Here is a 56,174-nt window from a genome sequence, read left to right as displayed (position 1 = left end):
AATTACCTGAAAAGCAAGCCGCTATATTTCGTAAAAAAACAATTGAAGGACAGGATACAGAAACTATTTGTAAAGAATTTGATATTACACCGTCTAATTTATGGGTAATCATTCACAGGGCTCGTACAGCGCTTGCGAGTTGCTTAGAAGAAAATTGGTTATAAGAGATGAAACTATTTGTAGATTGTAAAAAAGCAGGTCACCTTTGTGATAAAGAGCAATATAAGGATGCTTCCTTATTTGAAAAGATGAGTGTGATTTTTCATAACATGATTTGTAAGCACTGTGCAGATTATTCTGAACGGAATATAAAACTAACCAAGCTCATTAATGACCCCAAATGCCATAAGATGCCAGAGGAATGCAAAAAGCGCATAAAAGAGCAATTAGAACTAGAATTAGCTAAAAAGCAACAGGAGTAAATACCAGAGAATAGGAATTCCTTCTACAAAAAAGGATGAATAATATTCATTTTGATTTTTTAAAGCTCTTAAAATCGCCATAGCCGTTATCCCTATTATTAGATAGTGAATTATACTACTTGTAGGATTTATAGAATCTTTAAAAAATTCGAGAATAACACTAATTGTAATCATAATCAAACCAAAAAGTTTGGTTTTTTTTATGCCTACTAATTGCGGGAGTGTCCCCAAATTAGGTGAATCATATTTAGCATCACGTATTTCAAAAGGCACAATCAGTGCTAAGACTAGTAGAAAGCGCTGTATCGAAATGATACTCGCATCCCATGTCCAGAAAGTAGAATTATATATTACCGGAAGATAAGCTGTAACACCTGCCCATACAGCAGCAATTATAAAAATTTTTAATGTAGGCACCATCCTCAAATTTCTTTTGTGAGGTAAAAACGGTAGCGCATAGAGTAAAGTTAAAAGCGCTAATGGAATACAGGAAATCCAGAACTGCGGTTCAAAACGATAGGCTATTACAAGAAGCGCCACAAAGCAGAAAAATGAAAATAGCTGAATGATTTTTAACTTGTCTGTAAGGTTGCGATGGTGCAGTCCTGCGAGGCTTGCATATTTAACAAAATTGTATCCAGTAATTGTTCCAAAAAAAATAAAATAATTAAAAGCTATTTCGTTTTCGAGATGTAATTCATATTGTGTAATTAAAGCCATGCAAAGCACCGCTAAAGCCACATGAATACTGCTGTTTATGTAAAAATCAAAAATGCCTTTTAGCGACTTCATTTCGCAAATATAGTATAACTGTTAACAAGTGCTTTAGGTCGTTGAAAAAGTCGCCATTTGATAGACTTTTATTCATAACTGAAATCGTAATTTTGCGGCATTCTAAACACACATAAATTGCATATGAGAACAGATGTTTTTGCTTTAAGGCATATAGGATCAAGACCGGAAGAGAAAGAGGAGATGTTAAAGGCGATAGGGGTTGATTCTATAGATCAACTTATTTATGAGACTTTGCCTGATGGTATTAAATTAAAGAAGCCATTAGACTTAGAACCTGCTTTGAGTGAATATGAGTACGCAACTCATATAAATACGCTTGCAAGCAAAAATAAATTGTTTAAAACCTATATAGGCTTAGGGTATCACGAAGCTAAAATACCTGCGGTAATTCAGCGAAATATTTTAGAAAATCCGGGTTGGTATACAGCTTATACTCCCTATCAGGCAGAAATTGCTCAGGGACGTTTAGAAGCATTGCTAAACTTTCAAACGATGATTGCAGATCTTACCGGTATGGAGCTGGCAAATGCATCCTTACTTGATGAGTCTACAGCAGCAGCAGAAGCGATGACTTTATTAGCTGCGGTGCGTACCCGTGATCAGAAGAAAAATGATGTAGTTAAATTTTTTGTAGATAAAGAGGTTTTACCACAAACACTTTCAGTACTTCAAACACGGGCTATTCCTGTAGGAGTAGAATTAGTAGTAGGAAACCCTCAGGAATTTGAGTTTGGCACAGACTTTTTCGGGGCTTTATTACAATATCCTTCTGCTAGTGGTGAGGTTCACGATTATGCCGGGTTTATAGCCAAAGCAAAAGATGCAGATATTAAAATTGCAGTTGCTGCAGACATTATGAGTCTGGTGTTATTAGAATCACCGGGTCATTTAGGAGCAGATGTAGTTGTAGGTACAACGCAACGTTTTGGTATTCCGTTAGGTTACGGTGGTCCACACGCAGCGTATTTTGCTACACGTGAAGAATATAAGAGAAATATTCCCGGGCGTATTATAGGGGTTACTAAAGACCGTAATGGTAACCGTGCATTACGTATGGCCTTACAAACTCGTGAACAACATATTAAACGAGATAAGGCAACTTCAAATATATGTACAGCTCAGGTTTTACTTGCTGTAATGGCGGGTATGTACACTGTATATCACGGTCCAAAAGGATTAAAATATATAGCTACAAAAATTCATCGTACGACAGCTACCTTAGCTGATGCCTTAGAAAATTTAGGTTTGTATCAACTAAATTCAGCTTACTTTGATACCATCCGTGTTAAAACAGATGCTAAAGCGGTGCGAAGTTTTGCAGAAGCTAGTGAAATTAATTTTTACTATCCAGATGCTGATACGGTTTCAGTATCTATTAATGAAACAACAAGCCTCGCAGATTTAAATAAAATCATAGCTGTTTTTGCGGAAGCTTTAGGTAAAGAATTCACGCATTTAGATCAACTCATAGATGCAGAGGAATTCCCGGAAACTTTACGTCGTAAAACAGAATTTATGACCAATCCTGTTTTTAACAGCTACCATTCAGAAACTGAATTGATGCGTTATATTAAAAAACTGGAGCGTAAAGATTTATCCTTGAATCACAGTATGATTTCTTTAGGATCCTGTACGATGAAGCTTAATGCAGCATCAGAAATGTTACCCTTAAGTGACCCTCGTTGGGGAGGAATACACCCATTTGTACCTATAGAACAGGCACAGGGATACCAAGAAGTTCTTACTAAATTAGAAAGTCAGTTAAACGAAATAACCGGTTTTGCAGGTACTTCATTACAGCCTAACTCTGGTGCGCAGGGTGAGTATGCAGGTCTAATGGTTATTAGAGCGTATCACGAGAGTAGAGGAGATAGCCATCGTAATATATGTTTAATACCATCATCTGCCCATGGTACAAATCCTGCAAGTGCTGTAATGGCAGGGATGCAGGTTGTAGTAACTAAGGCAAATGAATCTGGTAATATTGACGTAGATGATTTACGTGAAAAAGCAGAAAAATATAAAGACAATCTGGCTGCAATAATGGTTACCTACCCGTCTACACACGGTGTATACGAGAGCGCTATTCAGGAAATTACCGGTATTATTCATGAAAATGGAGGTCAGGTTTATATGGATGGTGCAAATATGAATGCTCAGGTAGGATTGACAAATCCCGGAGCCATTGGTGCAGATGTTTGTCACCTTAACTTACATAAAACCTTCGCTATACCTCACGGTGGTGGTGGTCCTGGTGTAGGTCCTATTTGTGTTGCAAAACAGCTGGTTCCTTTTTTACCTACTAACCCCGTTATTAAAACTGGAGGTGAGCAGGCAATAACAGCTATTTCAGCAGCTCCCTGGGGTTCTTCTTTAGTGTGTCTGATTAGTTATGCATATATAAAAATGCTGGGAGCAGACGGTCTAAGAGAATCTACAGAAGCAGCTATTCTAAATGCAAACTATATAAAAGAGCGTTTAAAAGGTTCTTTCGAAGTCTTGTATTCTGGAGAAATGGGGCGAGCAGCACACGAGATGATTATAGATTGTCGCCCGTTTAAAGATAATGGTATAGAAGTAGTAGATATTGCAAAACGTCTTATTGATTACGGATTTCATGCACCTACAGTATCATTCCCGGTTGCAGGAACAATGATGATTGAGCCTACTGAAAGTGAAAGTAAATCTGAACTAGATCGTTTTTGCGATGCAATGAATAGTATTAGAAAAGAGATTGACGCAGCAACTGCAGAAAACGAAAACAATGTACTTAAGAACGCACCACACACGCTAATGATGCTTACAGCAGATTCCTGGGATTTACCATATACAAGAGAGCAGGCCGCTTACCCGCTTGAATATGTGGCAGACAATAAATTCTGGCCTACTGTACGTCGTGTTGATGATGCTTATGGTGATCGTAATTTAATTTGTACATGTGCTCCTATAGAAGAATATATGGAAGAAGCATAAGTTAATTGAGATTAATAAAACTTAAACCCATCTGTATACTACAGATGGGTTTTTTTATTGAAAATAAATAATTAGAAACACCGTGCTGAGGTAAATCCACAATAGAGTAAATACAATATGAACATTTGTTTCAAACCTCTTGCCTTTCCAAAGTTTTGGAGAATAAACAAAGAATTGAAAAAATAACCGTACAGACCAAAATATTCCCAAGCCAAAACAAATTGTCTTACCCAAAGATGTAGTCATTAATTGCTCTGCAGACGTTATGCAGAGTAGTCCCATTAAAAACACGGTAAATGCAATAAAGAATGTATGTACTTGAAAGATTTGCTTATTAATAAGCGAAAGTGATTTTAAGCCATTATGCCAATCAAAATATTTCGGGAATGCAATATGTACTAATGCTAATACAATTAAAATAAAACCTATAATTTGTAGTTGAGTTTGCATATAAATCATCATATGTTGCTTACAAAAATTGACATAAATGGTGTGAATTTAAATTCTCTTGTTTCAACAAAACGAGCTTTTTTTAAAACATCTAGCCAGGTTTTTTTAGAAAAGAAATGTGTAAAACCGAATGAGAAGGCTAGCAAATTAGGCAGATCTCTTAAGTGTTCTACGATAATTAAATGTCCTTCTGGTTTCAGAACCCTTCTACACTCTTTTAAAAAATCTATTTTTTCTGAGTTTGATCTTATTTCATGCAAGGCAGAAAGTAAAAATATTATATCTGCAGATTTATTACTCATAGGGATTTGTCGTGAATTTATTTGTTGTGTATTAGGAAATACCGAGCTCACCTTACGAGCCCTCACGATTGCCGGTTCTGTATGTCTTTTACTATCATAAAAGTCAAAAACACGTATTTGAGCTGTCTCAAATTTTTTGTTCATAATAAAGCTAGTTTCATCAAAGCCAGCGTTAATATTAACGACCTGCTTAATTTTTGATGAGTTCAGTTTTAATTTATTTAACCATAGCATCTTGTAATATCCCGAGAAGTCATATACATAAGCTGAAACAATTAGTGGGGCTATTAAACCATATATAAATGCAATTAGTACAATCAAAAATAGGCTGGTGTTCGAATTAATGAAATAATGACTTAGGCCGAATACCAGAAGTGTAGATAAACCAATGATATAAAAATGCCTGTTGAAACTTAGTATATTGAGTACTCCCTGAAATTTGCCGCGTCTTAACTCCATAATTCAATTTTTCCTTTTTTCCAGTAATAAGGAACATTAGTGATAGAAAAAGCATTTGCAAGATGTATTTCTTTAAACTTTAAAGAGTCTATAAATGAAAACTTATAATCTAAAACTTCAACAGCTTTGGGTTTCCAGTTTTGCCGTACCCCTTCAATTATTAAAACCTCTTTCTTTTCTGTATTGTAAGTAAATGTATATGGCAAGGGACCTGCAAATCGTCGTGCTTTTTTCCAATTAGTAAATGGAGAGCTATTAGGAAGCGTAATTTCGGTATTCTTAGTTGTGACAATTTTAAGTTTAAAATCAGATTTTACAGATTTTATCTCGATGCCTTTGTCAGTTTTGCGATGTTTGATATCTGTTGAGGAATAGTTATAATGGGTAAATAAGTTACCCATTAATTGCATAAGCTTTTTATTAGTTTCAGATTTTATAATATACAAACCTCGAAGCCTTTTGTCTCTTTGATCTATATAACGCACAAATATGCGGTAGCCAATTAAAAAAAAATCATTCCCCATAAATTTTGGAAAACCTTTAGGACGTAAGTCTTTAGTATCAACCATTGCCACAGCTATAAACCCCCACTTGTCATCTAAGGTGTCTAATTCTAAACAAGAAGGTATTAGTGGTGTTAACTCCTCTTTAGCTACAGCAAAAGTTAAAACAGTTGAATTTTGAAAAAATGCTTCAACTGCAAAAGGATGATTTTTTAGAGTGATAGCCATAGCCTCTTATTGTTTTGTTAGGATAAAGTTTGTGTAGTATATAAACCCACAGAATAATACAGCAAATACAAGATTAAATTTTCCCCACATTAATAAATTAGGAACACAGATAAACTCAAGGCAATTCATTAATAAAATTATTCCTATTTGTAACCACGCATTTAATTGCTGTTTGTAACGAGATAAAATCCAAATAGACATTATAATTTCAGAAAAACCTATTAAAATAGTCAATTGAGGAGCATATTTGTTTCCCAGAATTTCACCTACTATTTCTTGATGTCTGGGAACTAAGTTTAGCATTTTACAGACTAAACCATTTATTAGCCAAACACTAACAATGAAATAATTGAAAACAAGATATTGTAATTTATTTATCACCATCAATTCAAATTTATTTTTTAAACTTTCAGAAAATATTGAAAACTAAATATAAATAAAAAAGCTTAGGTCATAAGCTTCATTATCGTTTTTGTAATCCAATTTTCTTTTTGGTTAATTATCTTTTCAAGCATGGTATCAGCCTTTTCAACAAAGTCGTGTAATTCTTGCGTTTTCATCTTAAATTTTAGTGCTTCATTGCTATTGTCATCATCAAAATTTTTAACACCTGCAAGTACTCGTAGTGCTGGTTTTACTTCACGTTTACTTCTTTCAATTGCAATCTTGCGGGCTAAAGAATCAACATCTTGATCAGCAACAAAATATTCACGACGTTCACCGGGCTTATATTCTTTATATACAATCCCCCAATCTATAAGGCCACGTAAATTCATACTGGCATTTCCGCGGGAAATCTGTAATTCTTCCATTATATCCTCCATTGATAGTGAATCTGGCGATATCATTAAAAGAGCATGTATTTGCGCCATTGTTTTATTAATACCCCATTGAGAGCCCAATGCTCCCCAGGTTTGTAAAAATTGATCTTTTGCTTCTTTAAATTCCATAATCAAATATAATTAAATATTTTAAAGTTTCAATAATAAATGAAACTTATTTATTTCCTAGCTAAAAGTATATTTGCAGGATGAAAGCATTAATAATTGGTAACGTTTGGCCAGAACCAGTTTCTTCTGCTGCAGGGGCGCGCATTCTTCAATTACTCGAAGCGTTGAAAAAGCAGAATTTTGAAATACATTTTGCTTGTGCCGCAGGCAAAACGGCGTATGCAGAAAATCTTAATGAACAGCAGGTGTTTACTCAAGAGATACAATTAAATAATTCGTCTTTTGATACTTATATAAAAGAACTTGATCCAGCTCTTGTTCTTTTTGACAAGTTTGTAGTAGAGGAGCAATTTGGTTGGCGTGTAAAAGAACAGTGTCCCCATGCGATTCGAGTTTTAGAAACCATAGACCTTCACGGATTACGTAAGGGTAGGGAAGCGGCGCTAAAGGCAGGGGAAATTTTTTCTGAGCAATTTTTAGATAACGATTTTGCTAAACGCGAAGTTGCAAGTATTTACCGCTGTGATTTGTCTTTAGTTATTTCTGAGATAGAAATGCAGCTTTTACAATCTTATTTTAAGGTTCCAGGTCAGCAAATTTTCTATCTACCATTTATGGTTGATCAAGTAAGCGATGCTACTATTAATAGTTGGAAAACGTATGAAAATCGTGCTCATTTTGTTACAATAGGTAATTTTCGACACGAGCCTAATTGGCTTTCGGTACGCCAATTAAAAACAGAAATCTGGCCGCTAATCAAAAAACAACTTCCCGACGCTCAAATGCGTGTTTATGGTTCGTATCCTGCCGAAAAGCATACGCAATTGCATAATCCTAAAGAGAACTTTTATGTTTTAGGCAGAGCCGAAAGTGCCTTTGAAGTTATTGAAAATGCGCGCGTATTAGTGGCGCCATTATTGACCGGAGCAGGTTTAAAAGGAAAATTACTAGAAGCTATGCAATGTGGTACTCCTGCCGTAACCAGCACGGTGGGTGCTGAAGGAATGCACGGAGATTTACCCTTTAATGGAAGCATAACTGACGATTCTAATCTTTTTGCGCAAGCCGCCATAGAATTATATGTAAATAAAGATAAATGGCAACAAGCTCAATCTAATGGAATTGAAATAATAAATACGCGTTTTTTAGCGAGTAGCTGGCAACCACAATTCGCAGAACGACTAAATGAATTAAAGCTGAATTTAGAACATCACCGTCAGGCAAATTTTACAGGGTCTATGCTTTGGCATCAGTCGTTACAGGCTTCTAAATTTATGAGTAAATGGATCGAGGAGAAGAATAGGTAGGTAGGCCTAAACTGAAAAAAAAGCTTATTGATCTATTTTTTTAAACCAATAAGCTTTCTCATTTTAATCAGTGTTTTTCAATTTTAAAGAACTGCACTGCTACAACAGATAGTAATAATGCTATACAAAGCATGAGTAGAATTGTAACAAATGTTTTATTAATAGCAAAATCACGATTACTTGTGTAAGTCATTGAGAGGAATATTGCAATCCCAACTACTAGACCTCCTGACATACGGTTAGAAGTAGTGTGATTTAGTTCTGTTTCGCAGGTTGAGCAACTAAATGGTGGATATCTTTTTAAACTCCAAAAGCTTTTTAAAACTTTCAAAGTTGATAATTTAGACTTGCAGTTTGGGCAATTTGCCATTTGTGATTTAGTTTATTAATCCTGCTCTTTTTAGTAAAGCTTCAGGATTAGGTTCTTTTCCGCGGAAACGCTTATACAAAACCATAGGATCTTCGGTACCTCCTTGAGAAAGTACGTGATCTTTAAATTTTTGAGCTATTTCTTTGTTAAAAATACCATTTTCCTGAAAATAAGCAAATGCATCTGCGTCGAGAACTTCTGCCCATTTGTAGGAGTAGTAACCACTAGAGTACCCGCCTTGAAAGATGTGAGAGAATGCGACACTCATACAATTTTTAGCAACATCTGGATATAGTTTGGTGTTTTCAAAAGCAGCATCTTCGTGTGCTTTAACGCTGGTTATTCCGCTAGGGTCTGCACCGTGCCATGACATATCAAGAATACCAAAACTCAATTGGCGTAGGGTTTGCATCCCTTCCTGAAAATTAGCAGCATTCTTAATTTTATCAATTAAAACCATGGGTATGGTTTCGCCGGTTTCATAATGTTTAGCAAAAAGTGCTAATGCTTCCGGTTCATAACACCAGTTCTCTAAAATCTGACTGGGTAATTCTACAAAATCCCAAAATACAGAAGGGCCAGACAGGCTAGGATAAGTTGTATTGGCAAGCATACCGTGTAAGCCGTGACCAAACTCATGAAACAATGTTGTTACCTCATTAAAAGTAAGTAAAGAGGGTTTTGAAGCGGTAGGTTTTGTGAAGTTGCACACATTAGATACATGTGGGCGTTCATTAATACCGTCTTTAATAAATTGACATTTAAATTGAGTCATCCATGCACCACCACGTTTTCCTGCTCTGGGATGAAAATCTGCATAGAATAATGCAATAAAGTTATCTTTCTCGTCAAATACCTGATAGGTTTTTACGTCTTTATGGTAGGTAGGAATGTCAAAAACTTCGACAAATCTCAAGTTGTATAATTTATTGGCTACGGTAAATACGCCTTCAATTACGTTTTCTAATTTGAAATAAGGTTTTAGAAGTTCGTCATCAAGCTCAAACAGTTGTTGCTTTAATTTTTCAGAATAGAAAGCGCTATCCCACTTTTGTAATTGGTCAATCCCATCACGTTCTTTAGCAAAACTCTCAAGTTGTTTAAACTCGAGTTCGGCAGCTGGTTTTGCCTTTTCTAACAAATCTTCAAGAAAACGAGTTACATTCTCAGGATTTTTTGCCATACGTTCTTCAAGAACAAAGTGCGCGTGGGTTTTGTAACCTAAGAGGTTAGCTCGCTCGTGACGCAGATTTACAATGTTAAGTACGTTTTGCTGATTATCTAAATCATCATTATGAAAACCTTTTGCTCCAAAAGCAATTGCCATTTCTTTACGCAATTCTCTATTTTCGGCATACTTCATAAAAGGTATATAACTGGGATATTCAAGTGTAAAAACCCATCCCTCTTTACCTTTTTCTTCAGCCGTTTGTGCGGCAGCCTCCTTAGTACTTTCGGGTAATCCTGCAAGATCAGCCTCATTTGTGATATGAAGTTCGTATTTGTTAGTCTCGGCTAAAATATTCTCACCAAAAGTTAAAGCAAGTTTAGAAAGTTTAGTGTCAATTTCTCGAAGGCGCGCTTTTTTATCTTCGGGAAGATTCGCTCCATTTCGAGCAAAACCTTTGTATTTTTTTTCTAATAAAACCTGTTCTTCTCGGGTAAGTTCTAATGTCTCACGTACATCATACACCTGCTTTACGCGCTTAAATAGCGTCTCATTAAGTGTTATGTCATTTGAGAATTCAGATAGGAGCGGGGAAACTTCCTGCGCTGTTTTCTGAATTGCATCATTTGTTTCTGCGCTATTTATATTAAAAAAAACACTGCTTACCCGGTCTAATTTATAACCGGCATAATCTAATGCAGCAATTGTGTTTGTAAATGTGGGTGGCTCCGTAGAATTTGTGATTTGATCAATCTCTAAACGTGCTTCTGCTATGGCGTGCTCTATAGCTTTCTGATAATCAGAATCTTGAATAAGATCAAAAGGAGTTATATCAAAAGTTTTAAGTAGTATATTTTCTGAATTTTTCAATTTTCGATAAGTTTTTTGAGAAATAAGTATTTTGTCTAGCATTGTATTTATTTTAACGAATTTATTATGTATTTTTTTTAAATTTGTTAATTCAAAATGAAGACATTAGAATAGATCTGTAGCTGGTTTTGATTAATAATATTTAGAATGGTTAATAAATAACTTTTAATTTGCCGAAGCATTTCTATAGGAGCCGTTTTTTAACGGCTCTTTTTTATTTCTTAACTTCTGCAGCACCTTCTATAACCTTCTGTTTCAGTCCATCCTTGTACTGAAGAATCTTATCGCGCATTGATTTATTAGTAGCGCCCAATATTTGAGCAGCTAAAATTCCTGCGTTTTGTGCGCCATCAAGTGCTACAGTAGCAACCGGTACACCACCAGGCATCTGTAAAATTGATAGTACAGAATCCCAACCATCTATAGAGTTACGTGATTTCACAGGGACACCTATAACTGGCAGTGGTGAAAGGGATGCAATCATACCCGGTAAATGAGCAGCGCCACCAGCTCCTGCAATGATTACCTGTATACCTCGCTCGTGAGCATTTTTGCCATAATCAAATAATTTGTCTGGGGTACGGTGAGCAGAAACAATATCGACTTCTGTATCTATATTAAACTGTTTTAGTATATCTATAGCTGCCTGCATTACCGGCATATCGCTGGTACTTCCCATTATAATTCCTACCATAAGATGTGTTTTAGCTTATATTTTTGTGATGACTTTGATCGTTTTCTTTACTTCTTCAGCAATTTTACGGGCTTCACTTAGATCGCTATTTACGATAGTGACGTGCCCCATTTTTCTAAAAGGTCTGGTTTTTCGTTTTCCATAAATGTGTGGCGTAACACCTTTTAAAGCCAGAATTTCTCCCATCTTATCATAAAATACATTACCAGTATAGCCTTCTTCTCCTACAAGGTTAACCATAACGGCGCCTATTTTGCTTTCGGTCTCTCCTAACGGTAGATTTAAAATGGCACGCAGGTGTTGTTCAAATTGATTTGTATAACTACCTTCTATACTATAATGACCACTGTTGTGGGGTCTGGGTGCTACTTCATTTACAATGATCTGGTCATCCTGAGTTTGAAATAACTCTACAGCCAGTAAGCCTACGTGTTCAAATGCCTCAGAAACTTTAGTTGCAACATCACGTGCTTTCTGAGCTACAGCCTCATCAATACGAGCAGGACAAATCACATATTCTACCTGGTTAGCTTCCGGGTGAAACTCCATTTCTACAACAGGGTAAGATCTTACTTCCCCACTGGGATTACGCACGACAATTACCGCAAGCTCATTTTTAAATGCAATCATTTCTTCAGCAATACAGGGCACATCGATAAGCTTAGTAAGATCATCAATAGAGCGCACTACCTGTACACCTTTACCATCATAACCACCTTGAGTACTTTTCCATACAAAAGGTAAACTGGTTTGCCGTGCGGTAATGGCTAGTTTTAAAGCTTCCAGATTGGGATATAGTTTGTAGGGAGCTGTGGGTATATTTTTTTCTGAATAAAAGTCTTTTTGAACCCCTTTATCCTGAATTTTTCGCAAGGTCTGCGGGCTGGGATAAACGGTGATTCCTTCAGACTGCAGTTTTTCTAGAGCTTCTACATTTACGGCTTCAATCTCAAAAGTTACCACATCGGCTTTTTTTCCGAAGTTATAAACCGTATTAAAGTCCATCAAATCCCCCTGTTCAAAATAGTTTGCTGCAATACGGGAAGGAGCTTCATTGCTAGGGTCTAAAACCGCAGTTTGTATATCAAATTTACGGGTTTCGTACAGCAACATTTTGCCTAATTGACCGCCACCTAAAATAGCAAGTTTAAAGTCTGAAGAGAAATAAGAGTTCATTAAATAGATGTCTTTTAGCGTCTAAAATTAGTGAATGCAAAAGTAAGTTTTTAGAGGAAGAATGCAGAAGTTAAGTTCTTAAAACCTTCAGTATGAAATGCGCTTATTCTTAATTTAAAGACCTCTTTTGTTAATGAGCTATCTACAGGTTTATATTAACTAACAATATGTATCTTTGTCGTTTAGTTTAAACCACTGCCAGACTAACCATGATCAAACTACGCGGTCTCCATTTTAATGAGTTTATTTCAGAAGATGAACTTTTAAAAGCAATTGAAAAAGTAGCAGCTAGAATTAACCATGATTACGAGGGTAAAGAGCCCTTGTTTCTCGTAGTTCTTAATGGGGCTTTTAAATTTGCTACAGAATTATTGAGCAGATTTAACGGTAACTGTGAGATTGAGTTTTTAAAACTGAGTTCTTATGATGGTACCTCGAGTACCGGGCAGGTTATGACTCATATTCCTATTGATGCAGATCTTGAAGATCGTGAAGTGATTATCATAGAAGACATCGTAGATAGCGGTAATACCATAGCAAAGCTCACCGAAATGATGGTGAGTGGTGGAGTTAAAAATTACCGTTTTGCCAGTTTATTTTTTAAGCCTGAAGCTTACACAAAAGAATACAAAATACATTACGTAGGGCTTGAGATTCCTAATGATTTTATAGTGGGCTATGGCCTTGATTATAACGGTTTGGGGCGTAACCTCAATGCTATTTATAAACTTAAAACCACAAAAATGACAAATTTGGTATTGTTTGGCCCTCCTGGAGCCGGGAAGGGAACACAAGCCTCTTTTCTAAAAGAAAAATATAACCTGATTCATATTTCGACAGGAGATGTTTTTAGATATAATATTAAAAATGCTACAGAACTGGGTATGCTTGCAAAGTCCTTTATAGATAAAGGACAGCTCGTGCCAAATACAGTTACTATAGATATGCTGAGCGCTGAAGTTGATAAAAATGCTGATGCAAATGGTTTTATATTTGACGGTTTTCCCAGAACAACTGCTCAGGCTGAAGCATTAGACTCGCTTTTAAAACAGAAAGATACCGAAGTTTCTGCTATGATTGCCTTAGAAGTAGATGACGAGATTTTAATACAGCGTCTTCTAGAGCGCGGTAAAACCAGTGGGAGAAAAGACGATGCAGATGAGGCTGTTATACGCAATCGTATAAAAGTATACTATGGGGAGACTGCTATCTTAAAAGAATACTACCAGAAGCAGGATAAATATTTTGGAGTAGATGGGGTAGGTAACGTACCTGAAATTACAGAGCGTCTAAGTAAAACCATAGACGCATTATAAATTACAAATGTCAAAATTGAGAGTTACTTACTGCTCTCATTTTATATTTAAACTTTTAACTATTTATGACCGAAGGAAATTTTGTTGACTATGTAAAGATGCACGTAACATCTGGTAAAGGTGGTGGTGGCTCGGCTCATTTACGCCGTGAAAAATTTGTTACAAAAGGAGGTCCTGATGGTGGTGATGGTGGCCGTGGAGGTCATGTAATCTTACGTACAAATCCTAATTTGTGGACACTTTTACATTTAAAGTTTAAAAGACATACCAGAGCCGGTCACGGTTCTAACGGAAGTAAGCAAACCAGTACCGGTGCAGATGGTGAAGACATGTACATCGAGGTGCCTCTGGGTACTGTAGTGCGAGATACTGAAACCCAAGAGATACTTAAAGAACTTACCGAGGCAGATGAAGAATTCATAATCGCTAAAGGAGGTATGGGTGGTCTAGGAAACGCGCATTTTAAAACTGCAACAAACCAGACACCACGCTATGCACAACCCGGAATGGATGGGGAAGAGGTAAATGTTACTTTAGAACTTAAAGTGCTGGCAGATGTAGGCCTTGTAGGATTTCCTAATGCAGGTAAATCTACTTTACTTTCAGTAATTACTGCGGCGAAGCCAAAAATCGCCAACTATGAGTTTACTACGCTAAAACCGAATCTAGGAATTGTACAGTACCGTGACTTTCAAACTTTTGTAATTGCAGATATACCTGGTATTATTGAAGGAGCTGCAGAAGGAAAGGGACTTGGTTACCGTTTTTTAAGGCATATAGAACGCAATTCTACATTGCTTTTTATGATACCTGCAGATGCTCCTAATGTAGGTGAGCAGTATCAGATTTTATTAAACGAATTAGAGAAATACAATCCAGAACTTTTAGATAAAGATAAGTTGATAGCGATTACAAAATGTGATATGCTAGATGCAGAGCTTAAGTCTGAATTAAAAAAAGAGCTTGATAAAAGTCTTCCTGTAGAATATCTATTTATATCTTCTGTAGCACAGCAGGGACTTGTTGAGTTAAAAGATAAGCTTTGGGCTATGCTTAACAAACCTGAGGTTAAGTAACATAAACAAGTTTCTTCTTTTAAGCTTTTATTGACTATCATACTTCATCGTTTTGCTTATTTTTAAAGAAAAGCAGTATGATGAAGTATTTTTTAGTTTTAGTGGTTTCGTTTTTTATAATTTCTTGTGGTTCTACTCAGGTTAACTATGATTATGATGAGCAAATAAATTTTGCAGAATACAAAACCTATAATTTTCTCCCAGATATGCAAACAGGTTTGAGTCAGTTAGATGCAAATCGCCTAGTTGATGCTATAGATATAGTGATGCAACAAAAAGGGTTTGTAAAATCTGAAACTCCAGATTTATTAATAAATATTATCTCTGATCAATACCGTGAAAACTCGCAAAATTCAGTAGGCGTGGGTGTAGGTGGTGGTAGCTATGGTGGGGGTTTGAGTATTGGTGCAGGTATTCCTTTAGGCGGTAGCAAAGATCATCAGACTATAACAATAGATTTAGTAGATAGCAAAAAAGACATGCTGGTTTGGCAAGCAGTGAGCGACAGCAATATAGCGCTTAATACAAACCCTCAGGATCGGGTTTCTTACTACACAAAAGTGAGTCAGAAAATATTTAAAAATTTTCCGCCAGAAAAGTAAAAAGTAAAAGGTAATTATTAGGTAATGTTTATTTCTGGTCTGCTTTTTGTTTAGCTTTGGTCAAAACAACCAGGTATGCGCATACGTTTAATGCTTTTCATTTTTTTACTAAAATTTTCAATTTCCGGTAATGCTCAAAGCACCGAATTTGTAATGGCTGAAAACTATTACAAAGCTGAAAAGTTTGAAAAAGCAAAGCCTATTTTACTCTCTTATTTAAAAAAATATCCTAAAGATAAACTCACTCGCGAATATTTAGGAGATATCGCTTCTTACGATAAAAAATGGGATACTGCTCTAGGTTATTATGAAGAATTGGTTAAGGAGCAATCCTCTAATGCAAATTATCATTTTAAATATGGTGGGGCATTAGGTATGAAAGCTTTGAGTATAAGTCGTATTAGAGCATTAACCTATATAGACGATATAAAAGAACACTTTCATAAAGCAGCAGAACTAGATCCTAATCATATAGAAACCCGCTGGGCTCTTGTAGAGTTATATCTGCAATTACCGGGTATTATAGGAGGTAGCACAAGTAAAGCACGTGATTATGCTTTAGAGCTTCAGAAGATATCTCCTGTAGATGGCTATTTAGCAAGAGGCTATGTAGAGGAGCATCAAAATAATTTAAAGGAAGCCGAACAATTCTACAAAAGTGCCATTAAGGTAGGTGGCTCTCCTACTACCTATGCTAAGCTTATAGCGCTTTATGAAAAGGACAACGAGCCGCAGAAAGCTTTAGATGCAGCCACAACAAGTTTTAAAATACATAAGCGCAATCAAATAAATTACCAGATAGGTAAAATTGCGGCAGAATTTAATATAGAGCCTGTTTTAGGTCTGGCAAGTCTTAAGCAATATATTGCAAACTACTCGTATAAAGATGGTGTTCCTGTGGGCTGGGCGCAATATAGGATGGCTCAGATTTATAAAAATCAGGGTGATAAAACCCGTGCTTTACATTATATAAATTTGTGTCTTCAAGATCTTCCTGATTTTGATAAGGCTATAGATGAGAAAAAGAATATTCTTGCTATGTGATACTAGAATCTTAAACTTATTTTAAGCGAGCTACTTCTGATTTCTTAACTTGCAGACTCAATTCAAAGGCGATTATGAAAGTACATTTTATAGCAATAGGTGGTAGTGCAATGCATAATCTAGCCTTAGCGCTTCATCACAAAGGATATACAATTAGCGGGAGTGATGATGCTATTTTTGAACCTTCTAAGACTCGTTTAGCTGATTACGGTTTATTACCAATTGAACTAGGCTGGTTTCCAGATAAAATTACATCAGATTTAGATGCGGTTATTCTGGGTATGCACGCAAAAGAAGATAATCCTGAATTACTCAAAGCACAAGCAGAAGGGATAAAAATATACTCCTATCCAGAATTTTTATACGAACAGTCAAAGGAAAAAACTCGTGTAGTTATTGGTGGTTCTCACGGAAAAACTACCATAACCGCTATGATTTTGCATGTACTGCATTATCAGAATAAAGAGGTAGATTTTATGGTGGGAGCGCAGCTACCGGGATTTGATACGATGGTGCATTTGACCGAAGAGAATGACTTTATTCTTCTTGAAGGAGATGAGTATTTATCATCGCCTATAGACCGAAGACCAAAATTTCATTTATACAAGCCTAATATTGCATTGATTAGTGGTATTGCCTGGGACCACGTTAACGTGTTTCCGACGTATGAAAATTATATTGAGCAATTTGAGATTTTTGCTGAGTCAATCTCACGAGGAGGTATTCTTGTTTATAATGAAGAAGATGCTGAGGTAAGACGAATTGCTGAAGCAGCTGAAGCGCCAACGCGCAAACATCCCTACTCGACACCAGAATACACCATCGAAGATGGGGAGACGCTTTTAGAAACTCCAGAAGGGCCAATGCCTATATCTGTTTTTGGGAAACATAACTTAAATAATCTTGCAGGTGCAAAATGGATTTGTCAACATATGGGTGTTGACGAAGACGATTTTTATGAGGCTATAGCCAGTTTTGAGGGGGCAGCAAAACGTCTCGAAAAGATAGGTGAAACAGCCACTAATATTGCGTTTAAAGATTTTGCTCACTCGCCTTCAAAAGTTAAAGCAACTACTGAGGCTGTAAAGAATCAATTTCCTGATAAGCGCTTAGTTGCTTGTTTAGAACTACATACATATAGTAGCTTAAATGCCGATTTTATAAAAGGCTACAAAGGAGCATTAGATGCTGCTGAAGAAGCAGTTGTTTTCTATTCACCAGAAGCAGTTGCTATCAAAAAGCTTGAAACTATAAGTAAAGAACAAATTGCTCAAGCGTTCGAGCGGGATGATTTGACCATTTTTACAGATGCTACAACCTTCAAGGATTTCCTTGTAAATTCAAAATTTAACGATAGTGTATTGTTGTTAATGAGTAGTGGTAATTATGGTGGTTTAGACTTTGATAAAATTCAAGAGTTACTTTAGTTATCTACAAATTTAGGTTTTGAAGCCTTCAGTTAATCTCTGGCTTTTGGAAGTCTAAAGGTAAGTGTGCTACCAGCGCCAACTTCGCTTTTGATGCTTAATGATCCTTTATTTTTTTCTAAATAAAACATACAGGTTTTTAAGCCAAAACCAGATCCTAATTCATTAAAAGTGCCCGGGGTTGTAAACCAATTTTCACCATTCATAATCTTCTCTATCACTTTGGGAGAAATTCCCAGGCCGGTATCTGTGACTGTTGTATAAACAAAATTATCTTCTACATAGGTGTTAATGGTGATAACCCCATTTGAAGGTGTAAATTTTATTGCATTGTGAATTAGATTTCTAAGTACAAATGAGTAACTGTCTATATCAGCATATATTTTAGCATTTATATTTTGAGTTACTATTTCAATATTTTTATCCTGAGCCTGAGGTTGCATAAGTCTTAGAATAGATTTTATTAAATCTGCACTTTGAAAAGGTGTTTTTTCAATTTGTTTATCCTGGGTCTGTTTTTTTGACCAATCTAATAAACCATCTAGAAACAGCGTTACGTTATCTAATCTTCCTGAAAGATCATTTAAAAGTGATTTACTTTCTTCTATATCTATACTATTATTGTTAAATAATTCTATAACCGTTTTAAGATTATTTAAAGGAGTGCGCACATCATGAGAGATAAGTGCAAATAATTTTTTATTAGTAGAATCTAATTTTTCTAATTTTTGTTTTTGAAGGTCTAGTCGTTTAAAATAACGATTCATAATTATTGCTATTGGGCAGGATACTACAAACGGAATTATAGCGCTCATCCAAAAGCCTATCCAAAAGTCTTCCCAGGCTGTATATGAGAAGACTAGCGTAAATGTTAGTGTAGATAAGAAAACAGAGGTAAAGACTACAAAAAAAGGATTGTATAAACTTTCTTTAGATATTCGCATAATTCCCGGTTTTCGTATTAACAATACTAATATTCTGAGGGGTAAAAGATCTCATTTCTAATGTAAAACTATTAATAACTTGTAGGAAATCATATACAGTTAGCCTAAGTGGATATTGCTAAAGGTGAGTTACATTTAAGTGTCGACGAATGGTTCTGCAAATATTAATCAACAGATATTTATGTAAATAATTATTTATACTAAACTAGTAAAAGTACCTTAAAAGGTTAAAAATTTCGATGAAGTGTGTTTTTAGAAACTGTTTAACTGTTCTTTTTTCTTGAAATAAGGCCTAGATTTTGGAGATATGTTGTTCATATACAAAATCTATATAATCACTCATAATAGCGGAGTAACTGTCTTTTAATGCCAATTTTGCTTTCTCCTGGTCTTTTTTTAATTTGTCTTGTGAAAGTTTAAATTTTCCTTCCCAATTCGTTATTTCTATTTCAAAACCCGTTACATAGTTAACAAAGGCATCCATTCTAGAATCATCTTTATCTAAAACAAAACGTTGTTGATCACCTTCAAGAGTATGCGTAAGTTCTACCATTGTATTTTTTAATTCGTCGATATTTTGATGACGTATAATTTTTCCTTCTAAATGAACCTTAATATAATTCCAAGTAGGTAGCTGACGAGTGGTATAGATAGCTGGAGATATATAGCTGTCTGGTCCATTAAAAACAAGGGTTACATCTGCACCTGGCTTTAAGTGTTGAAGTTGCGGATTATTGTTATCTATATGGCCTACTAGTTTACCCAGATTATTGTCTGCCTTGTAAATTAGTGGTAAATGAGTGAGGAGGGGGACATCATTTTGTGTTGTGATTAATAATGCCAGTGGGAAAGTCTGTAGTGTTTTAACTGCGTTTGCAAAACCAGATTCCTGGTGGTGCGGGGGTGGATATAAACTCATACTCCAAATTGTGTAAAATGGTGATCTAGATGTTTGTATTGCATCTGACCCCATTGTGAAGTAGTAAAGTTACCAAAAACAGGATGCGGCTGAAAAGATTCTTTTGAACGAAGCTCATAAAAATCTTCAATCAATTTTTTAAGTTGAGTTTTTTCGGTTATAAAATCTTTAGGTTCAATTATTTTAAAAGCTTTAGAAGTGGGGAGATTTTTTCTAATTTTTGAATCATCATACATCGATTTTTTGAAGAGGAGCTTAATTAAAAAGTTAGATTTTAAATTAAAATCTCTATTGTAAAGAGGGATTTCTAGTGGTTTTTGACAGTGATTAAGCATTTGGCTCACATTCATTTTACCCCACGAAGCAGTAGAACTAGGACTTAAAGATTCTAAACGTTTAAGTATAGTAATGTGTGTATTTGCCTGAAATAGACTTTCCATATTTTATTTTTTTACGAGTTATCGTAGAATTACATTTTATAAATTTATATATTATAATTTAACTGATGCTTAGGCATTTAAAAGTAATTACTCTTCTAATTTTATATTGAAAATAACGATTGTATGTCAGAAGATTTAGATTCATTTTCAATAAAAAAGTGGTCCTTAGATGATCGTCCTCGAGAAAAACTACTCAGCAAGGGCAAAGATGCTTTAACAGATGCAGAATTGGTAGCTATACTCATAGGATCTGGTAGTCGCAATGAAAGTGCGGTAGCTTTAAGTAAACGAATTTTAGCTTCTGTAGATAATAATTTAAATGCTTTAGGCAAGTTAAGTATAGATCAACTCCTAAAATTTAAAGGTATTGGCGAAGCTAAAGGTGTGACAATTGCAGCGGCTTTAGAGTTGGGTCGTCGCAGACGCTTAGAAGATGTAGCTGAGGTAAAGAAAATTTCAGGAAGCCACTCTGTTTTTGAATTGCTTCAACCTGTATTAGGGGAGCTTGAGCATGAAGAATTTTGGATTCTATACTTAAATAACGCTAATAAAGTACTTAGTATGCATCAGTTAAGTAAAGGCGGTATGACCGGCACTTTAGTAGATGTACGTCTGGTATTTAAGAAAGCACTAGAAACAGGGGCGGTCTCGATTATTCTAGCGCACAACCATCCATCAGGCGCCTTGAAACCCAGCCAGGCAGATAAAAATATCACAGAAAAATTAAAAAATGCTTCCCAAAGCTTAGATATAAAGGTTCTTGATCATTTAATCATTACCGAAAAAGCCTATTTTAGCTTCGCTGATGAAGGTTTATTATAATTCTTTCGGCTTTCTAAGAAAAATACAGAACTTGCCTTCTAGAACTCGTTTATGCTTTTAGTTTATACTCATAAAATTACCCCTCGTTTACGTTATACTTTTAAGCATATATGTACGGCAATACTGGGGATTCCGGTTAAATTTACCACAGCTGTAGATGAGTTTATTGTACATGATAGCTTAAAATTATCATACACAAATAAACCCTTAGGAAAAGAAATACATATTAAAAGTCAAGAAGTACTTTTTGAACAAGGTATTTCTGATATGGAGATAAATGTACAGCCCTGGTTAAATACAAAATGCTTCTTTGTAACGGGTACAAAAAGTGCATTGCCTTATGATATATTTGCTGCTGCATTTGTACTGTTAAGCAGGTATGAAGAATTTTTACCACACGTTAAGGATACAGAAGGAAGGTTTCCGGCATCAGAAAGTTTGGGGTATCAGGAAGATTTTCTTACCGAACCCGTTATAGATATCTGGGCCTATCATTTTAAAGAAGTTCTGCAATTAAAATTTCCAGATTACGATTTTGTGACTAAGAAATTTGCATTTCAGGCACTGGTAGATGTTGAGCAGGCTTATGAGATGTATGATATAGGATTTATACGAGAGATTACCAGTTTTGCAAGCGATGTTTTGCGATTGCAGTTTTCACGATTGTGGCTAAGGCTGCAGATTAATTTAGGTCTTCGTAAAGATCCTTACGACACCTTTAGTTGGCTTATAAATGTTCAGAAAAAATCAAAGTTTAAATTTCTTTTCTTTTTTCAGGTAGGTGATCTCTCAACATATACCAGAAATATACGGTATAACAAGCAGTCGTTTAGAGAGCTTATTAAAATGGTAGGCGATTATAGCGAAATAGGGTTGTTGCTTTCAAAGGAAGCATTAGAGCAACAAAAAAATATGAAAACTGAAAAAATACGCCTCGAGGGTATAACAAATAAACCACTTAACGCAATACGCTGTGGCAGTCAGATGGCAAGTTTGCCATCGCATTATCGTGAGATGATAAATCAGGAAGTAAAGAATGATTATTCTATGGGGTATCCTGATACATTAGGTTTTAGAGCGGGTACCTGTACACCATTTTTCTTTTATGACCTGGATTACGAAAGTATTACTCCGTTAGTTTTAAATCCTATTTGTTCACAGGCTCAGTCTTTTGAAGCAGAGGCATTAGATGCAAAAGATTTAAATGAAGTTTTGGACGTTTTTTTTAAAATGAAAGCCGAAGTTGAGAAGGTAAACGGAACATTTATATTCAGTTTTAAAAATAAATCTGTAACCGGAAAAGGACAGGACGAGGGACAGTGGAAACAATTTTTTAGACAATTAGTACATGAATAAATTGCCGGGAGTAAAGCACGTTTTTTTTGATCTTGATCATACTTTATGGGATTTTGACCGAAACTCTAAACTTGCTTTTGAAACCATATTTGAGAAAAATAAAATAGTAGTTCCTGTTGATGAATTTTTAGACGTATACAGTCCGATAAATTTTCAATATTGGAAATATTTTAGAGAATCTAAGATAACAAAAGAGCAATTGCGCTATGGTAGGCTCAAAAAAAGTTTTGAGGGCTTAAATATCAATATCGATGACTATTTAATAAATAAATTGTCTGATGATTATATAACGCATTTGCCAGATCACAATCACTTGTTTGATGGTGCGCTAGACTTGCTAGAAGATCTAAATACAAAATATGCACTTCACATTATTACTAATGGTTTTGAACAGGTGCAGGCGTTGAAATTGAAAAAATCTAAAATAGATCACTTTTTTAAAACCGTAACCAGCAGTGAGTCTGTAGGGGTTAAAAAGCCTGATGTTAAAATATTTCATCACGCATTAACACAGGCCGGGGCTCAGGTTCAGGAAAGTATTATGATAGGTGATACCTATGAAGCAGATATTTTAGGAGCTAAAAATATAGGTATGCGTACAATTTTTTTTAATTATCATAAGGCTAATCACGATCACGAAGAGGTTGAGATAGATCGCATAGATGCGGTAAAAATATTCTTATAATGGTTTTAGTTACTGCATCTTTTATATCTTGTCTTACTATATTATGTAATAATTTAATTTAAAATAAACTGACTTTTACAATAGTACTGGTCTTAAATATATTTATTAAGTATGAAAAAGAATATTGTTTGTTTAGTATTGATAATTTGTGGGCTTAGCATGTCTGCACAAGAATTACAGGATTATAAATACATTGTAATACCGCAAAAGTTTGAATTTCAAAATGAAGCGGGTGAATATGATTTAAATGCGTTAACCCGTTTCTTATTTATAAAATATGGCTTTAATGCTTACTTAGAAAATGAAGAATTGCCTTCAGATTTAAATACGTCAGGTTGCAATACGCTTTATGCGCGAGCAGATGTAAGTGGATTTTTAAGTACCAATGCAGCAATTTCGTTAGTGAACTGTAGAGGGAAAGAAGTCTTTGCGCTTCCTGAAGGAAAAAGTAAAATTAAAACGTTTAAAGAGGGGCATCAGGATGCATTTAGAAAAGCATTTGCAGGTCTTGAGGATATGGGATATAGTTATTCTGAAGAGATTGTAAGTAAAGCAGATTTACTGGAAGAACCTCAAACAGAAGATTTAGTTCCTGAAATACGCAAAAGACAGTCTGAGATAAAGAAAGAGGACAAAGAAGTAGCTGTTACCGGTGTTATTCAAACAGCACAAACTAAAATAGATTTAGCAGAAGAGAAAGCGGAAGAAGTAATTGAAGTGGTTGATGATTCTAAAGTTGCAATTGCTCAAAATGAGTCTCAACTAGTAGAAGATGTAACTACAGTTCTGGTAAGTGCAGATGGTTCATTTACAATGAAACCTACATCAAACGGTTTTGATGTTTATGAGGGATCATCAAAAATAGGAACTGCGACAAAAACATCTGCCGGTTCTTATCTCGTAAGTACTTCAGAATTCACAGGCGTAGGTTTTTATAATAATTCTGAATTTACTGTAGAACGCGAAATTAAAGGCGTTTCTGGCTTAGTGAAAATGGTATTTACAAAAAAGTAAATACTTTAAAATAACCAGTAAATAAAAGACCTCGAAACGTTTGCTTCGAGGTCTTTTATTTACTTATAAGTTGTAATTAGTAATCGTATTTAGTGCCCCAACGATTCTTTAGAAATTTTCTGATTCCGTCTTCACGAGCATTATCGCCGGGATCGTAAAGTTTTTGATTTTTTACCTGTTCTGGTAAAAACTCCTGAGCAATAAAATTTCCTGCGCCGTCGTGAGAGTATTTGTACTCTTCACCATAGCCTAATTCTTTCATCAACTTTGTAGGAGCGTTGCGTAATGCCATGGGTACAGGTAAGTCTCCGGTTTGTTTTACGAGTTGTTGGGCTTTGTTTATAGCCATGTACGAGGCGTTACTTTTAGGTGAGGTTGCAAGATAAGTTACACACTGACTTAAAATGATACGAGCTTCTGGGTAGCCAATAGTATTCACGGCTGTAAACGAGTTTGTAGCCATTATTAGTGCTGTAGGATTGGCATTCCCAATGTCTTCAGAAGCTAAAATAATAAGTCTTCTTGCTATAAACTTGAGATCCTCGCCACCTTCAATCATTCGGGCTAAGTAATAAACTGCCGCATTAGGATCGCTACCGCGTATAGACTTTATAAAGGCAGAGATGATGTCATAATGCTGCTCACCGGTTTTGTCATAAAGTACGGTGTTTTGCTGTACTTTACTTTTAACCATTTCATTAGTGATTACAACCTTTTCCGAAGTGGTTGTAGTTACGAGTAATTCAAAAATATTTAAAAGCTTACGCGCATCACCACCGCTTATACGCAGTAGCGCTTCAGTTTCCTCTAGTATAATTGTCTTTTTAGATAGAATTGCATCTTGAGTCATTGCCCGCTTTAAAAGCGCTCTAAGGTCATCTGCTGAAAACGGATTTAATACGTAAACCTGACAACGCGACAATAATGCCGGTATTACTTCAAAACTTGGGTTTTCTGTAGTTGCGCCTATAAGCGTCACCCAGCCTTTTTCTACGGCAGCAAGTAAAGAATCTTGTTGTGACTTGCTAAAGCGGTGAATCTCATCAATAAATAAAATAGGATTCTTTTGAGTAAATAATCCGCCGGCAGTTTTAGCTTTATCAATAACTTCACGCACATCTTTTACCCCGCTATTGATTGCGCTTAAAGTATAGAAAGGTCGCTTAGATTCTTCGGCAATTATAGTAGCAAGCGTTGTTTTACCCACACCCGGAGGACCCCATAAAATTAAGGAAGGTATAATTCCAGATTTTATAGAAGAAGTGAGTGATCCTTTGTCACCTACAAGATGCTCCTGACTTAAATAATCATCAAGATTTTTAGGGCGTAAACGTTCTGCTAATGGTGCATTCATACTTCAAAATTATTTAATTAGTCGAGATTTACTGCCACTATTTCCTAATTTATGATTTTGGATAAGCAATTGCTAGTAAAGATTAGATATGAATAGTCATAAACAAAATTCCACCTTTAAATTTAGTAGCAGCGTGATTATATATCCGCTGGTATTCGTGCTTGTGATGTGGTTGGTGTTTTGGTTTGAGTTGAGATTTGGATATAATTTCACTAAATACGGAGTGCTTCCCAGAGATCTGGCTGGGCTGCGAGGAGTTGCCTTATCGCCATTTATACATTCTAGCCTCAGTCACCTCTGGCATAATAGTGTTCCTACCTTAGTTTTAATGGCGGGTTTAATTTATTTCTACAGACCTGTTGCACTCAAAGTTTTACTAGTTATAGTAGTGTGCTCTGGTTTTGGCACCTGGGTAATAGGTCGCGAAGCTTATCATATAGGTGCTAGTGGAGTCGTATATGGACTTGCTTCTTTCTTATTTTTTAAAGGAATTTGGTCTAAAAACTATAGACTTACTGCTTTTTCCCTAATTGTTGTTTTTCTCTACGGAAGCTTAATCTGGGGAACATTACCCATTCAGGTAGGAATGAGCTGGGAAGGCCATTTATCTGGATTCCTAACTGGCGCAATTTTAGCTTTTATCGTAAAAAATAAAATACCAAAACCTGCAAAATATGTTTGGGAAACCAAAGCATATAACCCCGATGATGATCCATTTTTGAAGCAATTTGATGAAAATGGAAATTTTATCGACCCACCAATAGAGCTTGAAGACGATTCTGAAAAAGACTTTAAAGGTTAACTTCTTTGTCTTACAATTTCATACAGAAATGCACCACAGGCTACCGAAACATTTAAAGAGCTTATGCTACCAGCCATAGGTAATTTTGCTTTATGATCTACAAGTTTTAAGACTCCGGCAGTAACCCCTTTACCTTCGCTACCCATAACTAAAGCAGTAGGTGGTTTATAGTCTAGATCATAGATAGAATCTTCTGTTTTCTCAGTTGCTGCAACCACTTGCACACCAGAGCCCTGTAAATAAAATAAAGCATCTTTAATATGATCTACTTTACAAATAGGAATATTAAATATAGCCCCTGCTGAAGTTTTAACTGTATCATCTGTCACGGGTGCACCACCAGATTTAGGTACAATAATGGCGTCTACACCGGTGCATACCGCAGTACGTATAATTGCGCCAAAATTACGTACGTCTGTGAGCTGATCAAGTAAAAGAAATAATGACGGTTTTTCTGAAGCCAGAATAGCTTCGGCAGTTGCTTCAAAATCTGCAAAGCGAATAGGGGAGATGGTAGCAATAGCTCCCTGATGGTTTTGATCTGAAAGTTTATATAGCTTCTCTTGAGGAACATAAGATACAGAGATACCGTGTTCTCTTATTTTACCTTCCAGTTCTTTTGACAAGGGGTTTGCAAGCCCTTTTTGTAGATATATTTTGCCTATTTCTTTACCTGCGTTTATCGCTTCAATAATTGCTCTGGTACCGTAGATGTGGGTGTTTTTTGACATAGTGCAAAGATAGGTTTGTTTTGAGTTTTGTGAAATAAAAAAACCACCCGTGTAAACGGGTGGTTTTAGATATTCTAAATAGAACTTTAACTTAGTTAACGTCCCAGAATAATTTACTTAATAATGTGTCACCGTTAGCTAAGTCAGCAGCAGCTGCAGCACGATTTTCACGGTTAAGTGTTTGTAGGATTTGAGGATATCTCAATCTAAATGGTAAATCAGTTACGCCATTTACACCTGAAACGAAAGTATATGATTCTATACGGTTTGCAGGAGCTTGTGCTTCAATTTGATTTGCTGGTAATGTTACCGTGTCACCAGGAAGTAATAATATGTTTGGGAAACCTGATTTTCTGTATTCAGCATATGCAGTGTTAGGTTGCATATATAATGCTATATACTTTTGGTTAAGAACATTCTCTTGACTTGCAGGAGGAAGAGTCGCTACAAAAGCATCAATATCTGCATCAGCAACACCCCATTTCTCCATAGATGCACGTACTCCGTTAACATAGTTTGTTTGATTCCAGTTGTTTTGTTCAGAAAGAATAAACTGTACTTCAGCATATTCCATAAGAACTTCACTATAATCCTGCTTCAATACATTACTACTAGTAAATGAATACGAAGTAAAATTAAGACCGTTCATATTTCTAAATGCATAAGGAGCGCCTTCATAATCTGCAGGATCTTCACTTCTTTCGTAAGTGTTACTAGTAATAGAACCGATACTTGCAGATATAGGAGCTGCCATTTCAAATAAACGAGGATCTAAACCAAAATTCCCTGTTTCTCCTTTTAACAAATTGATAAATGGAGCTGCTACTGCAAAATCTGTACGACCGCTTACAACAAATGCTCTCCACCAAGGTGATGCATTTAAGTCTTCTGCAGCATATGCCTGTGCTGCATTGTCAGCGTTTGAAGTCATTACTCCAGATTGTACTGCTGTATTAATTGCGCTTGTCGCTGTTGCAGGATCTGTACCTCTAAGGTTATTTGCTACTCTTAAAATTAAAGAGTTTGCAAATTTTTTCCATTTTGCAGCATCACCATTAAAAATGTTATCACCGCTAACAAAAACAGGAGCACTAGTATTGATCATATCTGCAGATGCTCTAAGTTCTTTAAGAATATCTGCATATATTTTCTCTTGTGGAGCAAATATAGGAGTCAGATTATTATCTACATTAAGAGCTTGAAAATCTGGATCATCAGAACCATAAGAATAGTAAGGAACATCACCGAAGAAATTTGTTAACTCATAAAACATATAAGATAACATAATACGAGATGCAGCGATTTGATTATCGTTATCACCTGAAGCAGCAGCATCGTCGCGCGTTTCTTCATTAGTATTTAAATCAAGAATTGCTTTGAAATCTGTTGCAACTAAATAGGTGTTCTGGTATATGCTTTGTGCTGATGTTTCACGATATAAATAACGATCTTCATCTGCATATGCAGTTTGTCCCCAATACTGAAGCCAAACTTGAGTTAGACGACCTGAGTTAAAAGCATCACGACTAAAATCTGTGTAGCTTTTTGTTGCAGAAGCAAAGATGTTAGCAGTAGGAACAAGTTCTGGGTCGTTCGGGTTGCTGTTCACTTCTTCTAAGCCTTCATCGCAAGAACTAAATCCTGCAGAGATGACAAGCATTAATAGGATTATAAATTTATTTTTCATTATTTCTTAAAATTTTAATTGAACATTAAGTCCGTAAGAACGAGTTGATGGTAAAGAACCACCTTCAGATCCCTGTATGTTACCACTACCAGATGTTGCAACTTCAGGATCAAAATTGTCGTTATCAAGACCCCATACAAACAAGTTTCTACCAAATGCAGTTAAACGAACATCGCTAAAAGCATCACCTATCCAAGTTTTTGGCAAACTGTATCCTAAAGTTACTTCACGTAATTTCCAGTAAGATGCGTCAAAAACGTTTTGGTTATCATTCCCAAAGTAGAAATCTGAACCGTATTGTTGTGCAGAAATTACTTGAGTATTTTCAGCAGTATTTGTTACGGTATAAGAGCCATCATCATTGTAGTTAATATCTCCTGTAACTCCTGGAAGTACTAAGCCTTCTTCACGAATATTATTTGCAGCTGTTTGCTCTAATATACCTGAGTAATTACCCCATATATTAGTTAAAGAACGGTATTTACCACCTTTCTGTCTGTCAATTAAGAAACCTAAACTAATACCTTTGTATGTAAAAGTGTTTCTAATACCCATATTGTAATCTGGAAGTATTGAACCTAAATTCTCTACATCTTGAGTTTCTGCATAGCTTCCATTTGCATTTACCACACGGTTTCCTGCGTCATCATAAACGTAGTTTGTACCTCTAATCTGACCGTAACGCTCACCTACAACAGCATTTAGAGACACTCCGTTGAATGGAAATGAAGTTATTTGTAAGGTTTCAAGACCTTGAGCTAAACTTAATAAAGTGTTGTCGTTTTTCGAGAAATTCCAGGTTACATCCCAGCTAAAATCATCGGTCATTATAGGAGTAGCATTTACTAATATCTCAATACCTTTATTTTCTAATTCACCTGCATTTAACACAGTTGAAGTAAAACCTGATGATGGGTCAACTTGTACCGGAGTAATAAGATCTCTAGTAAGTTCGTTATAATACGTTACGTCAAAACCTAACCTTCTATTGAAGAATGATGCTTCAACACCAAATTCATAAGTACGTTTTTCTTCAGGAAGTAAATTAGGATTCTTATTACTACTAACTAAAGTAAATGGTACAGTACCTAAGAATGGGTTACTACCTACAAACACATTGCTTAATTGGTATGGGTCTGTATCACTACCTACCTCTGCATAACCTGCACGTAGTTTTAAGAATGATAACCAGTCAGCATCTATAAACTGAGAAGCGATAAAACTACCACTTACAGAAGGATAGAAGTAAGAATTATTTGCAGAAGGCAAAGTCGAAGACCAGTCATTTCTACCAGTTACCGTTACATAAGCAAAATTATCGTAGCCAAAAGATACAGAACCAAATAAACTGTTGATTTGTCTTCTTGAATCAAATTCATTTACCGTAGGGTTATCTGCTGAGTTACTTAAGTTATAAAAACCAGGAACTACTAGACCTCCGTTAGTATTACTTCCTAAAGAATGGTATTCATTTACCCTTCTGTTACCACCTACAAATGCATTTACACTTAACTTATCGTTAAATATTTTTTTGTCATAATGTAAACGTCCTTCATAGTTTATTTCTTGAAAATCTCTATCTGTTTCAGAATATGAAGCTTGCGCTTGTGAGCCTACAGCAGTTCTTTGATTAACTCTAAAGTCGTAAGTATCACCGTAAACTTTTGCTACTGCATAAAAATCATCTGTAAAGTTGTAAGTAGCACCTACAGTACCATACCAGCGTGTTCTTTTGTCATTAGCTGTGTTTTCATATAATACCCAATATGGGTTATCTGTATAACGTGGAGTTGCATCGTCAAATGCTGTTCTGTTCCAAGTTCTCTGGCGACCATCTGCTGTCTTGTATGCTTTTAAACGGTCGTAGTCAAGAGAAGTCTGACCAAATTGATATAATTGTAGAATTACACTTTCTCCTGTATATCCTGAAGCAGGTCTGTTAAAACCATCTGTTACAGTGAAGTTTACAGAAGCATCAACCTTTAATTTATCTCCAATATTTGTAGATCCATTAAAATTGATACTGGTTTTTTTAAGATTAGTGTTTGGTAAAATACCTTCTGTTTGCGTGTTATTTATAGACATACGCATTGTTGAATTTTCACCACCTTGAGAAAAAGCAACACCATTATTGTAAGAATAACCAGTTTTAAATAACGTGCTTCCGTCGTTTGTTGGAGCTAACCAAGGTCTAGTTTGTAAATATCCAGGTGTGCCAGGATCTAAAGCATCCCAGTGTAAAACTTGTTGACCTTCATAACGTGGTCCCCAAGATTCATCTGTACCATAATCAACTAGGTTGTATGTTGTACCGTTAATGTTAGCCTGGTTAAAACCACCCTGATCTCCAATGGCAAAGTTTCCACCACCACCACCGTAGAGCTTTTGAGTTTGAGGTAAAACATTTACTTCGTCAAAAGTGATACCGGTATTAACGGTTACTTCACCTTTACCTTTTTTACCTGATTTTGTTGTGATTTGAATTACACCGTTTGACGCACGTGAACCATAAAGTGCTGCCGCAGCACCACCTTTAAGTACGTTCATACTTGCAATATCATCTGGGTTGATGTCAAAACCAGTATCACCAAAATCACGACCACCGCCTCCATTTTGAGTCGATGTGCTGTTATAGTTACTGTTATCTAATGGAATACCATCTACTACAATAAGTGGTCTGTTTTCTTGAGTTATAGATCCAATACCACGTATTACAATACGAGAAGATCCTCCAAGACTACCACTTGCGTTTGAAATTTGTACCCCGGCAACTTTACCAGATAGAGCATTTAGAGCGTTACTGTTTCTAGTTTCAGTTAACTCTTCACTACTAACTTCTTGAGTAGAATATCCTAAAGATTTTTTTTCTCTTGAGATACCTAATGCAGTTACAACAACTTCATCTAAAGCTTCTCCCGCCTGTAGTGTTACATTTATTGTAGTTGATGATCCCACAACTTTTTGAACATCTCCAAAACCTACATAAGAAAAAACTAATGTTGATCCTGATTCTGTTTCAATAGCATAGTTACCATCAAAATCTGTTTGAGTACCTGTCGTTGATCCTTGAATCACGATGTTAACTCCCGGGAGTGGAACTCCACTTCCGTCAGTAACCGTACCGGTTACTTGCTTTGTTTGTGCAAACGAGATTTGCACTACCAACGCCAGTAAAAGCGTTAGCAATCCACTAAATTTAGTTTTCATGTTTGTTATTTATTTGAATTAGCCAGCTGCGAATTTGTATAAATAATATTCAAAAACCAATTTTTATGTCTTAAAGTTTTAATTAGTGTTGATGAAAATGCACTAAAATCTATTAATGTTTGGGAATGTTCTAATTGAAATCTATTTTTTGATAGGTTATTTTTCGATATCGTAAAAAAATGTTAATAAAGTATTTGATTTATCTGAAATTAAAGTAGTTAGATGTTTTTATTATTGTTCTTTTGATCACCTACTTAAACGATGTAGTTTTAATTTTTATTAATATTATTTATTATGACTAAAGAAAAAACGCTCAGAGATAATTCTCTGAGCGTTTATATTTAAAATTCTTTGATTAAATCTAAATGTTATTACTGATTTACTGGAGTAGGATCTAAAACACCTGGAAGTGGCATTGGAATATTGGAGTTTCCATTTACCTCTACTTGCGGGTACACAAATCGTTCTGCATTACCATTGAAACCTGATTTTAGGGTTATTTCAGCAATATTATTTGTTCTGTTAAAATCAACAAACGACTCAAAATGACCAATAAAATAAATGTATCGTTCTTCTAGAATCTCTCTTAAAAGAGCATTGCTTGGTGTAATACCGTCTGTATTCTCCAACCCTCCCGTTGCAAAATCTGCAGCAACGTATGAATCATAATTGAATGGATCACCCCAATCTGCATATCCATCATTATCAAGTCCTATAGAATATCCTGTATCAAGTAAAGCGCGATAATTGTTATATGCTGTAAGACCGGCGCTAAAACTTTCGCGTGCTCTGCATTCCGCAATAATTAAAAGATTTTCTCCATAGGTAACTAATGGCATATCTGATTCTGTTCCGAATTTACCATCAGGTGCTCCCCAATCAAAAACAGAAAAGAAGTTTAATTCATAGCCGCTATTATAGATTTCTTCAAAATTTAAGTAATTAAAAGCAAATCTGGCAGATTCGTCAGTTTTACTATTACCTCTATATAATGTTGTTGAAGGATCTAATATTTTTGGGGCATACGCATCTGCAGCAGACAAATATCCTGGTCTATCATATACTAAAAAACTATAAAAGGGATTGAAGTCTGCGCCATAGGTTGTTCCGAAATAGGCCTTGTAATCTCCTTCTGCATCCATTATCCCATTTTGAGCGGCAGTTAAGGCCGCTGGATAATTACCTACGTGTAAGTAATACCTTGCTTTTAAAGTGTATGCACAAGCTATCCATTTGGATGTATCACCGTTGTAAACTAGGTCATTTTCTATGCTTCCCGCTGCAGTTTGTAAATTATCTATGGCCTGATCTAGAAGCGATTGTACTTGCGTATAAATCGCAGCTTGATCTTCATACTTGGGGTTGGGGAATTCTTCATACTTATTTACCTCTGAAAAAGGGATATCTCCAAAAAGCGAAGTAAGAGTTCCAAAAGCATTAGCCTCTATAACTTGGGCCATTCCTAAAGTTGAAGTATTACCTAAAGCAGTTGCTTTAGTTTTAAGGACTTGTGCTTGACTAATAGTTCCTACCATAGCTTCATTCCATATCCCATCAAAAATTGTCGATTGAGCTGTATTCCAATCGTTAAGTGCTATATATTGTCTATCGGCACCAGTTCCCTGATTTATCCAGAGCATCGCAGTTCGATTAGACTCTCCGGCTTGCCAGAATTGATTTGAAAGTTGCACTCCCTGTATTATGTTAGCTATTCCGGCATCGGTGGGTTGATTGGGATCATCATTAAGCTCATCTACATAGCTGGTACAAGAACTAACAAATGCGAGTAAAGATATTAGTTGAATATAAAATGTATTTTTCATTTTTTTTATATTAGAAATTAATAGTAAGAGTACCTAGATATGATTTTGTATTTGGGTGATTGAAATACTGTAGTCCTCTTCCGTTTGAAGCTCCTGTCAAGTTAGATTCTGGATCTTGACCAAAGTCATCTTTAGACCAATACCATAAATTTCTTCCGGTAAGAGAAAGCTCAATATTAGAAAGACCTAGGCTTTCTTTTAATGCACTATTGGTAAATTTGTAGGATAATGTAATTTGTCTCCATTTAACCCATGACCCATCTTTTATAAATTGTTCTCCAACAGGTCCAAAACCGCCACCAATTCCTGTATAGTAGGCTTGATCTAACAGACGGGGTCCAGCTCCAAAATCAGCTATATTTCCTCGTATAGTTATTGATCCATCTGGATTTGTAACAGCTTGTGGTCTTTGAGCAATTGTTTGACCGTTTGCAGCTATTATAGTGTTGGCTTGTGCAGCAGTAACTGTAACTTCATTCGCTGTTTCTGGAGTTCTTCCGAAGTTATTAAGTGCGCCATTTGTGCCATCCCAAACATCTCCGCCAATTGAAGCATCAAAAAGAGTGCTTATTGTAATACCTTTAAAGCTAATTGATGTTCCTAGCCCCCCTCTCCAATCTGGGTTTGGGTCTCCGATCACTCCTTCAGTTAGGGCTACTGTAGGAAATCCACGTGTGTCTAAAGCTAAAGAGTTGTCATCATTTCTAGCATAACGCCCACCCCATAAAACTCCGACTGGTTGCCCTTCTACGGCTCTAGAAGATACTCCTGTAAAGCCAGCTAGAAAGAGAGATTCAGTTCCTTCAAGAGAAGTTACTTTATTTCTGTTTCTTGAGTAATTACCATAGATGTTCCAACTAAAATTTTCTGTCTTGATCAAATCAAAGCTAAAGTCTATTTCTAAACCTTTATTTTCGAGTGAAGCAGCATTGTCATAACGTCCTGAAAAACCTGTTGATCCAGGTATAGCTACGGTAAATAAAGCATCTTCTGTTTCATTATAATAGTATGTTGCTCCTAATGTAAGTCTATTATTGAAGAATCCTAAGTCTATACCTGCTTCATATTCTGTCTTTTTTTCTGGCTCTAGGTTTGCGTTCCCCTGAACACCACTTCTGACGAAAGAGCCATCATAGGCTCCAGCATCATATGCTGGTCCGTAACCTTCAGCTCCAGAAGCATTTACAAAGTAAGTGTTTGTGGCGTAGGCTGCCGGTTCTATACCTACTTTACCAAAAGTAAATCTTAGTTTACCGTTAGAAAGAAGTTCTCTGTCTTCAATAAGATTGCTAAATTGGAAACCTAATTCTGCTGAAGGATAGAAAAATGTTTTAGAATCACCATAAGTACTGGCCGTTTCAGCGCGACCAGTAAGGTTTAAATATAGTAGGTTGTCGTAGCTGAAATTTGCTTGAGCATAACCGGCCATAATGCGGACTTCACTTTCACCTATAACTGTTGACCTGTTTGCAATAACCGCATTATCGTAGAAAAACTTTTGAGTGTCTAATATAAAATTGGTATATCCACCACCACGGGTTTCGCTTAATCTTCTATTGAAGTTAGCTCCCATTAGATATCCGAAATCAAATTTATCAGAAATGGAAAAATCTCCCTGGGCAATAAAATCTATGTTAGTTTGTGTGCTCGTATATAGACGCTCAGTAGCGCTTCCGCTACCATTTGCTTCTGCAGAGTTTATAGGAAATATACTTTTTCTTTCATCTGTGTAGTGATCAATACCGGCTCTTGCGATTAAGGTTAGCCAATCTTGCGCATTGTAATTGAATTGACCTCCCATAATATAGCGTTCGACGGTATTAGGGTTTTGTTGAACATCTGTTGTCCATAATGGGTTATTGTATATAGGAGATTGTCTATCTGTAGTACCAAGTCCTCTTCTATATGCGCGCTGACTATTTGTAGTACTCACAACGCCATTTGTATATCGTGTGCCAATGTAGTCTCTGATATCAAAATCGGCAGGATTACGATATAGTCCTAATAGAAGGCCGGAAGTGTTTGAACCTTGTTGAATTCTATTAGAATTAATTTGTGAAAAGGTAGAAGTACCTGTGAATCTTATTTTATCACTTAGTTTAAATTCGCTATTAAGCCTTAATGATACTCTATTGTAATCATTGTTTTTTATTATACCATCCTGCTTAAGATCGCTTACGCTAACAAAATAATTTCCTGATTGAGTTGCACCACTTAGGCTAATATTGTTCTCAAGATATAAACCTTGATTAATTACCGCGTCGTAATTAGAATCGTTAAAATTTTCTCTGCTGTTTTTTGCTAAAATTGGATAGTAAGTTGTACCATCTCTGGCAACAAAATAATTTGGAGAAGAAGAATTTACATCGTCTGGGCCACCAGCTCGTGAGCTTATTTTATCACCCCAGGAATTTGCTTGAGTTCCTCCTGCGTAAGAGCCATTAGATCCTTGCCCAAAAATACTTTGAGTGTCTAATACATCATTAGTTTCGTCAAAACTCACGGTTGAAGATATTGACACCTTTAATGAGCCTTTATCCATTCCCTTTCCTTTCTTAGTTGTAATTACAACAACTCCATTTCCTGCTCTAGCCCCCCATAATGCAGCAGCAGAAGCTCCTTTAAGAATCTTAACGCTTGCAATGTCATTTGGATTTAGGTCTCCTAAGCGAGACTGTTGTGTAACTCCTCCAACACCATTACCTACCTCGTCGTTACTGATAGGGATACCATCAACAACAATTAATGGTTGTAGGCTTCTTGTAATAGTACTTTGACCTCGTATTTGTATGAATGCACTAGAACCAGCATCTCCGGATGAACTTATGATTTGTACACCAGATGCTTTACCTGCAAGTCCTTTTGTTATGCTAGTTTCTCCAGAAGATTGAACAGAGCTAGCACTAACCTCAGAAATAGAGGATGCTTGAGTAGCTTTATCAACTTCTATGCCCAGAGCATTGATAACTACTTCATCAAGTATTTCGCCAGCTTCAAGCGAAATATTCATTGTATTTGAGGATCCAACGGTCTGTGATTTATTAGCAAAACCAACATAAGAAAATACAATAACTCCCCCTTCTGAAGCAGAAATCGAGAATTTACCGTCAAAATCTGTTTGAGTTCCTTGAGTTGTGCCTTTAACTACAACATTAACTCCTGGGAGTGGTACTCCCGTGTCGTCCGTAACAGTACCTGATACGGTCTTTGTTTGTGCAAATGAAATTTGCATGATTAACACTACTAATAGTGTTAGGAAACCATGTAATCTTGTTTTCATATTTGAAATTTATTTGAATTAGCCGTGCTAAAAATCAATAAAAAATATTTGGAAAACAATTAATTAGATTAATATTTTAAATATTTGTTAATAATTATATTATTAATGTTAAATCAAGAAACCATTGAATATTTGTATTAATATTAATTATTTTAAAGTGTAATTATTAAAAAGATAGATTATTTCTGTTAAAATACGTTAATTAGTTTTGTGTTTTGTGTGGCTGTAAGGCTTGTCTTATAAAAGTGCTATTCTTTACTCAAAATTGAGTTTTTAAGCCTATGTGTAATATTGTATTTGAAAGAGCGAAATTTTGTTTAGTTTGATTACCATTGGCGAAGTTTATTTGAATTGCGCCTGCTCTAGTTGAGATAGTAGTTCCTAGACCTATACTGTAAATAAAATTAAGTTCATCATGATTTTTATATTCAATTAAACCAAAATCTGTAATTGTGTTGAAGTAAATCTTTTTAGAAATTATATAGCGATATTCGCTTCGTATGAGATGGTATCTATTTACTAATAATTGATTTTCTCTAAAACCTCTTATGCTTTTTATTCCGCCAAGGCGAAATAGTTCATTTGTATAAAATGTTTTCGATTCTAAAATTTTATTTGTGCTTTCTAATAGAAGGTGATGCTTATTTGTGAATTGTAAGAGATAAAGAGCATTAAATTCTAATTTAAATTGGTTGTCTTTCGTTTTTGTTTCTGGAGTTTTACGGTTGATTAAGCCGAGCGTTAAATTTAATTCGATTGGACTTTTTAACTTATTAATTACAGGAAATGAGCTGTGTTTTACATTGACACCCATTTCATTTTTAGTGTAATCATTTAATAAAAGCGCTGTGTCTTTTAGTAAAAGTGTTGATTTTTCTAAACTAGTGAAGACATCAATTTGAGTATTGCTCGTAATAAAATAATCTAGATTAATTTTCTGATAAGATGTTGAGAATGTTGAATCTTTTCTAAAAAGGTTCAATTGGGCTCCTAAGCTAATAGGTGATTTAAATAAGAAAGGTAGTCGAGTAGTGAGATTTAAACTTTGTTGGTTATTACCATTATTGAAAATAAAGTCTAGAGATTCTCCAAAGTTAAAATTATTCAGAAGGTTGATTTCTATATTCCCGTTTAGCTTAACATTTGTGTTATTTTCGTTATTTCTGAATCCAAGAAACCCTTCAAAGCGATTTGCTTTTGTTTTGCTGGTATACAAATATAATTTTGAGTTCTGATTGCTAATTAGAACCTCAGGTTCTTTCAGCTGCTCTATAAAAGGTAATTTGTAAAAGGTCTCTGCCTTTTCTAATAGGTAATTTTTGTCAACTCTGCCATTTAATTTCAAATAGTGTTTAGTAAAAGCATGTGGAAATTTGGGATAGCCCTTAATTGCAACAGTTACATTAGATTTAGATTCTTGTCTATAAATATATAAAGTTGCAAATGCCATTGCATTCCGAATTACTAGATTCTTTAATTGAAAGGACGTGGTTGCAAATTTATTTTGAGCCTCAAATGCAGTAAATTGATTAAGAGTAGTGCTTAGGTTATCTAGAGGTAATATAAAATAGGTGTCCTTATAATTTAAGTTGAGTTTTTTTAAATAGTTTTTTACAAGTTCATCATTTGTTGAAATTTGTATTTTATCAATTTTCTTTCCGCTGTCAAATTCAATTGTGCAAACTGTTTCAGATTTAAAATTTAAGCTGTCTATTATATAATTGAAATATCCTGAAGATTCTAATTGTTCTTTAGCTTTCGAAATACTTTCATTTAATAAGTTGAAGTTGTCAAATTTCCGTTGTTGAAAATAAATGCCTGCAATACTATCCTGCTCATGATTTATAGTCTTAACTTCTAGAGTGAGATTTTGAGCCAGTACTATATTAAATAACGGCGTGTAAAAAATTAATAAAGTGAGGATGGTGAAGTATATTTTCAATGGGCTGTAATTCTTGTTGAGTAATATGATAGAACCTATTTTTGAACGTGTTTAGAAATACCTTTGAAAATTAATGAATTATAGCTTGAATTACTCATTTTATTTTATACCTTTGCAAGCCCTTAGAAGAGGGGCTATTAGATTAACTATAATTAGGTAAAGGAAATTATGCCAACAATTTCACAATTAGTACGAAAAGGAAGAGCCAAAATAACCAAGAAGAGTAAATCGGCTGCTTTAGATTCGTGCCCACAACGCCGCGGGGTTTGTACCCGTGTGTATACCACTACACCTAAGAAACCTAACTCTGCAATGCGTAAAGTTGCGCGTGTTAGATTGACTAACGGTAAAGAGGTGAATGCATACATTGGTGGTGAGGGTCACAATTTACAAGAGCACTCGATAGTATTGGTTAGAGGCGGAAGGGTAAAGGATTTGCCAGGAGTTAGATATCACATTGTACGTGGAGCTTTGGATACCGCAGGTGTTCAGGGAAGACTACAACGTCGTTCTAAGTATGGTGCAAAACGCCCTAAGAAGTAATTATCAACACTTTTAAAGAAAAGAAATGAGAAAAAGACAGGCCAAAAAGAGACCTCTTTTACCAGATCCAAGATTTAACGATCAACTTGTTACGCGTTTTGTAAACATGATGATGTGGGATGGTAAGAAGTCGGTAGCTTTTAAAATCTTTTACGATGCAATGGATATCGTAGAAGAAAAGAAGAACAACGAAGAAAAAACTGCTTTGGAAGTTTGGAAAGATGCATTATCTAACGTTATGCCTCACGTAGAAGTACGTAGCCGTAGAGTAGGTGGAGCTACATTTCAAATACCTATGCAAATTAGACCAGATCGCAAGATTTCAACTGCGATGAAGTGGTTGATTAGTTACTCACGTAAGCGTAACGAAAAATCGATGGCTTCTAAATTAGCTGCAGAAGTTTTAGCTGCTGCTAAAGAAGAAGGTGCTGCTGTTAAAAAGCGTACAGATACTCATAAGATGGCGGAAGCGAATAAAGCATTCTCTCACTTTAGATTCTAAAAAAAAATGGCACAAAGAGATTTAAAATATACAAGAAATATAGGTATTGCGGCTCATATTGACGCGGGTAAAACCACGACTACAGAGCGTATACTTTATTATACTGGTGTTAGTCACAAAATAGGTGAGGTGCATGATGGTGCTGCAACTATGGACTGGATGGAGCAAGAGCAGGAGCGTGGTATTACTATTACTTCAGCTGCAACAACTTGTTCTTGGAAGTTTCCAATGGAAAATGCACAACCTCTTCCTGATTCTAAAGACTATCACTTTAATATTATTGACACTCCTGGTCACGTTGACTTTACAGTTGAAGTTAACCGTTCATTACGTGTTTTAGATGGTTTAGTATTCTTATTTAGTGCAGTTGATGGTGTAGAGCCACAATCTGAAACTAACTGGAGACTTGCTGATAACTACAAAGTACCTCGTATGGGCTTTGTTAATAAAATGGACCGTCAGGGTTCTAACTTCTTAGAGGTTTGTAAGCAAGTTAAAGAGATGTTAGGTTCTAATGCAGTGCCTATCGTTTTGCCAATTGGTGATGAAGCTGACTTTAGAGGAATTATTGACCTGGTTAAGAATCGTGCTGTAGTTTGGCATGATGAAACTCAGGGAGCGACTTTTGATGTTGTTGCTATTCCTGAAGAAATGAAAGAAGAAGTAAGAATGTATCGTGGTATGCTAATCGAAGAGGTGGCTGCTTATGATGAAAACTTACTTGAGAAATACATGGAAGATGAAGACTCTATTACTGAAGATGAAGTGCATGCTGCTCTTCGTGCTGCTGTAATGGATATGTCTATTATTCCTATGATTTGTGGTTCTGCTTTTAAAAATAAAGGTGTACAATTCTTACTAGATGCTGTATGTCGTTATTTGCCTTCTCCAGTAGATAAAGAAGGGATTAAAGGTGTTAACCCAGATACAGAAAAAGAAGAATGGCGTAAGCCAGACGTAAATGAGCCTTTTGCTGCTCTTGCGTTTAAAATTGCTACAGATCCATTCGTGGGGCGTTTAGCATTCTTCCGTGCTTATTCAGGTCGTTTAGATGCTGGTTCTTATGTATTGAACAATCGTTCAGGTAACAAAGAACGTATCTCACGTATTTACCAGATGCACGCTAACAAGCAAAATGCAATTGATTTTATTGAAGCTGGTGACATTGGTGCTGCTGTAGGTTTTAAGGATATTAAAACAGGGGATACTTTAACTTCAGAGAAGCATCCTATCGTTCTTGAAAGTATGGATTTTCCAGATCCGGTAATTGGTATCGCAGTTGAGCCTAAGACTAAAGCAGATGTTGATAAATTAGGTATGGCTTTATCTAAGCTTGCTGAAGAAGATCCAACATTCCAGGTTCGTACTGATGAGGCTTCTGGTCAGACAATTATATCTGGAATGGGTGAGCTTCACTTAGATATTATTGTTGATCGTCTTAGACGTGAGTTTAAGGTAGAGGTTAATCAAGGTCAACCACAAGTTGAATACAAAGAGGCGATTACAAGAGCTGCAGATCACAGAGAGGTGTATAAAAAACAATCTGGTGGTCGTGGTAAATTTGCTGATATCGTATTTACACTTGAGCCTGCTGAAGAAGGTAAGGTTGGTTTAGAATTCGTTAATGCTGTTAAAGGTGGTAACGTTCCTAAAGAATACATTCCTTCTGTTGAAAAGGGATTTAAAGCAGCTATGGTTAACGGTCCATTAGCAGGATTTGAAGTTGATGCTATGAAAGTTACTCTTAAGGATGGTTCTTTCCACCCGGTAGATTCTGATGCATTATCTTTTGAACTTGCTGCTAAATTAGGATTTAAAGCTTCTGCTAAAGCTGCAGGTGCTGTAGTTCTTGAGCCTATAATGAAGGTTGAAGTTATCACTCCAGAAGAAAATATGGGTGATATCGTGGGTGACCTTAACAGACGTCGTGGTCAAATGACTAGTATGGGTGACCGTGCAGGAGCAAAAGTTGTTAAAGCAACTGTGCCATTGTCTGAAATGTTTGGTTACGTAACTACTTTACGTACTTTATCTTCAGGTCGTGCAACTTCTACTATGGAATTTTCACACTATGCAGAAACTCCGGCAAACGTATCGCAGGATGTTATTTCAGCGGCTAAAGGAATTGCTAACGCTTAATTACTAAGAAATGAGTCAGAAAATCAGAATAAAACTTAAATCTTACGATCATAACTTAGTAGATAAGTCTGCTGAAAAAATCGTAAAAACGGTAAAAAGTACCGGTGCTGTAGTGACTGGGCCAATCCCACTTCCTACTCACAAAAAAATCTTTACAGTATTACGTTCTCCTCACGTGAATAAGAAATCTCGTGAGCAGTTTGAGCTTAGCTCTTACAAACGTTTGCTTGATATCTACAGTTCTTCTTCAAAAACGATTGATGCGTTAATGAAGCTTGAATTGCCAAGTGGTGTTGAAGTAGAGATTAAAGTATAAGTATTTTAGGGCTTTGATTTTAAGCCCTAATTTCTCAAAATGTCCTAAGCTGCGTGCGAGGGAAAAACGGATAAAAATACATTCAGGGTTGAAAGTATTTTGACCCTGTTTTTATTTTGGCTTTTGCCAAACGATAAATAAATAAGTAAAATAGTAATAATCAATAATAATTAATATGTCTGGGTTAATTGGAAAAAAAGTGGGTATGACCAGCATCTTTGACGAGAACGGGAAGAATATTCCTTGTACAGTTATAGAAGCAGGTCCCTGCGTTGTTACCCAAGTCAGAACTGAAGAAGTTGATGGGTATAGTGCTCTTCAGCTAGGTTTCGATGACGCAAAGACTGCAACTAAAGCTGCTCAAGGCCATGCCAAGAAAGCGGGTACAGTTGCAAAGCGTAAAATTGTCGAATTTCAAGATTTTGATGGGGAGTACAATTTAGGCGATACAGTGTCTGTAGATGTCTTTAAAGAAGGTCAGTTTGTAGATGTCATAGGTACATCTAAAGGTAAGGGATTCCAGGGTGTTGTAAAACGTCATGGTTTTGGTGGTGTAGGTCAATCTACTCACGGTCAGCATAACCGATTAAGAGCTCCTGGTTCTATTGGTGCGGCTTCTTATCCTGCTCGTGTATTTAAAGGTATGCGTATGGCTGGTCAAATGGGGAATGAGCGAGTTAAAGTTCAAAATTTAAGAGTTTTAAAAGTAGTTGCTGAAAAGAATCTACTTGTGGTTAAAGGTTGTGTACCTGGTCACAAAAACGCTTATGTAATTATTGAAAGATAATGAAAGTAGCAGTAGTTGATATTAAAGGAAAAGAAATAGGGAGAGAGGCAAACCTTTCTGACGCTATTTTTGCAATAGAACCTAATGATCACGCTATTTACTTAGATGTAAAGCAGCACCTGGCTAACAAAAGACAGGGGACGCATAAAGCTAAGGAGCGTGCAGAGATCTCAGGTAGTACACGTAAGATTAAAAAACAGAAAGGTACGGGTACAGCTCGTGCTGGTAGTATAAAGTCTGGTGTATTTAGAGGTGGTGGACGTATGTTCGGGCCTAGACCTCGTAATTATTCATTTAAATTGAATAAAGGTTTAAAGCGTTTGGCGCGTCGTTCTGCTCTAACATTAAAAGCAAATGACAAGGCTATAATAATTGTTGAAGACTTCAAATTTGATACTCCTAAGACAAAAGATTTTATTGACGTTGTAAAGGCTTTAGGCCTAGATAATAAAAAGTCTTTGTTTGTGTTGGGTGAGTCGAATAATAATGTATATTTGTCGTCACGCAATTTAAAGACCTCTGAAGTTGTAATGAGTTCAGAATTAAGCACTTATAAAATTATGAATGCTCATAATGTAGTGTTTTTAGAAGGGTCTCTAGAAGAAATTGAGCAAACTTTAAGTAAGTAAACGACATGAGTATTTTAATAAAACCCGTGATTACCGAAAAAGCGACTATGGATAGTGAGCTTAACAGCCGTTATACATTTGAAGTAAATCCCGGTGCTAATAAGATCCAAGTGAAAAATGCCGTAGAGGCAGCTTATGGCGTTTCGGTAATTAAAGTGAGAACAATGAACGTTCGCCCAGATCGTAATACCAAATTTACAAAATCTGGTATGATCACTGGTAAAACAAAAGGCTTTAAGAAGGCTATTGTACAGGTGGCGGAAGGTGATGTGATTGATTTTTATAATAACATTTAAGACAAACAAATGTCAGTAAGAAAATTAAAACCAATCACCCCAGGACAGCGATTTAGAGTAGTAAATGGGTTTGACGCCATTACTACTGATAAGCCGGAAAAAAGCCTTTTGGCTCCGATGAAAAGATCTGGGGGGAGAAACAGTCAAGGAAAAATGACCATGCGCTATACTGGTGGTGGTCACAAAAGACGCTACCGCATTATTGATTTCAAAAGAAATAAAGTAGGTGTTCCTGCAACTGTAGCGACAATTGAGTATGATCCTAATCGTACTGCTTTTATTGCTTTGTTGAACTATCAAGATGGTGAAAAACGTTATATCGTTGCTCCTAATGGTCTTCAGGTAGATCAGAATGTAGTTTCTGGTAGTGGTTCTGCTCCTGAAATAGGAAATGCTTTACCATTATCTGATATTCCATTAGGTACAATTATTTCTTGTATAGAACTTCGTCCTGGTCAGGGAGCTATTATGGCTCGTAGTGCTGGTGCTTTTGCTCAGCTTATGGCTCGTGATGGTAAGTTTGCTACTGTTAAATTACCATCAGGTGAAACAAGATTAATACTTGTTAACTGTATGGCTACTATAGGTGCTGTATCTAATAGTGATCATCAGCTTATCGTTTCTGGTAAAGCTGGTAGAAAGCGTTGGTTAGGTAGACGTCCTCGTACAAGACCGGTTGTGATGAACCCAGTAGATCACCCAATGGGTGGTGGTGAAGGTAAATCTTCAGGTGGTCACCCACGTTCTAGAAATGGTATACCTGCTAAAGGTTATAGAACCCGTACTAAGACGAAAGCGAGTAATAAATATATTGTAGAACGTAGAAAGAAATAATAAGATATGGCACGTTCATTAAAAAAAGGACCTTACGTTCACTATAAATTAGAGCTAAAAGTAGCTGCTAATGTAGAAGCTAATAAGAAAACAGTAATCAAAACTTGGTCAAGAGCATCAATGATTACTCCAGATTTTGTTGGTCAAACTATAGCAGTTCACAACGGTCGTCAATTTGTTCCTGTTTACGTAACAGAAAACATGGTTGGTCACAAGTTAGGAGAATTTTCACCTACAAGATCTTTTAGAGGTCACACTGGGTCAAAAAATAAAGGTAAAAAATAATTGAAGCTATGGGAGTTCGTAAAAAAGAAAGAGCAGAGCAGAGAAAAGAGGCTAAGAAAAGTGTAGCCTTTGCAAAACTGAACAACTGCCCTACTTCGCCTCGTAAAATGCGCTTAGTTGTGGATTTAGTAAGAGGTCAGAAAGTAGAAAAGGCGCTTCAAATATTGAAATTTAGTAATAAAGAAGCTTCTCGTCGTGTTGAAAAGTTAGTTCTTTCTGCCATTGCAAATTGGCAAGAGAAAAACGAAGATGCAAGTATTGAAGATGCAGATTTAGTTGTTAAGGAGATTCGAGTGGATGGTGGAAGTATGTTGAAAAGACTACGTCCTGCACCACAAGGTCGCGCACATAGAATTAGAAAACGTAGCAATCACGTGACTGTGGTACTTGCTGCTAAAGATAACACACAAAGCAAATAATAAATGGGACAGAAGACAAATCCAATCGGAAATCGCCTAGGTATTATCAGAGGATGGGAATCTAACTGGTACGGTGGTAACGACTACGGTGATAAACTCGCCGAAGACGATAAGATTAGAAAGTACATTCACGCTCGTTTATCTAAGGCTAGTGTGTCTAGAGTAATTATTGAGCGTACGCTTAAGCTTGTAACCGTTACTATCACTACTGCAAGACCTGGTATTATTATCGGGAAAGGTGGTCAAGAGGTAGACAAGTTGAAAGAAGAACTTAAACAAATTACAGATAAGGAAGTTCAGATCAATATTTTTGAGATCAAACGTCCAGAACTTGACGCTTTTTTGGTTGCTTCCTCAGTAGCCCGTCAAATTGAGAATCGTATATCTTACCGTCGTGCAACGAAGATGGCTATTGCGGCTGCAATACGTATGAATGCAGAAGGTATCAAAATACAGATCTCAGGTCGTTTAAACGGGGCAGAGATGGCTCGTTCAGAATCTTATAAAGAAGGTCGTATTCCATTATCAACATTCAGAGCTGATATTGATTACGCTTTGGTAGAGGCTCATACTACTTATGGTAGATTGGGTATCAAAGTGTGGATCATGAAAGGTGAGGTTTACGGAAAGAGAGAATTATCTCCTTTAGTAGGACTTGCTAAGAAGCAAGGAGGAAAGGCCGGTCGTGGAGCTGGAGCACCAAAACCACGCCGTAGAAAGTAATTTTTTAAAGTAAAAAGAGATGTTACAGCCTAAAAAGACAAAGTTTCGTAAGCAACAGAAGGGTAGAATGAAGGGTAATGCCGGAAGAGGGCATTTACTTTCTAATGGTACTTTTGGTATCAAATCATTAGACTCTAATTTTCTTACGTCAAGACAAATAGAAGCTGCACGTATTGCTGCAACACGTTTTATGAAACGTGAAGGATCTTTATGGATCAGAATATTTCCAGACAAGCCTATTACAAAGAAGCCGTTGGAAGTACGTATGGGTAAAGGTAAAGGTGCTGTTGAGTACTGGGCAGCTGTAGTTAAGCCAGGTAGAATGTTGTTTGAAATAGGTGGTGTTTCTGAGCCGGTGGCTCGTGAAGCATTACGTTTAGCAGCACAAAAGCTTCCGGTTAAAACAAAATATGTAGTAGCTAGGGATTATCAAGCTGACTAAATTCTAGAAAAATGAAACAATCAGAAGTAAAAGAACTATCTGTAGCAGAATTACAGGAAGAGTTAGTAAAAGCGAAAAGAGCTTATACCGATTTAAAAATGGCACATGCTATTTCTCCTTTGGAAAATCCCATTCAGCTTAGAGGTCTAAGAAGATCTGTAGCACGTATTGCTACTGAGCTGACAAAACGCGAATTACAATAATGCTGCTTAAGATGGAAAAAAGAAATTTAAGAAAAGAACGTATAGGTGTTGTTACCAGCAATAAAATGCAGAAATCAATTGTGGTTGCTGAAGTTAAAAAGGTAAAACACCCTATGTATGGTAAATTCGTTTTAAAAACGAAAAAGTACGTAGCACACGACGAGCAAAACGACTGCAACATAGGAGATACAGTAAGGATTATGGAAACTAGACCTTTAAGTAAATCTAAAAGTTGGAGACTTGTAGAAATAATTGAAAGAGCTAAGTAATTATGTTACAACAAGAATCAAGATTAAGAGTAGCTGATAACACTGGTGCAAAAGAAGTTTTGACGATTAGAGTGTTAGGTGGTACAAAAAGAAGATATGCTTCTGTAGGTGATAAAATAGTTGTTTCTGTAAAAGATGCAACTCCAAACGGTCAAGTAAAGAAAGGTGCCGTTTCTACTGCAGTTGTTGTGCGTACACGCAAAGAAGTACGTCGTCCAGATGGGTCATATATCCGTTTTGATGATAATGCTTGTGTGTTGTTAAATGCTCAAGGAGAAATGCGCGGAACTCGTGTATTTGGTCCTGTAGCGAGAGAGCTTCGTGATAAGCAATTCATGAAGATTGTATCATTAGCGCCAGAGGTGCTTTAATACAGAAGTAAGATGACAAAGCTTAAAATAAAAGTTGGCGATACCGTACGAGTTACTGCTGGAGATCACAAAGGTGAGGAAGGTAAAGTACAGCGCGTTATTAAAGATAAGAACAAAGCAATCGTTGAAGGGGTTAATTTAGTGTCTAAACACGAGAAGCCAAGTGCTTCAAATCCTCAAGGTGGTATTGCAAAGAAAGAGGCAGCTCTACATATTTCAAATCTATCTCTTGTAGATGGTAATGGTGATGCTACTCGTGTAGGTTACCGTATGGAAGGTGATAAGAAAGTGCGTTTTTCTAAAAAATCAAATGAAGTAATTTAGTTATGGCTTACATTTCAAGACTAAAGACGGAATATAATGAGCGTGTAATTGCGGCTCTAAAAGAAGAATTTGGGTATGCAAATGTTATGCAGGTTCCTAAATTAAAAAAGATCGTAATCTCTAGAGGAGTAGGTGCGGCTGTAGCTGATAAAAAATTGATTGATTATTCTGTAGAAGAATTAACAACAATTGCTGGTCAAAAAGCAGTGGCAACAATGTCTAAAAAAGATGTTGCTGCTTTTAAATTACGTAAGGGTATGCCTATTGGAGCAAAAGTTACATTGCGCGGTGAGCGCATGTATGAGTTCTTAGATCGTTTAATTACATCTGCACTACCTCGAGTAAGAGATTTTAACGGTATTAACGCAACAGGATTTGACGGTCGTGGTAACTACAGCTTAGGTATTACAGAGCAAATAATATTTCCTGAAATTGATATCGATAAAGTTCGTAAAATTGAAGGTATGAATGTTACCTTTGAAACTTCTGCGGAAACTGATAAAGAAGCAAAAGCATTATTAACTCAATTGGGAATGCCCTTTAAAAAGAAGTAATTATGGCAAAGGAATCAATGAAAGCTCGCGAGAGAAAGCGTGAGAAACTTGCAGCCAAATATGCAGAAAAAAGAAAGGCTTTAAAAGAAGCTGGTGATTATGAAGCATTGCAAAAGCTGCCTAAAAATTCATCTCCTGTTCGTCAACATAATCGTTGTAAAATAACAGGACGTCCTAAGGGATATATGAGAACTTTTGGTCTTTCACGTGTAACTTTCCGTGAAATGGCTAATCAAGGTCTTATACCAGGTGTTAAAAAAGCAAGCTGGTAAAATAAGAATAAATTGGTTTTAGGTTTTATTCTGAATAGTTCATTATAAAAAACCAAAACCGCAATTTTATATAAATGTATACAGATACTATTGCAGATTTTCTAACTAGGATTAGAAACGCAGCAGCAGCAAACCACCGAGTTGTGGAGATACCTGCTTCTAACTTGAAAAAAGAAATAACCAAGATCTTATTTGATCAAGGTTATATTTTAAGTTACAAATTTGAAGATAAAACCGCTCAAGGCAGCATTAAGATTGCTTTGAAGTACGATAAAGAGACTAAGGACTCTGTTATCAAGGACATTCAGAGAATAAGTAAGCCAGGTTTACGTAAATATTCTTCTTCTAAAGAAGTGCCACGTATTCTTAATGGTTTAGGTATCTCTATTGTATCTACTTCAAAAGGAGTAATGACAGGAAAGCAGGCTCAACAAGAGAATGTAGGAGGAGAAGTACTTTGCTACGTATATTAATCAGTTAAAAGAACAGAGCAATGTCAAGAATAGGAAAAAACCCAATTACGATACCAGCTGGTGTTACTGTTGATGTAACAGATGGTATAATTACTGTAAAAGGAAAGTTAGGAGAGCTTAAGCAAGAGTATTCTAACATAGATATAAAAATTGAAGAGGGTGTAATCACCCTGGAGCGTTCTTCCGATAAAAAAGAGGATAAGGCAAAACATGGTTTATACCGTGCTTTAATAGCAAATATGATTGAAGGTGTAGCTAATGGTTACACTAAATCACTAGAGTTAGTAGGTGTAGGTTATAGAGCTAGTAACCAAGGTCAAAAATTAGATTTGGCTTTAGGTTATTCACACAATATTGTTTTGGAAGTTGCGCCAGAGGTTACTGTTGAAACAGTAAGCGATAAAGGTAAGAACCCAATCGTAAAGCTTACTTCATTTGACAAACAATTAGTTGGTCAAGTTGCAGCGAAGATTAGAGGCTTCCGTAAGCCAGAGCCTTACAAAGGAAAAGGTATCAAATTTGTAGGAGAGCAATTAAGAAGAAAAGCAGGTAAATCTGCATAATAAAATAGCGTTATGGCATTTTCAAAATACACTAGAAGAAACAAAATACGTCTCAGAATCCGTAAGGCTCTTGTGGGTACTGCAGAACGTCCAAGACTTTCTGTATATAGAAGTAATAAAGAGATTTACGCGCAGATCATTGATGATACTACGGGTAAAACTATAACTGCAGCATCATCTCGTGATAAAGGATTCTCTTCATCTGAGGAAAATAAAGCAGAGATCGCTAAGCTTGTAGGTAAGGCAATCGCAGAGAAGGCTAAAGAGGCAGGTGTAGAAGCGGTAGCATTTGACCGTGGAGGTTACCTGTATCATGGTAGAGTAAAACAATTAGCAGAAGGAGCCCGAGAAGGCGGATTAAAATTCTAAGAAGTTATGTATCAAAAATATAAAAACGTAGAGTTAGTAAAACCAAGCGGATTAGATCTTAAAGACCGTTTAGTAGGTGTTCAACGTGTTACTAAGGTAACAAAGGGTGGTAGAGCTTTTGGTTTTTCTGCTATTGTTGTAGTTGGTGATGAAAGTGGAGTAGTAGGTCAAGGTCTTGGTAAATCTAAGGATGTTGCCAGTGCGATAGCTAAGGCGGTCGAAGATGCTAAAAAGAACTTAGTACGTATTCCACTTAGTAAAAGTACCATACCTCACGAGCAAAAAGGTAAATATGGTGGTGCACGAGTGCTACTTATGCCTGCAGCTCCTGGTACAGGAGTAATTGCCGGTGGTGCGATTCGTTCAGTACTTGAAGCAGTGGGTATTCACGATGTACTTTCTAAAAATCAAGGATCTTCTAACCCACATAACGTGGTAAAGGCTACCTTTGACGCACTCTTACAATTAAGAAGTGCTGAAACCGTAGCTAAACAGAGAGGAATTTCTCTTGATAAAGTTTTTAAAGGATAATTTTAAGACAATGGCAAAAATAAAAGTAACTAAGGTTAAAAGTGCGATCAATCGTACGCAAAACCAGAAGAGAACTCTTGAGGCTTTAGGTCTTAAAAAAATGAATCAGGTAGTGGAGCATGAAAATACTCCTAATATACTTGGAATGGTAAATAAAGTAAGTCATTTAGTTTCTGTAGAGGAAGCTTAAACATTATTAGAGAAATGGGTTTAAACAATCTAAAACCGGCAGCAGGCTCGGTAAAAAAGAACGACAGCAGGCGAGGTCGTGGTGAAGCTACAGGAAATGGCGGAACCGCTGGCCGTGGGCACAAAGGTGCGAAGTCACGATCAGGATATTCTAAGAAAGTAGGTTTTGAAGGTGGTCAAATGCCACTTCAAAGACGTGTTCCTAAATTTGGTTTTACAAATGTAAACCGTAAGGAATTTTCAGGTGTAAACCTTGATACTTTGCAAGAGTATGTTGACGCTGGAAGAATCCAGGACGAAGTTACTATTGATGTTTTGGTTCAGAACAGATTAGTAGGTAAAAATGACTTAGTGAAAATTTTAGGTCGTGGAGAGCTAAAAGCTAAATTGAAGATTAGTGTTCATAAATTTACAGCCTCAGCACAAAAAGCTATAGAAGCAGCAGGCGGAGAAGCAGTAACTTTATAACATTATTTAGTATGAAGGCTATAGAAACGATTAAGAATATCTGGAAAATAGAAGAGTTGAAGAATCGTATTCTTCTAACCCTCGGTTTACTATTAGTATACCGTTTTGGGGCTCAAATAGTTCTTCCAGGTATTGATGCATCTCAATTAGCCAACTTGTCTGCTCAGACAGACGGAGGTTTACTTGGGTTACTAAATGCATTTACAGGTGGGGCATTTTCAAATGCCTCTGTATTTGCTTTAGGTATTATGCCTTATATTTCTGCATCTATTGTTGTGCAGCTTATGGGTATTGCTGTACCTTATTTACAGAAGCTACAAAAAGAAGGAGAAAGTGGTCGTCGTAAAATTAACCAAATTACACGTTGGTTAACCATTGCAATAACTCTTATTCAAGGACCTGGTTATATAACCAACTTGTTTAATATACTTCCTGCTGATGCTTTTGTTATGGGAAGTAATGTTACCTTCATTATTTCTTCAGTTATTATTTTGACTACAGGTTGTGTATTTGCAATGTGGTTAGGTGAAAAAATAACTGATAAAGGTATAGGTAATGGTATTTCACTACTAATTATGGTGGGTATTATAGCAAGATTACCTCAATCATTTATTCAGGAGTGGATTTCAAGAGTTTCTGAATCTAATGGTGGTTTGATTATGATCCTCATAGAGCTCGTAATTTGGTTTGTTATAATTCTTCTTTCTGTATTATTAGTAATGGCAGTTAGACAGATACCGGTACAATATGCACGTAGAACTGCAAGTGGGAGTTATGAGCGTAACGTTTTTGGAAGTAGACAGTATATTCCATTAAAGCTTAATGCTTCTGGTGTTATGCCTATCATATTTGCTCAGGCGATTATGTTTATTCCTGGTGCTGTTATTGGTTTATCAGAATCTACCACTGCACAATCAGTTGCTGCTGAATTCACAAATATATTTGGTTTTTGGTACAACTTTGTTTTTGCATTATTAATTATAATTTTTACTTACTTCTATACAGCAATCACGGTGCCTACTAATAAAATGGCAGATGATTTAAAAAGAAGTGGTGGTTTTATAGCAGGTATTCGACCAGGTACAGAGACTTCTGAATATTTAGACAGAATTATGTCTCAGATTACGCTACCCGGATCAATATTTTTAGCATTGATTGCTGTTTTTCCTGCGGTTGCTGTAAGTGTTTTAGGAATGCAACAAGGTTGGGCACTTTTTTATGGTGGTACTTCTTTGCTTATTCTTGTAGGTGTAGCAATAGATACTATGCAACAAGTAAATTCTTATTTACTAAATAGACATTACGATGGCTTAATGAAGTCAGGTAAAAATCGAAAAGCAGTAGCATAATGGCAAAACAACAAGCAATAGAACAAGACGGTTCAATAATTGAAGCATTGTCTAACGCAATGTTTAGAGTTGAACTCGAAAATGGTCACATTGTGACTGCGCATATCTCAGGTAAGATGCGTATGCATTATATTAAATTATTACCTGGAGATAAAGTAAAACTAGAAATGAGCCCATACGATTTATCAAAGGCTCGTATAACTTATAGATACTAGACAAGATGAAAGTAAGAGCATCAGTAAAGAAAAGAAGTGCAGACTGCAAGATTGTACGTCGCAAAGGAAGATTATACGTTATTAATAAAAAGAACCCTAAGTTCAAACAAAGACAAGGTTAAGGATTATGGCTAGAATTGCAGGGGTAGATATCCCAAAACAAAAGAGAGGTGTAATCGCTTTGACGTACATCTTTGGAATCGGAAATAGCAGAGCTCAGAAGATATTGGCTCAGGCAGATGTTGATGAGAATTTAAAAGTAAACGAGTGGGATGATGATCAAATAGGTCGTATTCGTGATGCTGTAGGTTCTTATAAGATTGAAGGTGAACTTAGAAGTGAAGTTTCAATGAGTATTAAGCGTCTTATGGATATTGGTTGTTACCGTGGTATCAGACACCGTTCTGGTTTACCATTACGTGGTCAACGTACCAAAAACAACTCAAGAACCAGAAAAGGTAAGCGTAAAACGGTTGCTAACAAGAAAAAGGCAACTAAATAATAAGTAACAATGGCAAAGCAAAACACTAAAGGTGGAGGAAAAGGCGCAAAAGCTACTAAAGGTACAAAAAAGCGCAAGGTAATTGTTGAGTCGATAGGTGAAGCACATATTTCAGCATCGTTCAATAATATCTTAATTTCTTTGACAAATAAGAAAGGTGATGTTGTTTCTTGGTCTTCAGCCGGTAAAATGGGCTTTAGAGGTTCTAAGAAAAACACTCCTTATGCAGCACAATTAGCTGCAGAGGATGCAAGTAAAGTGGCTCACGAAGCTGGTTTACGTAAGGTTAAAGTTTATGTAAAAGGACCAGGTAATGGTCGTGAATCTGCTATACGTTCTATCCACAATAGTGGTATCGAAGTTACAGAAATCGTAGACGTTACACCATTACCACATAATGGATGTCGCCCTCCTAAGCGTAGAAGAGTTTAATTAATTATTTATTTTATATCAATCGGGGATCAACGATTTTGCGAAGGACTAGACCTTAATTCCTTAATCACCCCACAAATTATTTATTAGAATGGCAAGATATACCGGTCCTAAAACTAAAATCGCTCGTAAATTTGGCGAAGCAATTTTTGGAGATGACAAATCTTTTGAAAAAAGAAATTATCCTCCAGGTCAACACGGAAACAACAGACGCCGTGGTAAAAAGTCTGAATATGCAATACAACTTCAAGAGAAGCAAAAAGCAAAATATACTTACGGGATTTTAGAAAATCAATTCCGTAATATGTTTGAAAAAGCAACTCGTTCTACTGGTATTACCGGGGTTGTGTTATTACAATTATGTGAATCTCGTTTAGACAATGTAGTTTATAGAATGGGTATTGCTCCTTCTAGAAGATCTGCACGTCAATTTGTATCGCACAGACATATTACTGTTAATGGAGAATTAGTAAACATTCCTTCTTATCAAGTAAAAGCTGGTGATACGATCGCTGTACGTGAGAAGTCAAAATCTTTGACAGCTATACAGGATTCTCTTTCAAATGCAAGCCACGTTTATGAGTGGATCACTTGGAATAATGACACCAAACAAGGTACATTCGTTTCGGTTCCTGAACGTATTCAGATACCTGAAAATATCAACGAGCAATTCATCGTTGAATTGTACTCTAAATAATAATAACAACTCTTAGAAAACATAATATGGCATTACTAAATTTCCAGAAGCCCGATAAAGTCATAATGATAGACTCTACCGACTTTGAAGGTAAGTTTGAATTCAGACCTTTAGAGCCAGGTTACGGTTTGACTGTTGGTAACGCGCTACGTAGAGTATTACTTTCTTCTTTAGAAGGTTTTGCTATTACATCTGTACGCGTAGAGGGTGTAGATCATGAGTTTTCAACTATTGCGGGAGTTGTAGAAGACTTTACTGAAATCATTCTTAATCTTAAGCAAGTACGTTTTAAAAGACAGATTGATGAGATAGATAATGAGACTGTAACAATCTCTGTTTCTGATAAAGAACAGTTAACTGCAGGAGATTTCCAGAAATTTATTTCTGGTTTTCAAATTCTTAATCCAGAATTGGTTATTTGCAATATGGAGAAGAAAGTTAACATCAACATGGAGATCACGGTAGAGAAAGGTCGTGGTTATGTTCCTGCTGAAGAGAACAAAAAGCAAAATGCTCCAATAGGTACTATCTTTACAGATTCGATATATACTCCAATTAAAAATGTAAAGTATAGTATAGAAAACTTTCGTGTTGAGCAAAAAACGGATTATGAGAAATTAGTTTTTGAAATCATCACTGACGGTTCTATTCATCCTAAAGAGGCTTTAACAGAAGCTGCAAAAACATTGATTCACCATTTTATGTTGTTTTCTGATGAGCGCATCACCCTTGAGGCAGATGAGATTGCTCAGACTGAAACTTATGATGAGGAATCTTTACATATGCGTCAATTGCTTAAAACTAAATTAGTGGATATGGATTTATCTGTACGTGCACTTAACTGTTTAAAAGCTGCTGAAGTTGAAACTCTTGGAGACTTAGTTTCTTATAATAAGAATGATCTTATGAAGTTCCGTAATTTCGGAAAAAAATCACTTACAGAGCTTGAAGAGCTTGTGAACGTAAAGGGTTTAAACTTCGGTATGGATCTTTCAAAATACAAATTAGATAAAGACTAGTAACGCAGCATAATTTGCTCCTCAAAAAGGGTAGAGCAAGATGTTTGCTTAAATTAAAATGTCATGAGACACGGAAAAAAAATAAATCATTTAGGACGCCAGACAGCACATAGAAAATCTATGCTTGCAAATATGGCATGTTCTCTAATTGAGCATAAACGTATCAATACTACAGTAGCTAAGGCCAAGGCGCTTAAGCAATTTGTAGAACCTATTGTTACAAAATCTAAAGTAGATACTACACATAATCGTCGTATCGTAATGAGCAAATTGCGTCAAAAAGATGCAGTGGCAGAATTATTTAGAGATGTTGCTGTAAAG

Annotated in this window: 65 protein-coding genes (2 of these 65 only partly in view); 46 read left to right on the top strand and 19 right to left on the bottom strand. The window is 36.0% G+C overall.

Features of this window, described 5'->3' with window-relative positions; translation table 11 throughout:
* Together P164_RS10725 and P164_RS10720 are read left to right on the top strand one after the other, a co-directional pair.
* Positions 1-164, top strand: the 3' portion of a protein-coding gene (locus tag P164_RS10725; protein WP_028376387.1) for a sigma-70 family RNA polymerase sigma factor. 388 nt of this gene lie to the left of the window's left edge; 164 of the gene's 552 nt are visible here — the last part of the coding sequence; its start codon lies beyond the left edge, outside the window; the stop codon is at positions 162-164.
* Between the two features lie 3 nt (positions 165-167).
* Positions 168-422 carry a hypothetical protein gene (locus tag P164_RS10720; RefSeq protein WP_028376386.1) on the top strand — a complete coding sequence of 85 codons (255 nt, stop codon included), beginning with the start codon at positions 168-170 and terminating at the stop codon, positions 420-422.
* On the opposite strand, the gene P164_RS10715 is transcribed toward P164_RS10720, so the two are convergent.
* The gene (locus P164_RS10715) at positions 399-1,214 is read right to left on the bottom strand and encodes a hypothetical protein (RefSeq protein WP_028376385.1); all 816 of its coding nucleotides are present in this window, start codon (positions 1,212-1,214) and stop codon (positions 399-401) included. The two genes, P164_RS10720 and P164_RS10715, sit on opposite strands and share 24 nt — an antisense overlap.
* A gap of 123 nt (positions 1,215-1,337) precedes the next feature.
* On the opposite strand from P164_RS10715, the gene gcvP reads away from it, so the two are divergent.
* Entirely contained in the window at positions 1,338-4,190 is a 2,853-nt protein-coding gene (gene gcvP, locus P164_RS10710) for an aminomethyl-transferring glycine dehydrogenase (protein ID WP_028376384.1), read from the top strand.
* Between the two features lie 458 nt (positions 4,191-4,648).
* Here gcvP and P164_RS10700 read toward each other — a convergent pair whose 3' ends face one another.
* From P164_RS10700 to P164_RS10685, 4 genes are all read right to left on the bottom strand, one after another.
* On the bottom strand, positions 4,649-5,176 hold the full coding sequence (locus tag P164_RS10700; RefSeq protein ID WP_234405850.1) for a class I SAM-dependent methyltransferase: 528 nt from the start codon (positions 5,174-5,176) through the stop codon (positions 4,649-4,651).
* Positions 5,177-5,391: 215 nt separating this feature from the next.
* The gene (locus P164_RS10695; RefSeq protein ID WP_028376381.1) at positions 5,392-6,132 is read right to left on the bottom strand and encodes a DUF2071 domain-containing protein; all 741 of its coding nucleotides are present in this window, start codon (positions 6,130-6,132) and stop codon (positions 5,392-5,394) included.
* A gap of 6 nt (positions 6,133-6,138) precedes the next feature.
* Positions 6,139-6,516: a DoxX-like family protein gene (locus P164_RS10690; protein WP_028376380.1), complete on the bottom strand. Its 378-nt coding sequence runs from the start codon at positions 6,514-6,516 to the stop codon at positions 6,139-6,141.
* A gap of 62 nt (positions 6,517-6,578) precedes the next feature.
* The gene (locus P164_RS10685; protein WP_028376379.1) at positions 6,579-7,082 is read right to left on the bottom strand and encodes a GbsR/MarR family transcriptional regulator; all 504 of its coding nucleotides are present in this window, start codon (positions 7,080-7,082) and stop codon (positions 6,579-6,581) included.
* Between the two features lie 80 nt (positions 7,083-7,162).
* On the opposite strand from P164_RS10685, the gene P164_RS10680 reads away from it, so the two are divergent.
* Entirely contained in the window at positions 7,163-8,389 is a 1,227-nt protein-coding gene (locus P164_RS10680) for a glycosyltransferase family 4 protein (protein WP_028376378.1), read from the top strand.
* 67 nt (positions 8,390-8,456) lie between these two features.
* Here the strand turns inward: P164_RS10680 and P164_RS19180 are convergent, their stop codons facing one another.
* The 4 genes from P164_RS19180 to P164_RS10660 form a co-directional block, all read right to left on the bottom strand.
* The gene (locus P164_RS19180) at positions 8,457-8,759 is read right to left on the bottom strand and encodes a TIGR04104 family putative zinc finger protein (RefSeq protein WP_081817365.1); all 303 of its coding nucleotides are present in this window, start codon (positions 8,757-8,759) and stop codon (positions 8,457-8,459) included.
* A gap of 7 nt (positions 8,760-8,766) precedes the next feature.
* A complete protein-coding gene (locus P164_RS10670) occupies positions 8,767-10,839 on the bottom strand; it encodes a M3 family metallopeptidase (protein WP_051621334.1) in 2,073 nt (690 codons plus the stop codon).
* Positions 10,840-11,011: 172 nt separating this feature from the next.
* Positions 11,012-11,491 (bottom strand): 5-(carboxyamino)imidazole ribonucleotide mutase, encoded by a 480-nt coding sequence (gene purE / locus P164_RS10665; RefSeq protein ID WP_028376376.1) that lies wholly within the window; start codon positions 11,489-11,491, stop codon positions 11,012-11,014.
* Positions 11,492-11,506: 15 nt separating this feature from the next.
* Positions 11,507-12,667: a 5-(carboxyamino)imidazole ribonucleotide synthase gene (locus P164_RS10660; RefSeq protein WP_028376375.1), complete on the bottom strand. Its 1,161-nt coding sequence runs from the start codon at positions 12,665-12,667 to the stop codon at positions 11,507-11,509.
* A 209-nt stretch (positions 12,668-12,876) separates the two neighbouring features.
* Here P164_RS10660 and P164_RS10655 point away from each other — a divergent pair, with 209 nt between their 5' ends.
* The 5 genes from P164_RS10655 (at position 12,877) to P164_RS10635 (ending at position 18,132) form a co-directional block, all read left to right on the top strand.
* Positions 12,877-13,983 (top strand): adenylate kinase, encoded by a 1,107-nt coding sequence (locus P164_RS10655; RefSeq protein ID WP_081817364.1) that lies wholly within the window; start codon positions 12,877-12,879, stop codon positions 13,981-13,983.
* Between the two features lie 65 nt (positions 13,984-14,048).
* Entirely contained in the window at positions 14,049-15,059 is a 1,011-nt protein-coding gene (gene obgE, locus P164_RS10650) for a GTPase ObgE (protein ID WP_028376373.1), read from the top strand.
* Between the two features lie 77 nt (positions 15,060-15,136).
* Entirely contained in the window at positions 15,137-15,661 is a 525-nt protein-coding gene (locus tag P164_RS10645) for a DUF4136 domain-containing protein (RefSeq protein WP_234405848.1), read from the top strand.
* 75 nt (positions 15,662-15,736) lie between these two features.
* Positions 15,737-16,705 (top strand): tetratricopeptide repeat protein, encoded by a 969-nt coding sequence (locus tag P164_RS10640; protein WP_028376371.1) that lies wholly within the window; start codon positions 15,737-15,739, stop codon positions 16,703-16,705.
* A 74-nt stretch (positions 16,706-16,779) separates the two neighbouring features.
* Positions 16,780-18,132 (top strand): UDP-N-acetylmuramate--L-alanine ligase, encoded by a 1,353-nt coding sequence (locus P164_RS10635; RefSeq protein ID WP_028376370.1) that lies wholly within the window; start codon positions 16,780-16,782, stop codon positions 18,130-18,132.
* A gap of 32 nt (positions 18,133-18,164) precedes the next feature.
* Here the strand turns inward: P164_RS10635 and P164_RS10630 are convergent, their stop codons facing one another.
* From P164_RS10630 to P164_RS10620, 3 genes are all read right to left on the bottom strand, one after another.
* A complete protein-coding gene (locus P164_RS10630; RefSeq protein ID WP_028376369.1) occupies positions 18,165-19,076 on the bottom strand; it encodes a sensor histidine kinase in 912 nt (303 codons plus the stop codon).
* 292 nt (positions 19,077-19,368) lie between these two features.
* Positions 19,369-19,995: an FMN-binding negative transcriptional regulator gene (locus P164_RS10625; RefSeq protein ID WP_028376368.1), complete on the bottom strand. Its 627-nt coding sequence runs from the start codon at positions 19,993-19,995 to the stop codon at positions 19,369-19,371.
* Positions 19,992-20,435: a DUF1569 domain-containing protein gene (locus P164_RS10620; protein ID WP_028376367.1), complete on the bottom strand. Its 444-nt coding sequence runs from the start codon at positions 20,433-20,435 to the stop codon at positions 19,992-19,994. The genes P164_RS10625 and P164_RS10620 overlap by 4 nt, the downstream gene beginning before the upstream one ends.
* Positions 20,436-20,558: 123 nt before the next feature.
* On the opposite strand from P164_RS10620, the gene radC reads away from it, so the two are divergent.
* The 4 genes from radC (at position 20,559) to P164_RS10600 (ending at position 24,312) form a co-directional block, all read left to right on the top strand.
* A complete protein-coding gene (radC, locus tag P164_RS10615) occupies positions 20,559-21,257 on the top strand; it encodes a RadC family protein (protein WP_028376366.1) in 699 nt (232 codons plus the stop codon).
* Positions 21,258-21,308: 51 nt separating this feature from the next.
* Positions 21,309-22,613 (top strand): polysaccharide deacetylase family protein, encoded by a 1,305-nt coding sequence (locus P164_RS10610; RefSeq protein WP_028376365.1) that lies wholly within the window; start codon positions 21,309-21,311, stop codon positions 22,611-22,613.
* A complete protein-coding gene (locus P164_RS10605) occupies positions 22,606-23,298 on the top strand; it encodes a YjjG family noncanonical pyrimidine nucleotidase (RefSeq protein ID WP_028376364.1) in 693 nt (230 codons plus the stop codon). The genes P164_RS10610 and P164_RS10605 overlap by 8 nt, the downstream gene beginning before the upstream one ends.
* A gap of 111 nt (positions 23,299-23,409) precedes the next feature.
* The gene (locus P164_RS10600; RefSeq protein ID WP_028376363.1) at positions 23,410-24,312 is read left to right on the top strand and encodes a hypothetical protein; all 903 of its coding nucleotides are present in this window, start codon (positions 23,410-23,412) and stop codon (positions 24,310-24,312) included.
* A gap of 76 nt (positions 24,313-24,388) precedes the next feature.
* Here the strand turns inward: P164_RS10600 and P164_RS10595 are convergent, their stop codons facing one another.
* Positions 24,389-25,666: a replication-associated recombination protein A gene (locus P164_RS10595; RefSeq protein WP_028376362.1), complete on the bottom strand. Its 1,278-nt coding sequence runs from the start codon at positions 25,664-25,666 to the stop codon at positions 24,389-24,391.
* Between the two features lie 88 nt (positions 25,667-25,754).
* Between P164_RS10595 and P164_RS10590 the strand changes: the two genes are divergently transcribed.
* Positions 25,755-26,468, top strand: a complete 714-nt coding sequence (locus P164_RS10590) for a rhomboid family intramembrane serine protease (RefSeq protein WP_035899764.1) — start codon at positions 25,755-25,757, stop codon at positions 26,466-26,468.
* Here P164_RS10590 and rlmB read toward each other — a convergent pair.
* The 6 genes from rlmB to P164_RS10560 form a co-directional block, all read right to left on the bottom strand.
* The gene (rlmB, locus tag P164_RS10585) at positions 26,465-27,199 is read right to left on the bottom strand and encodes a 23S rRNA (guanosine(2251)-2'-O)-methyltransferase RlmB (RefSeq protein ID WP_028376361.1); all 735 of its coding nucleotides are present in this window, start codon (positions 27,197-27,199) and stop codon (positions 26,465-26,467) included. The two genes, P164_RS10590 and rlmB, sit on opposite strands and share 4 nt — an antisense overlap.
* A 91-nt stretch (positions 27,200-27,290) precedes the next feature.
* Complete coding sequence (locus tag P164_RS10580) at positions 27,291-28,886, bottom strand: SusD/RagB family nutrient-binding outer membrane lipoprotein (protein ID WP_028376360.1); 1,596 nt, start codon at positions 28,884-28,886, stop codon at positions 27,291-27,293.
* A gap of 6 nt (positions 28,887-28,892) precedes the next feature.
* Positions 28,893-32,093, bottom strand: a complete 3,201-nt coding sequence (locus tag P164_RS10575; protein ID WP_028376359.1) for a SusC/RagA family TonB-linked outer membrane protein — start codon at positions 32,091-32,093, stop codon at positions 28,893-28,895.
* A gap of 371 nt (positions 32,094-32,464) precedes the next feature.
* Positions 32,465-33,916 (bottom strand): SusD/RagB family nutrient-binding outer membrane lipoprotein, encoded by a 1,452-nt coding sequence (locus tag P164_RS10570; protein ID WP_051621333.1) that lies wholly within the window; start codon positions 33,914-33,916, stop codon positions 32,465-32,467.
* A gap of 10 nt (positions 33,917-33,926) precedes the next feature.
* Positions 33,927-37,196: a SusC/RagA family TonB-linked outer membrane protein gene (locus P164_RS10565; RefSeq protein WP_028376357.1), complete on the bottom strand. Its 3,270-nt coding sequence runs from the start codon at positions 37,194-37,196 to the stop codon at positions 33,927-33,929.
* A 259-nt stretch (positions 37,197-37,455) separates the two neighbouring features.
* Positions 37,456-39,138 (bottom strand): ShlB/FhaC/HecB family hemolysin secretion/activation protein, encoded by a 1,683-nt coding sequence (locus tag P164_RS10560; protein ID WP_028376356.1) that lies wholly within the window; start codon positions 39,136-39,138, stop codon positions 37,456-37,458.
* Between the two features lie 168 nt (positions 39,139-39,306).
* Between P164_RS10560 and rpsL the strand changes: the two genes are divergently transcribed.
* The 32 genes from rpsL to rplQ all read left to right on the top strand — a co-directional run.
* Positions 39,307-39,681: a 30S ribosomal protein S12 gene (gene rpsL, locus P164_RS10555; RefSeq protein WP_009779177.1), complete on the top strand. Its 375-nt coding sequence runs from the start codon at positions 39,307-39,309 to the stop codon at positions 39,679-39,681.
* A 25-nt stretch (positions 39,682-39,706) separates the two neighbouring features.
* On the top strand, positions 39,707-40,183 hold the full coding sequence (gene rpsG, locus P164_RS10550; protein ID WP_028376355.1) for a 30S ribosomal protein S7: 477 nt from the start codon (positions 39,707-39,709) through the stop codon (positions 40,181-40,183).
* 6 nt (positions 40,184-40,189) lie between these two features.
* Positions 40,190-42,322, top strand: coding sequence for an elongation factor G (gene fusA / locus P164_RS10545; RefSeq protein ID WP_028376354.1), 2,133 nt, complete (start codon positions 40,190-40,192; stop codon positions 42,320-42,322).
* Positions 42,323-42,332: 10 nt separating this feature from the next.
* The gene (rpsJ, locus tag P164_RS10540) at positions 42,333-42,638 is read left to right on the top strand and encodes a 30S ribosomal protein S10 (protein WP_009779180.1); all 306 of its coding nucleotides are present in this window, start codon (positions 42,333-42,335) and stop codon (positions 42,636-42,638) included.
* A gap of 175 nt (positions 42,639-42,813) precedes the next feature.
* Complete coding sequence (rplC, locus tag P164_RS10535) at positions 42,814-43,425, top strand: 50S ribosomal protein L3 (protein WP_028376353.1); 612 nt, start codon at positions 42,814-42,816, stop codon at positions 43,423-43,425.
* Complete coding sequence (rplD, locus tag P164_RS10530) at positions 43,425-44,054, top strand: 50S ribosomal protein L4 (RefSeq protein ID WP_028376352.1); 630 nt, start codon at positions 43,425-43,427, stop codon at positions 44,052-44,054. Before rplC ends, rplD begins: the two co-directional genes overlap by 1 nt.
* Before the next feature lie 5 nt (positions 44,055-44,059).
* Positions 44,060-44,350 carry a 50S ribosomal protein L23 gene (gene rplW, locus P164_RS10525; RefSeq protein WP_028376351.1) on the top strand — a complete coding sequence of 97 codons (291 nt, stop codon included), beginning with the start codon at positions 44,060-44,062 and terminating at the stop codon, positions 44,348-44,350.
* A 9-nt stretch (positions 44,351-44,359) separates the two neighbouring features.
* On the top strand, positions 44,360-45,184 hold the full coding sequence (rplB, locus tag P164_RS10520) for a 50S ribosomal protein L2 (RefSeq protein ID WP_028376350.1): 825 nt from the start codon (positions 44,360-44,362) through the stop codon (positions 45,182-45,184).
* Positions 45,185-45,190: 6 nt separating this feature from the next.
* On the top strand, positions 45,191-45,469 hold the full coding sequence (gene rpsS / locus P164_RS10515) for a 30S ribosomal protein S19 (protein WP_028376349.1): 279 nt from the start codon (positions 45,191-45,193) through the stop codon (positions 45,467-45,469).
* Positions 45,470-45,477: 8 nt separating this feature from the next.
* Entirely contained in the window at positions 45,478-45,888 is a 411-nt protein-coding gene (gene rplV / locus P164_RS10510) for a 50S ribosomal protein L22 (protein WP_028376348.1), read from the top strand.
* 3 nt (positions 45,889-45,891) lie between these two features.
* Positions 45,892-46,611, top strand: a complete 720-nt coding sequence (gene rpsC, locus P164_RS10505) for a 30S ribosomal protein S3 (protein WP_028376347.1) — start codon at positions 45,892-45,894, stop codon at positions 46,609-46,611.
* A 19-nt stretch (positions 46,612-46,630) separates the two neighbouring features.
* Positions 46,631-47,053 (top strand): 50S ribosomal protein L16, encoded by a 423-nt coding sequence (rplP, locus tag P164_RS10500; RefSeq protein WP_028376346.1) that lies wholly within the window; start codon positions 46,631-46,633, stop codon positions 47,051-47,053.
* A gap of 11 nt (positions 47,054-47,064) precedes the next feature.
* Positions 47,065-47,256, top strand: coding sequence for a 50S ribosomal protein L29 (rpmC, locus tag P164_RS10495; protein ID WP_028376345.1), 192 nt, complete (start codon positions 47,065-47,067; stop codon positions 47,254-47,256).
* Between the two features lie 11 nt (positions 47,257-47,267).
* Positions 47,268-47,525 carry a 30S ribosomal protein S17 gene (gene rpsQ / locus P164_RS10490; RefSeq protein ID WP_028376344.1) on the top strand — a complete coding sequence of 86 codons (258 nt, stop codon included), beginning with the start codon at positions 47,268-47,270 and terminating at the stop codon, positions 47,523-47,525.
* A 2-nt stretch (positions 47,526-47,527) separates the two neighbouring features.
* Complete coding sequence (rplN, locus tag P164_RS10485) at positions 47,528-47,896, top strand: 50S ribosomal protein L14 (RefSeq protein WP_028376343.1); 369 nt, start codon at positions 47,528-47,530, stop codon at positions 47,894-47,896.
* Positions 47,897-47,908: 12 nt separating this feature from the next.
* Positions 47,909-48,220, top strand: a complete 312-nt coding sequence (gene rplX, locus P164_RS10480) for a 50S ribosomal protein L24 (protein ID WP_028376342.1) — start codon at positions 47,909-47,911, stop codon at positions 48,218-48,220.
* A gap of 2 nt (positions 48,221-48,222) precedes the next feature.
* Positions 48,223-48,774, top strand: a complete 552-nt coding sequence (gene rplE / locus P164_RS10475) for a 50S ribosomal protein L5 (protein ID WP_028376341.1) — start codon at positions 48,223-48,225, stop codon at positions 48,772-48,774.
* 2 nt (positions 48,775-48,776) lie between these two features.
* Positions 48,777-49,046, top strand: coding sequence for a 30S ribosomal protein S14 (rpsN, locus tag P164_RS10470; RefSeq protein WP_028376340.1), 270 nt, complete (start codon positions 48,777-48,779; stop codon positions 49,044-49,046).
* A gap of 74 nt (positions 49,047-49,120) precedes the next feature.
* On the top strand, positions 49,121-49,519 hold the full coding sequence (rpsH, locus tag P164_RS10465) for a 30S ribosomal protein S8 (protein WP_028376339.1): 399 nt from the start codon (positions 49,121-49,123) through the stop codon (positions 49,517-49,519).
* Positions 49,520-49,539: 20 nt separating this feature from the next.
* Positions 49,540-50,082 (top strand): 50S ribosomal protein L6, encoded by a 543-nt coding sequence (gene rplF, locus P164_RS10460; protein WP_028376338.1) that lies wholly within the window; start codon positions 49,540-49,542, stop codon positions 50,080-50,082.
* 12 nt (positions 50,083-50,094) lie between these two features.
* Positions 50,095-50,451 carry a 50S ribosomal protein L18 gene (gene rplR, locus P164_RS10455; protein ID WP_028376337.1) on the top strand — a complete coding sequence of 119 codons (357 nt, stop codon included), beginning with the start codon at positions 50,095-50,097 and terminating at the stop codon, positions 50,449-50,451.
* Positions 50,452-50,457: 6 nt separating this feature from the next.
* Positions 50,458-50,982: a 30S ribosomal protein S5 gene (gene rpsE / locus P164_RS10450; protein WP_028376336.1), complete on the top strand. Its 525-nt coding sequence runs from the start codon at positions 50,458-50,460 to the stop codon at positions 50,980-50,982.
* A gap of 10 nt (positions 50,983-50,992) precedes the next feature.
* On the top strand, positions 50,993-51,172 hold the full coding sequence (gene rpmD, locus P164_RS10445) for a 50S ribosomal protein L30 (RefSeq protein ID WP_028376335.1): 180 nt from the start codon (positions 50,993-50,995) through the stop codon (positions 51,170-51,172).
* Between the two features lie 14 nt (positions 51,173-51,186).
* Positions 51,187-51,639 (top strand): 50S ribosomal protein L15, encoded by a 453-nt coding sequence (gene rplO, locus P164_RS10440; protein WP_028376334.1) that lies wholly within the window; start codon positions 51,187-51,189, stop codon positions 51,637-51,639.
* 11 nt (positions 51,640-51,650) lie between these two features.
* Positions 51,651-52,988: a preprotein translocase subunit SecY gene (secY, locus tag P164_RS10435; RefSeq protein ID WP_028376333.1), complete on the top strand. Its 1,338-nt coding sequence runs from the start codon at positions 51,651-51,653 to the stop codon at positions 52,986-52,988.
* Entirely contained in the window at positions 52,988-53,203 is a 216-nt protein-coding gene (gene infA, locus P164_RS10430; protein WP_028376332.1) for a translation initiation factor IF-1, read from the top strand. The genes secY and infA overlap by 1 nt, the downstream gene beginning before the upstream one ends.
* Positions 53,204-53,208: 5 nt before the next feature.
* Entirely contained in the window at positions 53,209-53,325 is a 117-nt protein-coding gene (ykgO, locus tag P164_RS10425; RefSeq protein WP_009779203.1) for a type B 50S ribosomal protein L36, read from the top strand.
* A 5-nt stretch (positions 53,326-53,330) separates the two neighbouring features.
* Positions 53,331-53,705 carry a 30S ribosomal protein S13 gene (rpsM, locus tag P164_RS10420; protein ID WP_028376331.1) on the top strand — a complete coding sequence of 125 codons (375 nt, stop codon included), beginning with the start codon at positions 53,331-53,333 and terminating at the stop codon, positions 53,703-53,705.
* Between the two features lie 9 nt (positions 53,706-53,714).
* The gene (gene rpsK, locus P164_RS10415; protein WP_035899755.1) at positions 53,715-54,137 is read left to right on the top strand and encodes a 30S ribosomal protein S11; all 423 of its coding nucleotides are present in this window, start codon (positions 53,715-53,717) and stop codon (positions 54,135-54,137) included.
* A 91-nt stretch (positions 54,138-54,228) separates the two neighbouring features.
* Positions 54,229-54,834: a 30S ribosomal protein S4 gene (gene rpsD / locus P164_RS10410; protein ID WP_028376329.1), complete on the top strand. Its 606-nt coding sequence runs from the start codon at positions 54,229-54,231 to the stop codon at positions 54,832-54,834.
* A 26-nt stretch (positions 54,835-54,860) separates the two neighbouring features.
* Positions 54,861-55,853, top strand: coding sequence for a DNA-directed RNA polymerase subunit alpha (locus tag P164_RS10405; protein WP_028376328.1), 993 nt, complete (start codon positions 54,861-54,863; stop codon positions 55,851-55,853).
* A 63-nt stretch (positions 55,854-55,916) separates the two neighbouring features.
* Positions 55,917-56,174, top strand: partial view of a 50S ribosomal protein L17 gene (gene rplQ, locus P164_RS10400; protein ID WP_028376327.1) — the 5' portion only. Its footprint extends 240 nt past the window's final position; only the first 258 of its 498 coding nucleotides appear in the window; the start codon lies at positions 55,917-55,919; the stop codon falls past the right edge of the window.

Origin of the sequence: Leeuwenhoekiella sp. MAR_2009_132 (assembly GCF_000687915.1) — a bacterium.
Taxonomy (GTDB): Bacteria; Bacteroidota; Bacteroidia; order Flavobacteriales; family Flavobacteriaceae; genus Leeuwenhoekiella.
This window is presented reverse-complemented; position numbering and strand designations above follow the sequence as displayed.

What these genes read in the sequence shown, in the direction of transcription:
- P164_RS10720 (WP_028376386.1), top strand. Translation starts at nt 168, where the DNA reads ATGAAACTATTTGTAGATTGTAAAAAAGCAGGTCACCTTTGTGATAAA.
- P164_RS10715 (WP_028376385.1), bottom strand. Translation starts at nt 1,214, where the DNA reads ATGAAGTCGCTAAAAGGCATTTTTGATTTTTACATAAACAGCAGTATT.
- gcvP (WP_028376384.1), top strand. Translation starts at nt 1,338, where the DNA reads ATGAGAACAGATGTTTTTGCTTTAAGGCATATAGGATCAAGACCGGAA.
- P164_RS10700 (WP_234405850.1), bottom strand. Translation starts at nt 5,176, where the DNA reads ATGCTATGGTTAAATAAATTAAAACTGAACTCATCAAAAATTAAGCAG.
- P164_RS10695 (WP_028376381.1), bottom strand. Translation starts at nt 6,132, where the DNA reads ATGGCTATCACTCTAAAAAATCATCCTTTTGCAGTTGAAGCATTTTTT.
- P164_RS10690 (WP_028376380.1), bottom strand. Translation starts at nt 6,516, where the DNA reads ATGGTGATAAATAAATTACAATATCTTGTTTTCAATTATTTCATTGTT.
- P164_RS10685 (WP_028376379.1), bottom strand. Translation starts at nt 7,082, where the DNA reads ATGGAATTTAAAGAAGCAAAAGATCAATTTTTACAAACCTGGGGAGCA.
- P164_RS10680 (WP_028376378.1), top strand. Translation starts at nt 7,163, where the DNA reads ATGAAAGCATTAATAATTGGTAACGTTTGGCCAGAACCAGTTTCTTCT.
- P164_RS19180 (WP_081817365.1), bottom strand. Translation starts at nt 8,759, where the DNA reads ATGGCAAATTGCCCAAACTGCAAGTCTAAATTATCAACTTTGAAAGTT.
- P164_RS10670 (WP_051621334.1), bottom strand. Translation starts at nt 10,839, where the DNA reads ATGCTAGACAAAATACTTATTTCTCAAAAAACTTATCGAAAATTGAAA.
- purE (WP_028376376.1), bottom strand. Translation starts at nt 11,491, where the DNA reads ATGGTAGGAATTATAATGGGAAGTACCAGCGATATGCCGGTAATGCAG.
- P164_RS10660 (WP_028376375.1), bottom strand. Translation starts at nt 12,667, where the DNA reads ATGAACTCTTATTTCTCTTCAGACTTTAAACTTGCTATTTTAGGTGGC.
- P164_RS10655 (WP_081817364.1), top strand. Translation starts at nt 12,877, where the DNA reads ATGATCAAACTACGCGGTCTCCATTTTAATGAGTTTATTTCAGAAGAT.
- obgE (WP_028376373.1), top strand. Translation starts at nt 14,049, where the DNA reads ATGACCGAAGGAAATTTTGTTGACTATGTAAAGATGCACGTAACATCT.
- P164_RS10645 (WP_234405848.1), top strand. Translation starts at nt 15,137, where the DNA reads ATGATGAAGTATTTTTTAGTTTTAGTGGTTTCGTTTTTTATAATTTCT.
- P164_RS10640 (WP_028376371.1), top strand. Translation starts at nt 15,737, where the DNA reads ATGCGCATACGTTTAATGCTTTTCATTTTTTTACTAAAATTTTCAATT.
- P164_RS10635 (WP_028376370.1), top strand. Translation starts at nt 16,780, where the DNA reads ATGAAAGTACATTTTATAGCAATAGGTGGTAGTGCAATGCATAATCTA.
- P164_RS10630 (WP_028376369.1), bottom strand. Translation starts at nt 19,076, where the DNA reads ATGCGAATATCTAAAGAAAGTTTATACAATCCTTTTTTTGTAGTCTTT.
- P164_RS10625 (WP_028376368.1), bottom strand. Translation starts at nt 19,995, where the DNA reads ATGAGTTTATATCCACCCCCGCACCACCAGGAATCTGGTTTTGCAAAC.
- P164_RS10620 (WP_028376367.1), bottom strand. Translation starts at nt 20,435, where the DNA reads ATGGAAAGTCTATTTCAGGCAAATACACACATTACTATACTTAAACGT.
- radC (WP_028376366.1), top strand. Translation starts at nt 20,559, where the DNA reads ATGTCAGAAGATTTAGATTCATTTTCAATAAAAAAGTGGTCCTTAGAT.
- P164_RS10610 (WP_028376365.1), top strand. Translation starts at nt 21,309, where the DNA reads ATGCTTTTAGTTTATACTCATAAAATTACCCCTCGTTTACGTTATACT.
- P164_RS10605 (WP_028376364.1), top strand. Translation starts at nt 22,606, where the DNA reads ATGAATAAATTGCCGGGAGTAAAGCACGTTTTTTTTGATCTTGATCAT.
- P164_RS10600 (WP_028376363.1), top strand. Translation starts at nt 23,410, where the DNA reads ATGAAAAAGAATATTGTTTGTTTAGTATTGATAATTTGTGGGCTTAGC.
- P164_RS10595 (WP_028376362.1), bottom strand. Translation starts at nt 25,666, where the DNA reads ATGAATGCACCATTAGCAGAACGTTTACGCCCTAAAAATCTTGATGAT.
- P164_RS10590 (WP_035899764.1), top strand. Translation starts at nt 25,755, where the DNA reads ATGAATAGTCATAAACAAAATTCCACCTTTAAATTTAGTAGCAGCGTG.
- rlmB (WP_028376361.1), bottom strand. Translation starts at nt 27,199, where the DNA reads ATGTCAAAAAACACCCACATCTACGGTACCAGAGCAATTATTGAAGCG.
- P164_RS10580 (WP_028376360.1), bottom strand. Translation starts at nt 28,886, where the DNA reads ATGAAAAATAAATTTATAATCCTATTAATGCTTGTCATCTCTGCAGGA.
- P164_RS10575 (WP_028376359.1), bottom strand. Translation starts at nt 32,093, where the DNA reads ATGAAAACTAAATTTAGTGGATTGCTAACGCTTTTACTGGCGTTGGTA.
- P164_RS10570 (WP_051621333.1), bottom strand. Translation starts at nt 33,916, where the DNA reads ATGAAAAATACATTTTATATTCAACTAATATCTTTACTCGCATTTGTT.
- P164_RS10565 (WP_028376357.1), bottom strand. Translation starts at nt 37,196, where the DNA reads ATGAAAACAAGATTACATGGTTTCCTAACACTATTAGTAGTGTTAATC.
- rpsL (WP_009779177.1), top strand. Translation starts at nt 39,307, where the DNA reads ATGCCAACAATTTCACAATTAGTACGAAAAGGAAGAGCCAAAATAACC.
- rpsG (WP_028376355.1), top strand. Translation starts at nt 39,707, where the DNA reads ATGAGAAAAAGACAGGCCAAAAAGAGACCTCTTTTACCAGATCCAAGA.
- fusA (WP_028376354.1), top strand. Translation starts at nt 40,190, where the DNA reads ATGGCACAAAGAGATTTAAAATATACAAGAAATATAGGTATTGCGGCT.
- rpsJ (WP_009779180.1), top strand. Translation starts at nt 42,333, where the DNA reads ATGAGTCAGAAAATCAGAATAAAACTTAAATCTTACGATCATAACTTA.
- rplC (WP_028376353.1), top strand. Translation starts at nt 42,814, where the DNA reads ATGTCTGGGTTAATTGGAAAAAAAGTGGGTATGACCAGCATCTTTGAC.
- rplD (WP_028376352.1), top strand. Translation starts at nt 43,425, where the DNA reads ATGAAAGTAGCAGTAGTTGATATTAAAGGAAAAGAAATAGGGAGAGAG.
- rplW (WP_028376351.1), top strand. Translation starts at nt 44,060, where the DNA reads ATGAGTATTTTAATAAAACCCGTGATTACCGAAAAAGCGACTATGGAT.
- rplB (WP_028376350.1), top strand. Translation starts at nt 44,360, where the DNA reads ATGTCAGTAAGAAAATTAAAACCAATCACCCCAGGACAGCGATTTAGA.
- rpsS (WP_028376349.1), top strand. Translation starts at nt 45,191, where the DNA reads ATGGCACGTTCATTAAAAAAAGGACCTTACGTTCACTATAAATTAGAG.
- rplV (WP_028376348.1), top strand. Translation starts at nt 45,478, where the DNA reads ATGGGAGTTCGTAAAAAAGAAAGAGCAGAGCAGAGAAAAGAGGCTAAG.
- rpsC (WP_028376347.1), top strand. Translation starts at nt 45,892, where the DNA reads ATGGGACAGAAGACAAATCCAATCGGAAATCGCCTAGGTATTATCAGA.
- rplP (WP_028376346.1), top strand. Translation starts at nt 46,631, where the DNA reads ATGTTACAGCCTAAAAAGACAAAGTTTCGTAAGCAACAGAAGGGTAGA.
- rpmC (WP_028376345.1), top strand. Translation starts at nt 47,065, where the DNA reads ATGAAACAATCAGAAGTAAAAGAACTATCTGTAGCAGAATTACAGGAA.
- rpsQ (WP_028376344.1), top strand. Translation starts at nt 47,268, where the DNA reads ATGGAAAAAAGAAATTTAAGAAAAGAACGTATAGGTGTTGTTACCAGC.
- rplN (WP_028376343.1), top strand. Translation starts at nt 47,528, where the DNA reads ATGTTACAACAAGAATCAAGATTAAGAGTAGCTGATAACACTGGTGCA.
- rplX (WP_028376342.1), top strand. Translation starts at nt 47,909, where the DNA reads ATGACAAAGCTTAAAATAAAAGTTGGCGATACCGTACGAGTTACTGCT.
- rplE (WP_028376341.1), top strand. Translation starts at nt 48,223, where the DNA reads ATGGCTTACATTTCAAGACTAAAGACGGAATATAATGAGCGTGTAATT.
- rpsN (WP_028376340.1), top strand. Translation starts at nt 48,777, where the DNA reads ATGGCAAAGGAATCAATGAAAGCTCGCGAGAGAAAGCGTGAGAAACTT.
- rpsH (WP_028376339.1), top strand. Translation starts at nt 49,121, where the DNA reads ATGTATACAGATACTATTGCAGATTTTCTAACTAGGATTAGAAACGCA.
- rplF (WP_028376338.1), top strand. Translation starts at nt 49,540, where the DNA reads ATGTCAAGAATAGGAAAAAACCCAATTACGATACCAGCTGGTGTTACT.
- rplR (WP_028376337.1), top strand. Translation starts at nt 50,095, where the DNA reads ATGGCATTTTCAAAATACACTAGAAGAAACAAAATACGTCTCAGAATC.
- rpsE (WP_028376336.1), top strand. Translation starts at nt 50,458, where the DNA reads ATGTATCAAAAATATAAAAACGTAGAGTTAGTAAAACCAAGCGGATTA.
- rpmD (WP_028376335.1), top strand. Translation starts at nt 50,993, where the DNA reads ATGGCAAAAATAAAAGTAACTAAGGTTAAAAGTGCGATCAATCGTACG.
- rplO (WP_028376334.1), top strand. Translation starts at nt 51,187, where the DNA reads ATGGGTTTAAACAATCTAAAACCGGCAGCAGGCTCGGTAAAAAAGAAC.
- secY (WP_028376333.1), top strand. Translation starts at nt 51,651, where the DNA reads ATGAAGGCTATAGAAACGATTAAGAATATCTGGAAAATAGAAGAGTTG.
- infA (WP_028376332.1), top strand. Translation starts at nt 52,988, where the DNA reads ATGGCAAAACAACAAGCAATAGAACAAGACGGTTCAATAATTGAAGCA.
- ykgO (WP_009779203.1), top strand. Translation starts at nt 53,209, where the DNA reads ATGAAAGTAAGAGCATCAGTAAAGAAAAGAAGTGCAGACTGCAAGATT.
- rpsM (WP_028376331.1), top strand. Translation starts at nt 53,331, where the DNA reads ATGGCTAGAATTGCAGGGGTAGATATCCCAAAACAAAAGAGAGGTGTA.
- rpsK (WP_035899755.1), top strand. Translation starts at nt 53,715, where the DNA reads ATGGCAAAGCAAAACACTAAAGGTGGAGGAAAAGGCGCAAAAGCTACT.
- rpsD (WP_028376329.1), top strand. Translation starts at nt 54,229, where the DNA reads ATGGCAAGATATACCGGTCCTAAAACTAAAATCGCTCGTAAATTTGGC.
- P164_RS10405 (WP_028376328.1), top strand. Translation starts at nt 54,861, where the DNA reads ATGGCATTACTAAATTTCCAGAAGCCCGATAAAGTCATAATGATAGAC.